Source organism: Streptomyces flavofungini (assembly GCF_014650815.1).
Taxonomy (GTDB): Bacteria; Actinomycetota; Actinomycetes; order Streptomycetales; family Streptomycetaceae; genus Streptomyces; species Streptomyces flavofungini.
The window spans coordinates 171,044-227,405 of record NZ_BMVR01000013.1; the positions used below are offsets into that span (position 1 = coordinate 171,044).

At 73.1% G+C, this 56,362-nt stretch carries 50 protein-coding genes and 4 pseudogenes (2 of these 54 cut by a window edge); 22 read left to right on the top strand and 32 right to left on the bottom strand.

From position 1 onward, the window contains the following. The 3 genes from IE274_RS29980 to IE274_RS29990 form a co-directional block, all read left to right on the top strand. Window positions 1–825 carry the 3' portion of a GNAT family N-acetyltransferase gene (locus IE274_RS29980; protein WP_190119052.1) on the top strand. Its footprint begins 108 nt before the window's first position, so 825 of the gene's 933 nt are visible here — the last part of the coding sequence; the start codon falls outside the window, past its left edge; it ends in the stop codon at window positions 823–825. After that, window positions 806–1,315 (top strand): ribonuclease FAU-1 family protein, encoded by a 510-nt coding sequence (locus tag IE274_RS29985; RefSeq protein ID WP_190119053.1) that lies wholly within the window; start codon window positions 806–808, stop codon window positions 1,313–1,315. The genes IE274_RS29980 and IE274_RS29985 overlap by 20 nt, the downstream gene beginning before the upstream one ends. Window positions 1,316–1,472: 157 nt before the next feature. Next, the gene (locus IE274_RS29990; protein ID WP_190119054.1) at window positions 1,473–1,622 is read left to right on the top strand and encodes a hypothetical protein; all 150 of its coding nucleotides are present in this window, start codon (window positions 1,473–1,475) and stop codon (window positions 1,620–1,622) included. Between the two features lie 46 nt (window positions 1,623–1,668). Here the strand turns inward: IE274_RS29990 and IE274_RS29995 are convergent, their stop codons facing one another. The 4 genes from IE274_RS29995 to IE274_RS30010 are packed head-to-tail and all read right to left on the bottom strand — an operon-like array spanning window position 1,669 to window position 5,258. Then, window positions 1,669–2,160 (bottom strand): GNAT family N-acetyltransferase, encoded by a 492-nt coding sequence (locus IE274_RS29995; protein WP_190119055.1) that lies wholly within the window; start codon window positions 2,158–2,160, stop codon window positions 1,669–1,671. Beyond that, window positions 2,157–3,665, bottom strand: a complete 1,509-nt coding sequence (locus IE274_RS30000) for a tripartite tricarboxylate transporter permease (protein ID WP_190119056.1) — start codon at window positions 3,663–3,665, stop codon at window positions 2,157–2,159. Before IE274_RS30000 ends, IE274_RS29995 begins: the two co-directional genes overlap by 4 nt. A 1-nt stretch (window position 3,666) precedes the next feature. Beyond that, entirely contained in the window at window positions 3,667–4,278 is a 612-nt protein-coding gene (locus IE274_RS30005) for a tripartite tricarboxylate transporter TctB family protein (protein WP_190119057.1), read from the bottom strand. Further along, window positions 4,275–5,258 (bottom strand): Bug family tripartite tricarboxylate transporter substrate binding protein, encoded by a 984-nt coding sequence (locus IE274_RS30010; RefSeq protein ID WP_190119130.1) that lies wholly within the window; start codon window positions 5,256–5,258, stop codon window positions 4,275–4,277. Before IE274_RS30010 ends, IE274_RS30005 begins: the two co-directional genes overlap by 4 nt. Before the next feature lie 243 nt (window positions 5,259–5,501). On the opposite strand from IE274_RS30010, the gene IE274_RS30015 reads away from it, so the two are divergent. Both IE274_RS30015 and IE274_RS30020 read left to right on the top strand, forming a co-directional pair. Then, on the top strand, window positions 5,502–6,197 hold the full coding sequence (locus IE274_RS30015) for a response regulator (RefSeq protein ID WP_233102970.1): 696 nt from the start codon (window positions 5,502–5,504) through the stop codon (window positions 6,195–6,197). A 236-nt stretch (window positions 6,198–6,433) separates the two neighbouring features. After that, window positions 6,434–7,468 carry a lytic polysaccharide monooxygenase auxiliary activity family 9 protein gene (locus IE274_RS30020; protein ID WP_190119058.1) on the top strand — a complete coding sequence of 345 codons (1,035 nt, stop codon included), beginning with the start codon at window positions 6,434–6,436 and terminating at the stop codon, window positions 7,466–7,468. Window positions 7,469–7,589: 121 nt separating this feature from the next. On the opposite strand, the gene IE274_RS30025 is transcribed toward IE274_RS30020, so the two are convergent. From IE274_RS30025 to IE274_RS30040, 4 genes are all read right to left on the bottom strand, one after another. Then, the gene (locus IE274_RS30025; protein WP_190119059.1) at window positions 7,590–8,465 is read right to left on the bottom strand and encodes an esterase/lipase family protein; all 876 of its coding nucleotides are present in this window, start codon (window positions 8,463–8,465) and stop codon (window positions 7,590–7,592) included. Between the two features lie 147 nt (window positions 8,466–8,612). After that, the gene (locus tag IE274_RS30030; RefSeq protein WP_190119060.1) at window positions 8,613–9,290 is read right to left on the bottom strand and encodes a pentapeptide repeat-containing protein; all 678 of its coding nucleotides are present in this window, start codon (window positions 9,288–9,290) and stop codon (window positions 8,613–8,615) included. A gap of 313 nt (window positions 9,291–9,603) precedes the next feature. Continuing rightward, a complete protein-coding gene (locus IE274_RS30035; RefSeq protein ID WP_190119061.1) occupies window positions 9,604–10,572 on the bottom strand; it encodes a DNA polymerase Y family protein in 969 nt (322 codons plus the stop codon). Beyond that, the gene (locus IE274_RS30040) at window positions 10,569–14,006 is read right to left on the bottom strand and encodes a DNA polymerase III subunit alpha (RefSeq protein WP_190119062.1); all 3,438 of its coding nucleotides are present in this window, start codon (window positions 14,004–14,006) and stop codon (window positions 10,569–10,571) included. The genes IE274_RS30035 and IE274_RS30040 overlap by 4 nt, the downstream gene beginning before the upstream one ends. Window positions 14,007–14,202: 196 nt before the next feature. On the opposite strand from IE274_RS30040, the gene IE274_RS30045 reads away from it, so the two are divergent. The 3 genes from IE274_RS30045 (at window position 14,203) to IE274_RS30055 (ending at window position 17,222) form a co-directional block, all read left to right on the top strand. Beyond that, window positions 14,203–15,240 (top strand): ABC-2 transporter permease, encoded by a 1,038-nt coding sequence (locus IE274_RS30045; protein ID WP_190119063.1) that lies wholly within the window; start codon window positions 14,203–14,205, stop codon window positions 15,238–15,240. 35 nt (window positions 15,241–15,275) lie between these two features. After that, entirely contained in the window at window positions 15,276–16,421 is a 1,146-nt protein-coding gene (locus tag IE274_RS30050) for an AAA family ATPase (protein WP_190119064.1), read from the top strand. A 354-nt stretch (window positions 16,422–16,775) separates the two neighbouring features. Then, window positions 16,776–17,222, top strand: a complete 447-nt coding sequence (locus IE274_RS30055) for a subtilase-type protease inhibitor (RefSeq protein WP_190119065.1) — start codon at window positions 16,776–16,778, stop codon at window positions 17,220–17,222. Here the strand turns inward: IE274_RS30055 and IE274_RS30060 are convergent. The 5 genes and pseudogenes from IE274_RS30060 to IE274_RS30080 all read right to left on the bottom strand — a co-directional run. After that, the gene (locus tag IE274_RS30060) at window positions 17,198–17,656 is read right to left on the bottom strand and encodes a hypothetical protein (protein WP_190119066.1); all 459 of its coding nucleotides are present in this window, start codon (window positions 17,654–17,656) and stop codon (window positions 17,198–17,200) included. The two genes, IE274_RS30055 and IE274_RS30060, sit on opposite strands and share 25 nt — an antisense overlap. 221 nt (window positions 17,657–17,877) lie before the next feature. Beyond that, window positions 17,878–18,963 carry a S1 family peptidase gene (locus IE274_RS30065; RefSeq protein WP_190119067.1) on the bottom strand — a complete coding sequence of 362 codons (1,086 nt, stop codon included), beginning with the start codon at window positions 18,961–18,963 and terminating at the stop codon, window positions 17,878–17,880. A 427-nt stretch (window positions 18,964–19,390) separates the two neighbouring features. Further along, entirely contained in the window at window positions 19,391–20,290 is a 900-nt protein-coding gene (locus tag IE274_RS30070; protein WP_190119068.1) for a S1 family peptidase, read from the bottom strand. 243 nt (window positions 20,291–20,533) lie between these two features. Then, the gene (locus tag IE274_RS30075) at window positions 20,534–21,337 is read right to left on the bottom strand and encodes a DUF1684 domain-containing protein (protein WP_190119069.1); all 804 of its coding nucleotides are present in this window, start codon (window positions 21,335–21,337) and stop codon (window positions 20,534–20,536) included. Between the two features lie 8 nt (window positions 21,338–21,345). After that, window positions 21,346–22,254: pseudogene (locus IE274_RS30080) on the bottom strand (LLM class flavin-dependent oxidoreductase); the annotation flags it as partial. Between IE274_RS30080 and IE274_RS30085 the strand changes: the two are divergent. Continuing rightward, window positions 22,234–22,760: pseudogene (locus IE274_RS30085) on the top strand (transporter substrate-binding domain-containing protein); the annotation flags it as partial. The pseudogenes IE274_RS30080 and IE274_RS30085 sit on opposite strands and share 21 nt — an antisense overlap. 105 nt (window positions 22,761–22,865) lie before the next feature. Here IE274_RS30085 and IE274_RS30090 read toward each other — a convergent pair. Then, window positions 22,866–24,119, bottom strand: coding sequence for a DUF5685 family protein (locus IE274_RS30090; RefSeq protein ID WP_190119070.1), 1,254 nt, complete (start codon window positions 24,117–24,119; stop codon window positions 22,866–22,868). A gap of 321 nt (window positions 24,120–24,440) precedes the next feature. Here IE274_RS30090 and IE274_RS30095 point away from each other — a divergent pair, with 321 nt between their 5' ends. Next, a complete protein-coding gene (locus IE274_RS30095) occupies window positions 24,441–24,887 on the top strand; it encodes a cell division protein SepF (RefSeq protein WP_190119071.1) in 447 nt (148 codons plus the stop codon). Window positions 24,888–24,937: 50 nt separating this feature from the next. Here IE274_RS30095 and IE274_RS30100 read toward each other — a convergent pair whose 3' ends face one another. Next, the gene (locus tag IE274_RS30100; protein WP_190119072.1) at window positions 24,938–26,134 is read right to left on the bottom strand and encodes an acyl-CoA dehydrogenase family protein; all 1,197 of its coding nucleotides are present in this window, start codon (window positions 26,132–26,134) and stop codon (window positions 24,938–24,940) included. A 224-nt stretch (window positions 26,135–26,358) separates the two neighbouring features. Beyond that, a complete protein-coding gene (locus IE274_RS30105) occupies window positions 26,359–27,969 on the bottom strand; it encodes an MFS transporter (protein WP_190119073.1) in 1,611 nt (536 codons plus the stop codon). Between the two features lie 259 nt (window positions 27,970–28,228). Between IE274_RS30105 and IE274_RS30110 the strand changes: the two genes are divergently transcribed. Together IE274_RS30110 and IE274_RS30115 are read left to right on the top strand one after the other, a co-directional pair. Continuing rightward, on the top strand, window positions 28,229–29,404 hold the full coding sequence (locus IE274_RS30110) for a glycosyltransferase family 39 protein (RefSeq protein ID WP_190119074.1): 1,176 nt from the start codon (window positions 28,229–28,231) through the stop codon (window positions 29,402–29,404). Between the two features lie 318 nt (window positions 29,405–29,722). Then, complete coding sequence (locus IE274_RS30115; RefSeq protein ID WP_190119075.1) at window positions 29,723–30,748, top strand: phosphatase PAP2 family protein; 1,026 nt, start codon at window positions 29,723–29,725, stop codon at window positions 30,746–30,748. 102 nt (window positions 30,749–30,850) lie between these two features. Here the strand turns inward: IE274_RS30115 and IE274_RS30120 are convergent, their stop codons facing one another. Next, a complete protein-coding gene (locus tag IE274_RS30120; protein ID WP_190119076.1) occupies window positions 30,851–31,066 on the bottom strand; it encodes an I78 family peptidase inhibitor in 216 nt (71 codons plus the stop codon). Window positions 31,067–31,579: 513 nt separating this feature from the next. Here IE274_RS30120 and ctaD point away from each other — a divergent pair. After that, on the top strand, window positions 31,580–33,301 hold the full coding sequence (ctaD, locus tag IE274_RS30125) for an aa3-type cytochrome oxidase subunit I (RefSeq protein ID WP_190119077.1): 1,722 nt from the start codon (window positions 31,580–31,582) through the stop codon (window positions 33,299–33,301). Here the strand turns inward: ctaD and IE274_RS30130 are convergent. From IE274_RS30130 to IE274_RS30150, 5 genes and pseudogenes are all read right to left on the bottom strand, one after another. Beyond that, window positions 33,243–34,219: pseudogene (locus IE274_RS30130) on the bottom strand (helix-turn-helix transcriptional regulator); the annotation flags it as partial. The gene ctaD and the pseudogene IE274_RS30130 sit on opposite strands and share 59 nt — an antisense overlap. 39 nt (window positions 34,220–34,258) lie before the next feature. Further along, window positions 34,259–35,125 carry a hypothetical protein gene (locus IE274_RS30135; RefSeq protein WP_190119078.1) on the bottom strand — a complete coding sequence of 289 codons (867 nt, stop codon included), beginning with the start codon at window positions 35,123–35,125 and terminating at the stop codon, window positions 34,259–34,261. Continuing rightward, window positions 35,122–36,387: a glycosyltransferase family 4 protein gene (locus IE274_RS30140; protein WP_190119079.1), complete on the bottom strand. Its 1,266-nt coding sequence runs from the start codon at window positions 36,385–36,387 to the stop codon at window positions 35,122–35,124. The genes IE274_RS30135 and IE274_RS30140 overlap by 4 nt, the downstream gene beginning before the upstream one ends. 163 nt (window positions 36,388–36,550) lie before the next feature. After that, the gene (locus tag IE274_RS30145) at window positions 36,551–37,840 is read right to left on the bottom strand and encodes an ABC transporter substrate-binding protein (RefSeq protein WP_190119132.1); all 1,290 of its coding nucleotides are present in this window, start codon (window positions 37,838–37,840) and stop codon (window positions 36,551–36,553) included. Between the two features lie 130 nt (window positions 37,841–37,970). Next, complete coding sequence (locus IE274_RS30150; protein WP_190119080.1) at window positions 37,971–38,579, bottom strand: MTB12 C-terminal domain-containing protein; 609 nt, start codon at window positions 38,577–38,579, stop codon at window positions 37,971–37,973. A 150-nt stretch (window positions 38,580–38,729) separates the two neighbouring features. Between IE274_RS30150 and IE274_RS30155 the strand changes: the two genes are divergently transcribed. From IE274_RS30155 to IE274_RS30165, 3 genes are read left to right on the top strand one after another with little or no spacing between them, the layout of a single operon-like run. After that, window positions 38,730–39,281, top strand: coding sequence for a hypothetical protein (locus IE274_RS30155; RefSeq protein ID WP_229909899.1), 552 nt, complete (start codon window positions 38,730–38,732; stop codon window positions 39,279–39,281). 4 nt (window positions 39,282–39,285) lie between these two features. Further along, window positions 39,286–42,585, top strand: coding sequence for an ABC transporter permease subunit (locus IE274_RS30160; protein ID WP_190119082.1), 3,300 nt, complete (start codon window positions 39,286–39,288; stop codon window positions 42,583–42,585). Then, the gene (locus tag IE274_RS30165; protein WP_190119083.1) at window positions 42,582–43,265 is read left to right on the top strand and encodes an ABC transporter ATP-binding protein; all 684 of its coding nucleotides are present in this window, start codon (window positions 42,582–42,584) and stop codon (window positions 43,263–43,265) included. The genes IE274_RS30160 and IE274_RS30165 overlap by 4 nt, the downstream gene beginning before the upstream one ends. 7 nt (window positions 43,266–43,272) lie before the next feature. Here IE274_RS30165 and IE274_RS30170 read toward each other — a convergent pair whose 3' ends face one another. Next, on the bottom strand, window positions 43,273–43,833 hold the full coding sequence (locus IE274_RS30170; RefSeq protein WP_229909900.1) for a LysM peptidoglycan-binding domain-containing protein: 561 nt from the start codon (window positions 43,831–43,833) through the stop codon (window positions 43,273–43,275). Window positions 43,834–44,088: 255 nt separating this feature from the next. Next, window positions 44,089–44,742 carry a LysM peptidoglycan-binding domain-containing protein gene (locus IE274_RS30175; protein WP_190119085.1) on the bottom strand — a complete coding sequence of 218 codons (654 nt, stop codon included), beginning with the start codon at window positions 44,740–44,742 and terminating at the stop codon, window positions 44,089–44,091. Between the two features lie 592 nt (window positions 44,743–45,334). Here IE274_RS30175 and IE274_RS30180 point away from each other — a divergent pair. Together IE274_RS30180 and IE274_RS30185 are read left to right on the top strand one after the other, a co-directional pair. Beyond that, window positions 45,335–46,141 (top strand): DUF8842 C-terminal domain-containing protein, encoded by an 807-nt coding sequence (locus IE274_RS30180; RefSeq protein ID WP_190119086.1) that lies wholly within the window; start codon window positions 45,335–45,337, stop codon window positions 46,139–46,141. A 178-nt stretch (window positions 46,142–46,319) separates the two neighbouring features. Continuing rightward, window positions 46,320–46,664: a hypothetical protein gene (locus IE274_RS30185; RefSeq protein ID WP_307822208.1), complete on the top strand. Its 345-nt coding sequence runs from the start codon at window positions 46,320–46,322 to the stop codon at window positions 46,662–46,664. 119 nt (window positions 46,665–46,783) lie between these two features. On the opposite strand, the gene der is transcribed toward IE274_RS30185, so the two are convergent. The 6 genes from der to IE274_RS30215 form a co-directional block, all read right to left on the bottom strand. After that, window positions 46,784–48,286 carry a ribosome biogenesis GTPase Der gene (der, locus tag IE274_RS30190; RefSeq protein WP_190119088.1) on the bottom strand — a complete coding sequence of 501 codons (1,503 nt, stop codon included), beginning with the start codon at window positions 48,284–48,286 and terminating at the stop codon, window positions 46,784–46,786. A 73-nt stretch (window positions 48,287–48,359) separates the two neighbouring features. Beyond that, window positions 48,360–49,082 carry a lysophospholipid acyltransferase family protein gene (locus tag IE274_RS30195; protein WP_190119089.1) on the bottom strand — a complete coding sequence of 241 codons (723 nt, stop codon included), beginning with the start codon at window positions 49,080–49,082 and terminating at the stop codon, window positions 48,360–48,362. Further along, on the bottom strand, window positions 49,040–49,735 hold the full coding sequence (gene cmk, locus IE274_RS30200) for a (d)CMP kinase (RefSeq protein WP_190119133.1): 696 nt from the start codon (window positions 49,733–49,735) through the stop codon (window positions 49,040–49,042). Before cmk ends, IE274_RS30195 begins: the two co-directional genes overlap by 43 nt. 189 nt (window positions 49,736–49,924) lie before the next feature. Beyond that, window positions 49,925–51,010, bottom strand: a complete 1,086-nt coding sequence (locus tag IE274_RS30205; RefSeq protein WP_190119090.1) for a prephenate dehydrogenase — start codon at window positions 51,008–51,010, stop codon at window positions 49,925–49,927. Then, the gene (gene aroH / locus IE274_RS30210) at window positions 51,007–51,369 is read right to left on the bottom strand and encodes a chorismate mutase (protein WP_190119091.1); all 363 of its coding nucleotides are present in this window, start codon (window positions 51,367–51,369) and stop codon (window positions 51,007–51,009) included. The genes IE274_RS30205 and aroH overlap by 4 nt, the downstream gene beginning before the upstream one ends. 150 nt (window positions 51,370–51,519) lie before the next feature. Then, complete coding sequence (locus tag IE274_RS30215; RefSeq protein ID WP_504740285.1) at window positions 51,520–52,035, bottom strand: YidB family protein; 516 nt, start codon at window positions 52,033–52,035, stop codon at window positions 51,520–51,522. A gap of 120 nt (window positions 52,036–52,155) precedes the next feature. Here IE274_RS30215 and IE274_RS30220 point away from each other — a divergent pair, with 120 nt between their 5' ends. From IE274_RS30220 to IE274_RS30235, 4 genes are all read left to right on the top strand, one after another. Next, window positions 52,156–52,848 carry a hypothetical protein gene (locus tag IE274_RS30220; protein WP_190119093.1) on the top strand — a complete coding sequence of 231 codons (693 nt, stop codon included), beginning with the start codon at window positions 52,156–52,158 and terminating at the stop codon, window positions 52,846–52,848. Between the two features lie 68 nt (window positions 52,849–52,916). Next, a complete protein-coding gene (locus IE274_RS30225) occupies window positions 52,917–53,510 on the top strand; it encodes a DUF6529 family protein (RefSeq protein ID WP_190119094.1) in 594 nt (197 codons plus the stop codon). Beyond that, window positions 53,507–53,974: a Rieske (2Fe-2S) protein gene (locus IE274_RS30230; protein WP_190119095.1), complete on the top strand. Its 468-nt coding sequence runs from the start codon at window positions 53,507–53,509 to the stop codon at window positions 53,972–53,974. Before IE274_RS30225 ends, IE274_RS30230 begins: the two co-directional genes overlap by 4 nt. A 21-nt stretch (window positions 53,975–53,995) precedes the next feature. Next, window positions 53,996–54,808, top strand: a complete 813-nt coding sequence (locus IE274_RS30235; RefSeq protein WP_190119096.1) for a nucleotidyltransferase domain-containing protein — start codon at window positions 53,996–53,998, stop codon at window positions 54,806–54,808. Here IE274_RS30235 and IE274_RS30240 read toward each other — a convergent pair. Both IE274_RS30240 and IE274_RS30245 read right to left on the bottom strand, forming a co-directional pair. Next, window positions 54,734–55,545, bottom strand: a pseudogene (locus IE274_RS30240) (nucleotidyltransferase domain-containing protein). The gene IE274_RS30235 and the pseudogene IE274_RS30240 overlap by 75 nt on opposite strands. A gap of 113 nt (window positions 55,546–55,658) precedes the next feature. Continuing rightward, a protein-coding gene (locus IE274_RS30245; RefSeq protein WP_190119097.1) for a pseudouridine synthase crosses the window boundary here: on the bottom strand, window positions 55,659–56,362 show its 3' portion. The gene runs 574 nt beyond the window's last position; the window shows 704 of its 1,278 coding nt (coding positions 575–1,278); the start codon falls outside the window, past its right edge; it ends in the stop codon at window positions 55,659–55,661.

Genomic DNA, 56,362 nt, shown 5'->3' on the forward strand with positions numbered 1-56,362 from the left:
TCCGTGGCGTTCGACGCGGCGCACGCCCATCCCGACGCGCACTACCGGCAGTTGGTCGCGGAGGCCGACGGGGAGGTGATCGGCACCGCGCAGACCGGTATGGCGTACGACAGCCCGGAGCCGGGCCAGAGCTTCGCGAACGTCTACGTCCATCCGGGGCACCGGGGCGTCGGCGCGGGCTCGCTGCTCGTCCGCACGGCGGAGGAGTACCTGGCGGGCAAGGGCGCGACGACCGTGTACTCCTGGGTCCTGGACACCGAGGAGAACCGCGCGTTCGCCGCGCACCGCGGCTATCGCGCGAGCCGCTCCGCGCACTTCCTCCGCCTCGACCTGGCGAACGGCGAGCTGCCGCCGCTGGCGGCGGCCCCGCCCGGCGTGGAGCTGCGCAGCGGCGCCGAGTTCGCCGCCGACCCGCGCCCGCTGTTCGACCTGGACGCCGAGACGGTCGCGGACGAACCGAGCGACGTGGCGGCAGAGTTCACCGACTACGAGCACTGGCTGGCCGAGACCTGGCACCACCCCCTGGTGAGCCAGGAGCTGACGACGGTGGCCGTGGTGGACGGGCGGCCCGCGGCGTTCAGCCTGGCGCGCACGGACGACGCGTCGCGGTACGCGAGCGGGATGACGGGCACCGCGCGGGCGCACCGCGGGCGGGGGCTCGCCAAGCTGGCGAAGAACGACTCGCTGCACCGGGCGCGGGCCGCCGGGTGCACGGAGGCGTTCACCGGCAACGACGCGGGCAACGAGCCGATGCTCGCGATCAACAAGTGGTTCGGGTACGACATCTGTGACACGGAGGTACGTCATGTCCGCAGCCTCGGCTGACCGGTCCGACGCCGTCGAGGTCGTCCTCCGCAAGGCGGGCCGCACGAAGATCCGCTATCCGGCGCGGCTGCTCTCGGACGACGGCACCCGCGTCACCGTGCGGGCGCCCTGGGCGGGCGCGGGCGTACGGGACTTCGGGTTCGTCCGCTTCGAGCCCGGCGACGTGTTCGTCGAGCACTTCTGGCGGGACCGCTGGTACGCCGTCAAGGAGGTGTACGCGGCGGACGGGTCCCTCAAGGGCTGGTACTGCGACGTGACCCGCCCCGCCGTACGCGAGGACGCCGTCCTGACGGTGGAGGACCTGGACCTCGACCTCTGGTGCTCGGCGGACGGCACCGCCGTCCTCCGCCTGGACGAGGACGAGTTCGCCGCGAGCGCCCTCCCCGCCACGGACCCGGCCGCGGCGGCCGCGGCCATGGCGGCCCTGGACGACCTGGAACTGCTGGCCAAGGAGGGCGGCCACTTCCCGCGCACCCACCCGGCGCCGTGATCCGGCACGCCGACGCGGGCTGCAAAGGTCAGGCGCCGATCGTGACACCCGCCACTGACAAGCGGCCCGCGATGAGAAACGCTCCCCGGACTGGTCTACCGCTGTGTCACCGAGCTCTTCGGTGGGTACGGCAGGACGGGTAGGCAGGGAGGCCGTCATGCGCCGAGTGACCGTGCACAAGACCGTCGAGAAGTCCGCGCGCCGCGCGAGGGAGAGCCGGGAGGCCCGCGAGGGCACCGAGCGGCTGCCCCGGGAGCGCCCCGAGGTCCGCAGAGACGTCCTGCGCGTCTGGTGGCCCGCCGAGTAGCCGCCCGCGGCTCCCGGAGCGCTCCAGGGTCCGCGAGGGCCCGCTCTCAGTCCGTGAGCCGCTTGCGGTAGTGGAACCGGTCGTAGATGCCCTCTACGCGCCGCTCCACGAAGTCGTAGCCGAACCGGGGATAGATCTTCTGGTTCTCCCACATCATGGCGTTGGTGTAGAGCCGGATCTCGGGCAGGCCGAGGGCGCGGGCGTGCGCCTCGACGAAATCGAGGAGGACGCGCCCGAGGCCCTGCCCGGCGGCGTCGGGGTGGACGGCGATGTTGTCCAGGTAGAGGTGGTCCTCGTGGGCGTACAGGACCACGAGGCCGACGACTGTGCCCGCTGCGTCCACGGCGACGTGCACCCGCCCCGCCGCCACGTTGCCGGCGTGGTCCGACTCCATGGGGGCGGGGATGCGGCCGATGCGGTCGATGTAGTGGTGGTACGCCGCGTCGGTGATCGCCTTCACGACGGGGACGTCGGCGGCTTCGGCGCGGCGGAGGGTGTGCGTGCCGGGGGCATCGGCCTCGTTGGTCCTGTCTGTCATTCCGTCACGTTACGACGGGAGTTCAGCAGGCCGCGCGCCACTTTTCGCAGCAGCGGCCACAGCACGATCAGCGCGACGACGGCGTACACGGACACCGAGAACGGCGTGTCCACGAGGCCGCTCACGCTGCCGTCGCTGATCTGCAGGGCGCGGCGGAGCTGTTGCTCGGCGTTGGGGCCGAGGATGACGCCGATGACGGCGGGCAGGACGGGCAGTCCGTAGCGCCGCATGCCGAACCCGATCAGACCGATGATCAGCAGGACGACCAGGTCGAGGGCCTCGCCGCCGACCGCGTAGGCGCCGACGGCCGCGAAGAACAGGATGCCCGCGTAGAGGTAGGGCCGCGGGATGCGCAGGAGCTTGGCCCACACGGGGGCCAGCGGCAGGTTCAGGGCCAGGAGCAGCACCATGCCCACGAAGAGGGACGCGATGAGGCCCCACACCAGCTCCGACTCGCGCTCGAAGAGCAGCGGCCCGGGCTGGATGCCGTACTGCTGGAAGGCGGCCAGCATGACGGCGGCGACGGCGGTCGTGGGCAGGCCGAGCGTCAGCATGGAGACGAGGGTGCCCGCCGCCGACGCCGAGGACGCGGACTCCGGTCCCGCGACGCCCTCGATGGCGCCCTTGCCCCACTCGTCCTTGTGCTTGGACAGGCGTTTCTCGGTGACGTAGGAGAGGAAGGTGGGGATCTCGGCGCCGCCCGCGGGGATCGCGCCGAACGGGAAGCCGATGAGGGGGCCGCGCAGCCAGGACTTCCAGGTGCGCTTGACGTCCTGCCTGCCGAGCCAGGGGCGGCCGACGGGGATCGCCCGGCCGCTGGTGCGGCGCAGGTGGGCCGCGACCCACAGGGCCTCGCCGATCGCGAAGAGCCCGACGGCGACGATCACCACGTCGATGCCGTCGGCGAGTTGGAGCGAGCCGAAGGTCAGGCGCTGCTGGCCGGTCATCTGGTCGAGGCCGACCAGGCCGAGGGTGAGGCCGATCAAGAGGGACGCCAGCCCTCGGATGCGGGAGGAGCCGAGGACGGAGGTCACGGCGATGAAGGCCAGGACCATGATGGCGAAGTAGTCGGGGGCGCCGATGTCCACGGCCAGGTCGGCGACCTTAGGGGCGAGTGCGACCAGGAGGATCGTGCCGATCATGCCGCCCGCGAAGTGGCCGATGGCGGCGGCCGCGAGGGCTTGCGCGCCGCGCCCCGACTTGGCCATGGGGTTGCCCTCCATGGCGGCCACGACGGCAGCGCTCTCGCCCGGCGTGTTCAGCAGGATCGAGGTCGTCGAACCGCCGAACATCGCGCCGTAGTAGATGCCCGCGAACATGATGAACGCGCCGGTGGGTTCGAGCCCGTACGTGACGGGGAGCAGCAACGCCACGGCCATGGCGGGGCCGATGCCGGGCAGCACGCCGATGGCCGTGCCGAGGAACACGCCGACGGCGGCCCACAGGAGGTTGACGGGGGTGAGGGCGGTGCCGAAGCCGTCCATCAGGGAGCTGAAGGCGTTCATGTCACAGCACTCCCATCAGGGGGCCGCCGGGCAGCGGCACTCCGAGCAGATTGTTGAAGACGGCGTACGTGACCAGGGACAGGCCCGCCGCGATGAGCGGGTCGCGGTGGACGGCGCGGCTGCCGAGGGCGTAGGCGGCGCCCCAGAAGAGGAGGGCGCCGGCGACGGGGAAGCCGACGGGTTCGATGAGGACGGCGGTGGCGAGGAAGACCCCGGAGAGCAGCAGCACGGTGCGCCAGTCGGCGGGTTCGGACAGGTCGATGTCCTCGCCGCCCTCGGCCTCGCCGCGGCCGCCGCGCAGCACGTCGACGGCGAGCAGGACGGAGACGACGAGCAGGCCGATGCCGACGGCGATGGGGACGGTGCGCGGGCCGATCGGTCCGCGCTGGGTGAGGGCGACGTCCATGGTGAGGGCGTCGGTGAGGACGATGACGCCGAGGGCGAGCAGCATGACGCAGACGCCGAGTTCGGAGTGCTCACGCAGCCAGGCGCGGCGGGTGGGCGGACCGCCGTCGGGGGCGACGGCTTCGGCGGGACCCGTGGGTGCGGCGGGTCCTGTGGGTTCGGCAGGTCCCGTGGGTTCGGCGGGCCCTGTGGGTTCGGCGGTCGTCACAGCCCCAGCTCCTTCAGTACGGATACGACGCGCTTGTCCTGCGCCTCCAGGAAGTCGCCGAACCTGTCCCCCGTCAGGAAGGCGTCGTCCCAGCCGTTCTTCTTCAGGGAGGCGCGCCACTCCTTGGAGTCGTGCAGCTTCCTGATGAGGGCGGTGAGCTTGTCGCGTTCGGCGTCGGAGAGGCCGGGCGGGGCGACGATGCCGCGCCAGTTGGTGAAGTCCACGTCGTAGCCGGACTCCTTGAGGGTCGGTCCGTCTAGGCCCTTGACCCGCTCGGGTCCGGTGACGGCGAGCAGCCGCAGCTCGCCGGACTTGATCTGGTCCAGGTACTCGCCCACGCCCGACACGCCGAAGGCGACCTTGCTGCCGAGGATCGAGGCGAGGAGCTCGCCGCCGCCGTCGAACGGCACGTAGTTGACGTCCTTGGGCGGGATCCCGGCGGCGCGGGCCATCAGCATGGGGGCGATGTGGTCGGGCCCGCCGGGCGAGGAGCCGCCGCCGACGGGCATCTTCCCGGGCTTCTCCTTCCAGGCGTCGACAAGCTGCCCGATGGTCTTGTACGGGGAGTCCTTCGAGACCACGACGACGTCCTGCTCCTCGGTGAGGCGGGCGATCGGGGTGGTGTCGGCGAGGGTCTTGGGGGCGTGGTTGGAGCGGGCGGCGCCCACGACGCCGAGGCCCATGGACATGGCGAGCTTGCCGTTGCCGTGCTCGCCCACGAGGCGGCTGAGGCCGACGGTGCCGCCCGCGCCGGGCAGGTTGAACACCTCGATGTTGTGGGTGAGTCCGGCGTCCTCGGCGTTCTTGGCGGCGGTGCGGGCGGTGATGTCGTAGCCGCCGCCGGGGGTGTTGGGGACCATGAGGCGCAGGCCGGGGATCTTGGTGCCGGTGTCGTCGCCGCTGCCCGTGGTGAGGAGCGGTGGCCCCACGAGGACGAGGAGCGCGGCGCCGAGCAGGGCGAAGGGGGTGCGCAAGCGCACGAGTGCCACGTGAGCCACGTGTGCCACCACCTGTTCGGTACGTCGGGGAGTCGAGCGGGACGGGTCGGGCCAGGGCGGGACGGAGGGGGCTCGGGGCGGGGCTGCGCTGGGGGACGGGCCCGTGGAGCCGGGGGTGCGGCGGGTGTGAGGTGGCCCACATGTTGCCCGCGGGTGAAGAACCTGTCTCTCTTCCGGAATCAACGGACGTTGTGGTCCTTGTGGTCGCGCTCGTAGCCTGCGCCGATGACAAGGGTGACGAGGGTGCTGGTCGTCGACGATGACTTCATGGTCGCCAAGCTGCACGGCCGTCATGTGGCGGCGACGGCCGGGTTCGCGGTGGCGGGCGTGGCGCACGCCGGGCAGGAGGCGCTGCGCGTGGCGGAGCGGCTGCGGCCCGACCTGATCCTGCTCGACGTGTATCTGCCGGACATGGACGGCATCACGGTGCTGCGGGAGCTGCGGGCGGCGGAGGAGCGGGACCCCGGCCGGGCGCCGGTGGACGTCCTGTTCATCACGGCCGCGCGGGACGCGGAGGTGGTCCGGGCCGCGCTGCGCGCCGGTGCCCTGCACTACCTGATCAAGCCCTTCAACCAGGCGGCCCTGCAGGAGCAGTTGCGGCACGTCGCGGCCCTGCGCGCCCGCCTGGACGGCCTCGCCGAGGCCCGCCAGGAGGACGTCGACCAGATCTTCGGCCCCCGCCCGCCCGGCTCCCGCGAACTCCCCAAGGGCCTCGCCCCGCACACCGCGGACCTGGTCGAACACACCCTCCGCGCCCACCCCGCCGGCCTCTCCGCCACCGAATGCGCCGAGGCGGGCTCCCTCTCCCGCGTCAGCGCCCGCCGCTACCTGGAGTACTTCGCGGACACCGGCCGGGCGGAGGTGACCTTGAGGTACGGCGGGGCGGGGCGGCCGGAGCGGAGGTATCGGTGGGTGGGGTGAGGGGGCGGCGCGGCCGGCGTGGTGCGGGGTCGGCGGGGGCTTCGTGGCGGGTGACCTGAGGGGAGGCTGAGGGGGTCCTTAACGGGAGCATAAGGATCGCCATCACCCGGTCCCAGCAGGGGATTTCGGGGTGTGCGGGGGCTAGCTTGCTGATCGCCGCGGGGTTCGCGCCCCGCCCGCCGCGGGGTTCGCGCCCCGTCGCCCCCACCTGTACGCCGCCCTAGGAGAGATCCCCCATGACCGCTGCTCGCAAGGTCGTCGCCATCGCCATCGCGGGTGTCGCCCCGCTCGCCCTGACCGTGTTCGCCGCGGGGCCCGCCGCCGCGCACGGTTCGATGACGGACCCGGTGAGCCGGGTGGCCGGGTGCTTCCAGGAAGGCCCGGAGGCGCCCAGGTCGGCGGCGTGCAAGGCGGTCGTGGCGGCCGGGGGGACGCAGGCCCTGTACGACTGGAACGGGGTGAACATCGCCAACGCGGCGGGCGAGTCGAAGGAGATCATCCCGGACGGGAAGCTGTGCAGCGCCGGGAACGACAAGTTCAAGGGCCTCGACCTGCCGCGCGCCGACTGGCCCGCGTCCAAGCTGGCCGCCGGTGCCCACACCTTCCGCTACAAGGCGACCGCCCCGCACCGCGGTTCCTTCGAGCTGTACGTCACCAAGGACTCGTACAACCCGAGGAAGCCGCTGAAGTGGTCGGACCTGGAGGCGAAGCCCTTTGCGAAGGTGACCGACCCGAAGCTGGTGAACGGCGAGTACGTGTTCAGCGGCAAGGTCCCGGCCAAGACCGGGCGGCACCTCGTCTACTCGATCTGGCAGCGCTCCGACTCCCCCGAGGCGTTCTACACCTGCTCCGACGTGGTGTTCGGCAAGGGCAGCGGCGGCGCGGCCGCCGGTGCCGCGCCCTCCGCGCCCTCGGAGAAGGAGATAGCGGACGGCGCGGACAAGTCCTCCGTCGAGCACCGCGGCCATGGCGACAACGACGCGAAGACCGGCGCCAAGGTCACCGAGGCCGAGCCCGCCGGGGACTCCGGCAAGGACAGCGGCGATGCCGCGGCGGCCGCGCCCGGCGGCTCCGGCTCCGGGAACCAGCCCGAGGTGAAGGGCGCCGCGGGCGAGCCCGTCGCCGCCGACGAGAACCTCGCCGAGACCGGCGGCGACAGCACCACCCCGTACCTCGCGATCGGCGGCGCCGCGGTGCTCGCGGCCGGCGCGGCCACGATGTTCGCGACGACCCGCCGCCGCGCGGCCGCCGGCGGCCGGCAAGGCCGCTGACCGAGTCCTCCCGGCCGCGTGTGAGTCGTCCGCGGCCAGGGAGAGGTGCGGGCCGCCGCCACCCCGGACGCGGGGCGGCGGCGGCCCTGCGCGCGCCATGAAGAACGACGACCGACTACGCCTACGACAGGCAGGTCGTCGGCGTCGCGTGCGCCGGGTCGAGCGCGTTCGCCACCTCGTGGTGGGCGACCCGGTCCAGGATGCCCACCGCCACGTGCTCGGAGAGGTCCACCGGGCAGAGGTCCTGCACGACGACGTTGCGCACGTCGGGTCCGGTCAGGAACTGCGAGCGGTACGGCGTGACGACCTCGTCGTACTTGGTGGCGATCACGGTGTAGCGCACGCCGGGCACGGTGTCACCGCCCGCGTTCAGCTTGGTGAGGAACGTCGACCCGGCGATCTGGTCGGCGAGTCCGGGCGTTGCCGCCGACAACAGGTCCTGCACGCCCGGGAAGTAGGGCAGCAGCCTGGTCAGGCCGAGCAGGGTCGTGCCGTGGTTGTCGGGGCCGAGACCGATCAGGGCGTTCACCTTCTCGGCGCCGCCGAGGAACTTCAGGTAGTAGCGGGGCATCATGCCGCCCTGCGAGTGCCCGACGATGTCGACCTCCTTGGCGCCCGTCGCCTTGAGCACCTTGTCGACGTAACCGTCGAGCTGTTCGGCCGACTTGTCGATCGGGCCGAGCCCGTGGAAGAACGGCACGTTCGGCAGCTGGCCGTAGTCCAGCGAGAAGACGCAGTAGCCGCGGTTGACCAAGTAGGGCGCGAGGACGAGCCAGTTGTCCACGGAGTTGCCGAAGGTGCCGTGGGCGAGGACGACCGGGCGGGGGTGGGCGGCGGACGGTGTGCAGCCGTAGTCGTTCCAGCCGCTCGACACGGCAGCGGCGGAGGTACGGGAGGCGGGGGCTTCGGCGGCCGTGGCGGTGGGGGTGAGGGTGGCGGCGCCCGCGACGATCAGGGCGGCGGTGAGCGCGCGCAGCGCTCGTCTCCAGGGCAGCATCGGGTGATCTCCTTGCGACTCAAGGCAGTGCGAGGACTGGGTAACGATCGCCCTGTGACCCGGGACACGAGATTGACGTGGTCACGCTAAATTACGAGCCGGTAGTGCAAGTGTGAAGTTACGCGCGGGTAAAAAATCCAGCGCCGCTCACGCGTCCGCCACCCGCAGCCCGTTCAGCTCCGCCAGCGCCGGCGCCAGCTCCATCAGCTGCAGCACGCTGATCGTCGCCCCGCGCAGCGCGTCGAGGCCGGAGGCGATGCCGAGGGCCGCCGCCCCGCTCAGGTCGGCCCGGTCCACGGTGACGTTGTCGAAGCGGACGCGCTCCAGCGTCGTACCGGGAAAGACGACCCCCTTGAGGCGCGCGCCGCCGAAGTCGACGTCGCGCAGCAGGCAGTCCACGAAGGTGACATCGCGCAGCTCGGCCGCGCGCAGGTTGACCGAGTCGAACTTGCAGCGGTGGAACACCATCCGACGCAGGCGCGCGCCGTACAGCTCGACCCCGGCGAGCAGCCCCGCGCCCGACTCGCAGTCCGTCCACTGGGTCTCGGCCAGGTCGGCGCCGACCCAGCGGGTCTGGTGGGTCCAGACGTCGGTGAAGCGGGCCCGGCGGTAGCGCCCACCCTCGACGGCCACGGAGGAGAGGGCGCACTCCAGGAAGGTGGTGCCGCCGCCGTCCAGATCGACGAAGTCGTCCCCGTCGAAGTGCACGGACTCGTGGTCGCCCTCGCGCCCCAGCTCCCCCGCGAACACGTCGAGCCGGTGGGCGTACGGGAGGTCGGCGAGGTCACGGGGGGCAGGGGTGGCGGGGCGCGGGGTCGCGGGCATGGCGAGTCCTCTCCGAGGGGGAGATGCGGGGGCGGGATGCCGTCGTTGTATCGCGCCCGGGCGGGGGCGGCCCAATCGGGCGGCGCCGGACGCCCGCCGCCGACGCCCGAGCCATCGCGGCGGGACGCCTTCGAGGAGCCGCAGAGAATCGCCATAAAACCCCCATTCAGGATGTGATCTGCGTCACCAAAGGCGACCCGTCCAAGGCCGCACCACCCCAACTCACTTCAGAACAAGGTGAGTTGAGGCCACAGCGACGCTCCCGCCCGACCCCGCCCCGGTTCCCTCAAACCGATCCTGCGCTCCCCGCGCCCTACGCCGCCAACGCCCCCGGCACGATCGCCCCCGGCCCGAACTTCGCCCGGGCCCGGTCGGCCACCGCCTCGATGCGGCGGGCCCGCTCGTCCAGGGGGTCGAAGGTGAGCTGGTAGGAGGCCTGCTCGGCGGGGTCGAGGCCCTCGGCGCGCAGGGTGATCGCCCGGACCCGGGCGCGCTGGAGGCCGAGCGCCTCGTACATGCCGTACGCCGCCTTCGTCAGCGCCGCCGAGTGCGCGGTCGGCTCCTTCAGGGACCGGCTGCGGGTGGTCGCGGAGCGGTCGGCGTAGCGGACGGTGAGGGTCAGGGTGCGGCAGACCTTGTCGAGGGCGCGCAGCCGGGTGCCCAGTTCCTCGGCGGCCGAGAGCAGTGCGCGGCGATGCCGGTCGGGGTCCAGCTCGTCGTGGGGGAAGGCGCGTTCGGTGGCCAGGGAGCGGGAGACGGCGTTCGGGACCACCCGGCCGCGGTCGACGCCGTTCGCCTTCTCGTGCAGCTCGCGGCCCGCCTTCGTGCCGACCAGGCGCTGGAGCGTGGACAGGGGCGCGGCGGCGACCCGGCCGAGGGTGTCGAGGCCGTACTCGCACAGGGTGCGGGCGGTCCTGGAGCCGACGCCGGGGAGCGCGGCGACGGGCTGGTCGGCGAGGAACTCCGCCGCGGCGTCCCCGGGCACCGCGCGGGTCACCCCGGGCCGGGCCTCGCGCAGCGCCATGCGGGCGAGCATCGGCCCCGGGCCCGCGCCGATCACGCAGTCGACGCCGTACCGGGCGAGGGCCCGGACCCGGATCACCGGCGCGAGGTCGGCGGCGCCGCGCCCGAAGTACCGCTCGGCGCCCCGCAGATCGGCGAGGGCGCCGTCCGGTGGCAGCGCCTCGACGACCGGGGTGAACTCCTCCAGGAGCCCGAGCAGCCCCGGCAGGGCCGCCTCGTACATCGGCGGCAGCTGGAAACGTACGCAGAGGATGGTCATCCCGCACTCCCCGGACTCTGGTGCCACAACTTCCGCCCCGTGGCGGCCCGTTCGCCGGGCGGCTGGAGATCGGCCCACGGATGCATCTCGTACCCGGTCTCCATCCGGATGCGCCGCCCGTGCACCGGGTCGGCCCCGGCGGGGGGCTCCCCCGGCTCGGCCAGGCGCGGCGCCACCGCGTCGAGGCCGCCCTCGCGGCGCAGCTCCACAAGATCCGCGAGGTTCCAGGCCGCCGCGCCGACGACGCTGAGGCTGCGCGGCCCGCGCCGCTGGACCACGCCGCGGACGAGCAGCAGCCAGGAGTGGAAGACGGTGTGCGCGCAGGCGTCGTGGCTGTCGTCGAAGAAGGCGAGGTCGACCAGGCCGGTGCCGTCGTCGAGGGTGGTGAAGATGACGCGTTTGCCGGAGCGGATCGGCGGGGTCTGGGTGGCGGCCCTGGCGCCCGCGACCAGGACGGTGTCGCCGTGGCGCGCGGTGCGCAGGCGGCGCGCGGAGACCACGCCCAGCTCGTCGAGGAAGGCCTGGTGATCGTCCATCAGGTTCCGGGACGCGTCCATGGAGAGCACGCCCAGTTCGGCGCTGAGGCGCTCCGCGTCGTCGAGGTCGGGCAGTCCGGCGGGGGCGGTCCGGTGGCCGCCGGGGAGCGGGAGCTGGGGGCCGCGCGCGCCGCGGGCGCCGCGCTGCAGCTCCGTCAGGTGCAGTTGCAGGTCGCGGCGGTTGGCGCCGAACGCGTCGAGCGCGCCGACCTGCGCGAGGCGGGCGGCGAGCGGGCGGCTCGGCCGGGCCCGCTCCCAGAAGTCGAGCAGGGAGGTGTAGGGCTGTCCGGCCGCGACGCGCTCGGCCTCCGCGGCGCTGATGCCGTGCACGTCGGACAGCGCGAGCCGCACGCCCCACGCCCCCGAATCGGACTCCAGTTCGATGCGATGGGCGACCGCGGACCGGTTCACGTCCAGCGGAAGCACCGGCACCCCGCGCCGCCGCGCGTCCGCGAGCAGCAGCCGCTTGGGGTACATGCCGGGGTCGTGGGTGAGCAGCCCCGCGTAGAAGGCCGCCGGGTGGTGGGCCTTCAGCCACGCGGACTGGTACGTCGGCACGGCGAAGGCCACGGCGTGCGCCTTGCAGAAGCCGTACGAACCGAAGGCCTCGACGATCTCCCAGGTGCGCGCGATCGTTTCCGCGGAGTACCCCTTCGCGGCCGCCGCCTGTGCGAACCAGAAGCGGATGCGGCCCTGCGACTCGGGGTCGGACAGCCCGCGCCGCACCCGGTCCGCCTCGTCGCGCCCGCAGCCGGTCATGAGGTGCACGATGTCGATGATCTGCTCGTGGAAGACGACGACTCCGTACGTCTCCCGCAGCGGCTCCGCCAGGTCGGGGTGCGGGTAGCGGATCGGGGCGCGGCCGTGCCGGGCCTCGATGAACGGCCGCACCATGTCGGCGGCGACGGGCCCCGGACGGAACAGCGAGATGTCCACCACCAGGTCGTGGAAGTCCGCGGGCTGCAGGCGCCCCACCAGGTCGCGCTGGCCCGGCGACTCGATCTGGAAGCAGCCGAGCGTCTCGGCGGAGCGGATCAGTCGATACGTCGACGAGTCGTCCGGCGGGATCGCGTCCAGGTCGAGCGGGGTGCCCGTGGCCCGCTCGACCTCCGCGGCGGCGTGCGCCATCGCCGACTGCATCCGCACACCCAGGACGTCGAGCTTGAGCAGGCCGAGGTCCTCGACGTCCTCCTTGTCGAACTGGGACATGGGCAGGCCCTCGCCGCTGGTGGGCATGACGGGGGTGCGGGCGAGCAGGGACGCGTCGGAGAGCAGCACGCCGCACGGGTGCATGGCGACACCGCGGGGCAGCGCGTCGAGCCCTTCGACCAGCTCCCAGAGCTTGCCGTGTTCCTCCGCCTCGGCCGCTATCCCGCGCAGTTCGGGCAGCTCCTCCATGGCGGCCCGGGCGTCGCGGGCGCGGATGTGCGGGAAGGCCTTGGCGATCCGGTCGATGTCGGCGGGGTCCATGGACAGGGCGGCGCCCACGTCCCGGATCGCGTGCCGGACCCGGTACGTCTCCGGCATCGCGACGGTCGCCACCCGCTCCGCGCCGAAGCGGCCGATGATCGCGCGGTAGACCTCCAGGCGGCGCGCGGACTCCACGTCGATGTCGATGTCCGGCAGGACCCGCCGCCGCGTGGACAGGAACCGCTCCATGAGCAGACCGTGCTCGACCGGGTCGGCGTGCGCGATGCCGAGCAGATGGTTGACCAGGGATCCGGCGCCGGAGCCGCGTGCCGCGACCCGGATGCCCAGGTCCCGTACGTCGTCCACGACTTGGGCGACCGTCAGGAAGTAGGAGGCGTACCCGTGGTGGGCGACGATGTCCAGCTCGTGGTGCACCCGCTCCCAGTACGTCCGGGCGTCCGGGCGGCGGTCGTAGCCGCGCAGGACCATCCCGGCCGCGGCCCGCGAGGCGAGGACGCGCTGCGCGGTGCGCCGCCCGGCGCCGACCAGGCCCGGCTCGGGGAAGCGCACCGAGCCGATGCCGATGTCGTCCTGCGGGTCGACCAGGCACTCGGCGGCGGCCGCCCGCGTCTGTTCGAGCAGGCGGTACGCGGTGTCGCGGCGGAACCCCGCGGCCTCCACGATCCGCTCGGCGACGGCCAGCATGGCGGCCTCGCCCTTCAGCCACCGCTCACCGCTGTCGTGGGGCCCGGCCGGGGCGATGGGCACCAGGCGGCGGGCGGCGTCGAGGACGTCGGCGACGGGGCCCTGGCCGGGGTCGGCGTAGCGGACGGCGTTGGTGAGGACGGGGCGCAGACGCTGTTCGGCGGCGAAGCCGACGGTGCGGGCGGCCAGGCGCAGGGAGCCCGGCCCTGTGCCCGTGCGGCCGTGCCAGACGGCTTCGAGGCGCAGCGCGTCGCCGTACCGCTCGCGCCAGGGCGCCAGGAGGCGGGCGGCGCGGTCGGGGCGGCCGGCGGCGAGCGCGCGGCCGACGTCGGACGCGGGGCCGAGCAGCACGGTCAGGCCGTCGCCGCGGCAGTCCTCCCAGGGCAGCACGGGCGGGCCTTCGCCGCTCCGGTGCGCGGCGCTGACCAGACGGCACAGCTCGGCCCAGGCGGTGGCGCCGTCCCGGGCGAGGAAGGTCACCCGCGGGGTCGACTCGTCGATGAAGGCACCGCCGCGCACCGGGGTCCGACGGCGCGCGCCCCGCCCGCCCCGCTCCCCCGGCTCCGGCGGGTCCACCGCGAGGTCCGCCCCGAACAGCGGCCGCACCCCGGCCTTCTCACAGGCCTTGGCGAACCGGACCGCGCCCGCGAGGGTGTCCCGGTCGGTGAGCGCGAGCGCGTCCATGCCCCGCTCCTCGGCGCGCCCGGCGAGCCGCTCCGGGTGCGAGGCCCCGTACCGCAGGGAGAACCCGGAGACGGTGCGCAGATGCGTGAACCCTGGCACACGCACCTCCTGAACCTTCCGCTCTCTCGTCCCCGCCACCACCATAGACCAGATTTCGAACCAACGTTCGATAGCAGGTTCCGGACGGCCCCCGCGCGGGTTCTTGGGCCGGTCATGGACGCGTTCCGGACGCGTCCCGTCATCCGTTCGGCCCACCCCGCCTGCGTGACCCCCGGGCGCCTCGGAGCGTGGGGGCATGACCTTCGCCGACGAGTTGAAGAGCGCCGTCACCCCGCGAGCAGCCCTGCTCGTCGTCGGGGTGCTGGCCCTCCAGCTGCTGTTCATCGCCTCCTACGTGGGCGCGCTGCACCACCCGAAGCCGAAGGACGTGGCCTTCGGAGTGGTCGCCCCCGGCGCCGCGGCCGTGCAGACCAAGGACAAGCTGGCGAAGCTGCCCGGTGAACCGCTGGACCCGCGCGTGGTCAAGGACGAGGCGGCGGCGCGCAGGCAGATCATGGACCGGAAGATCGACGGCGCCCTGATCGTCGACCCCCGGGGCACCACCGACACCCTCCTGGTCGCCTCCGGCGGCGGCAAGGCCCTCGCCAACGCCCTGGAGCTGATCGCCGTCAAGGCCGACGGCGCCGAGAAGCGCGCCGTGAAGACGGTCGACGTGGCCGCCGCCTCACCCCAGGACTTCAACGGCCTCTCGTCGTTCTACCTGGTCGTCGGCTGGTGCGTGGGCGGCTACCTGTGCGCCTCGATCATGTCGATCAGCGCGGGCTCGAAGGTGGCCAACCCGCAGCGCGCGGCGATCCGGCTCGGCGCCATGGCCCTGCTCTCCCTCGCGGGCGGCCTCGGCGGCGCCCTCATCATCGGCCCGATCCTGGGCGCCCTGCCCGGCTCGATCATGGCCCTGTGGGGCCTCGGCGCCCTCGTCACCTTCGCGGTCGGCGCGTTCACGCTCGCCCTGGAGGCCATCACCGGCGTGGTCGGCATCGGCCTGGCGGTGCTGGTCATCGTGGTGGCGGGCAACCCCAGCGCGGGCGGCGCCTTCCCGCTGCCGATGCTGCCCCCGTTCTGGGAGGCGATCGGCCCGGCGCTGCCCCCGGGCGCCGGTACGTGGGTGGCCCGCTCCATCGCGTACTTCCAGGGCAACGCGGTGACGGGCCCGCTCCTGGTACTCGCGGCGTGGGCGGTGGCGGGGACGGCGGTCACCTTGCTGGTGGCGGTGCGCAGGACACGCGGCCAGGAGGCGGCCGGGCGAGCGGACACCAGCCCGTCCGGCGTTTGACCTGACTGTCAGACCCCTCTGCAAGCCTGAACGACATGATCCGCACACTCGCCGTCGAAAACTACCGCTCCCTGCGCAAACTGATCGTCCCCCTGGACCGCCTGAACGTCATCACCGGCGCCAACGGCACCGGCAAGTCCAGCCTGTACAGAGCCCTCCGCCTGCTGGCGGACGCCGGACGCGGCGGCGCGGTCGCCGCCCTGGCCCGAGAGGGCGGCCTGCAATCCGCGCTGTGGGCGGGCGAGGCCAGGGCGGAAGCGGCGGGCATGCGCCTGGGCTTCGCGGGCGACGAGTTCGGATACGCGGTCGACTTCGGGCACCCCATCCCGACGTCGGGCGTCGGCGCGGCCCCGTCGCTGTTCAACCTGGACCCGGAGATCAAGCGCGAGTGCACCTGGGCGGGCCCGGTGCTCCGCCCCGCGGCGCTGCTGTGCGACCGCGGGGGCCCCGCGGTGCGCACGCGGACGGCGGACGGCGGCTGGCACCGTACGCAGGGCCTGCGGCCGTACGACAGCATGCTGAGCGAACTGGCGGACCCGCAGCTCGCCCCCGACCTGCTCCGGCTGCGTGAGCTGATCCGCTCCTGGCGGTTCTACGACCACGTCCGTACCGACGCCGAGGCCCCGGCCCGCGCGGCCCGCATCGGCACCCGCACCCCGGTGCTCGGCCACGACGGCGCCGACCTGGCCGCCGCCCTGCAGACGATCCGCGAGATCGGCGACACCGAGGCGCTGGACGCGGCCGTGGACGACGCGTTCCCGGGCACGCGGGTACGGGTCGAGGACAACGCCGGACGGTTCGAGGTGCAACTGCACCAACAGGGGCTGACCCGCCCCCTCGGCGCGGCGGAGCTGTCCGACGGCACCCTGCGCTACCTGCTGTGGGCCGCCGCCCTCCTCACTCCCCGGCCCCCCTCGCTCCTGGTCCTGAACGAGCCCGAGACCAGCCTCCACCCCGACCTCCTCCGCCCCCTCGCGGACCTGATCCTGCACGCGACCAAGGACACCCAGATCGTCCTGGTCACCCACGCCGACCCGCTGGCGGAAGCGGTCTCCAAGGGCGCGCGCCGCCACCGCGTGGACGTCAACTCCATAGAACTGCGGAAGCAGTCGGGCGAAACAACGGTGGCGGGCCGCGAGAGCCTGCTCGACGAGCCGCTCTGGTACTGGCCCAAACGGTGACGCACCGCTCGGCACGCGGCTTCCCCATCGGCCTCCGGAGTTCCGCATCCGGCCATTCCCGTCCCTCCGGAAAGGCCCGACCGGCGTGACCCACTCCACTTCCGCGACCCCTGATCGCACATTTCGGCTATCGGGGAAACTTCCTCCGATTCCGCTGATTCCACTCCTTCCCGCCGGTCACGCGTGGTGCACCACACCCCAACCGACCGTGAGGGATCATCGCTTCACGCCACTACACACAGTTTTCAACCAACGACTCAAAGTCAGCGCTCGATGTGCTTTCGCTGTCGCCTTCGGCAAGACTCCGGTCCGTTCCGTTCGTTATTCGCAGAAACAAGCAAGGGAGTGTTCGAAATGCGGTACATCTCTGGGGGGATCGCGCTGGGCGCAGCTCTGGCGCTCGGCGGCCTGGCCACCGCGGCCACCGCCGCGCCCACGCCCACGACCACCGCCGCGCCCGCCGCCGCGAGTGGCTTCGCGCCCTCCGAGCTGGTGCTCACCGTCGGCTTCGGCGACAAGGCCGCCGACGCCTCGATCCAGCGAGCCGTGACCCTCGGCTGTTCCTCCGGCGGCGTCGGCAGCCACCCCGACGCGCCCGGCGCCTGCGACCAACTCCGCTCGGTGGGCGGCAAGTTCGACAAGGTGACCAAGGCTCCGTCGAACGCCGTCTGCACCAAGGAGTGGAAGCCGATCGTGGTGACGGCGCAGGGCGTCTGGGAAGGCCGCCGGGTCTCGTACGAGCACACCTTCGCCAACGCTTGCGCGATGACGGCGGGTCAGGGCCAGGTCTTCAACTTCTGAGCCAGCCCCGCAGCGCGGCCTGGGCGACGGCCTGGAAACGGGTGTCGGCGCCCAGTTCGTCGAGCAGACGGATGACGCGGCGTCGTCGCGGTGTGCACGTGCACACCGCGACGACGCGCGATCACCTCGTCCTTGAAGCCGCCCGCGAGCAGCCCGAGCAGATCCCGGTGCTCGTCGGAGAGGCGCGGCCCAGCGCCGCCGAGCGGCAGCGCCCGCTCCCACAGCGCCCGGTCGACCGGCGGCCCGAGCAGCCGGGTCCGGCCGGGGAGCGCGAGCCCCTCGCGGGCAAGCACCACCCGCACGGTGACCCCGCGCTCCAGCAGGGCCGCGATGCCGGTGCCGGGGTCCGCGCCCGCGACCGCCCACGGGTTGAGGTAGGGCGGCCGGTCGAGGATCAGTACTTCCCTCTCGGCGCGGGCGAGCAGTTGGTCCACGCGCCGCACGATGGCGCCGGGACCGCTCGGCGATCTCGTCGGCCTGGCACCGCAGCCGCTCCGGCTCCGCCGCCTGGGCGCGCAGTTCCGCCTGTCTTCGACGGATCAGGGAGGGGATCCAGAATTCTTCAATGCGCCTTATTGATTCCCCCGTGAAATGCCTGTGGGCCCCGGAAACCAAAAGGTTTCCGGGGCCCACAGGGTCGTACTCGAACGAGGCGTCAGCCGATTTCCGCCCCGAAGGCCTCAAGGGCCTCGGGCACCGGCTGGAAGAACGTCTCGCCGCCGGAGCTGCAGTCACCGCTGCCGCCGGAGGTCAGGCCGAGCGCCGTGTCGCCCGCGAACAGCGCGCCGCCGCTGTCGCCGGGCTCGGCGCACACATCGGTCTGGATGAGGCCGTTCACGATGTCGCCGTTGCCGTAGTTCACGGTGGCGTCCAGGCCCGTGACCTTGCCGTCGTGCAGCTGCGTGGTGGAACCGCTGCGCTGCACCTCCTGGCCGACGGTCGCGTCCCCGGCCTTGGTGATCTTCTGCGTGCTGCCGTTGTAGAGGTTCACCTCGCTCGGGTGCGCGGTGTCGCCGGAGTACTTGACGATGCCGTAGTCGTTGTCGGGGAAGCTGGAGCCCACGTTCTCGCCGATGGCGGGGCCGCCCTGCTCCTCGGACCAGCTCTTGACGGCTTCGGTGCAGTGACCCGCGGTCAGGAAGTGCGGGGCACCGTCCTTGACCACGTTGAAGCCGAGCGAGCAGCGGCTGCTGCCGCCGAAGATGGCGTCGCCACCGGCGATGAAGGGCTTGAACTCTCCCTTGGAGTGCTTCAGTTCGGCCTTCTCGCCGAGGCCCTCGACGACCGAGCTGAGCTTCTTCAGGTCGGCGCCCTTGACCGTGCGGTCCACGGTGACGACGACCTTGTTGGTGGCCGGGTCGGTGGCCCACGAGCTGCCGGGGACCGAGGCCTTGTCGGTGAGCGTGGTGCGGGCGCTCTTGAGCTCGGCGAGGGAGTTCTCGACGAGTCTGGCCTTGGCACCGGCCGACTCGACGGCGTCCTTGGCGTTGTCGTCGAGGACGTTCACGACGAGGTTCCTGGCCTGGGCGTCGTAGTACGTCCCGGCGGCGTCGGAGCCCAGCTCCTTGTGCAGCGAGGAGGCGAGGTTTCCGGCCTTCGCGATGGAGAGCGTGTCCGGCTTGGGGGTGGGGGTGTCCTCACTCGCGTTCGCAGTCTGGAAGGTGACGGCCGCGCCGATCAGAGCGACGACACCCGCGCCTGCCATGGCGGCACGGCGCTTGGGTATGCGGCGGTGCTTCAACTCGCGTCCTCCTGTGGGGGGTCGGTCCGCTCCGGTGTGGGGACCTCGGCGGCCGAGAGGCGTACGCGCATGGCGGGCTGACGATGGGAAAGCCGCGTCCATGCCAATGGGACGCGGCCCACTATTCCCAGCGGGCGAGGTCGCACACAAGGTCTACTTCCGGACGCTTGCGTTCCAACACCCCTGCGGCCCGGCCCTGTTGACCGTCCGTGGTCTCACCACGTCGGTTCCCGCTGCAAACACCGCGTGCGAGCGGTGGTCGGCAGCGGGTGAGGACTAGTCCTGTCCGGTTCTCGCCCTTTCCTGGCCCGGGACAAGCGGCGCGCGGACAGCGAAGAGCCCCCGCCCAGGAGTGGGGCGGGGGCTCGACGGCCGCTGACTGTACGGGGCACGGAGACCGCCTGCCGTACGGGTGCGGAGGTGGGCGTCAGTAGACGCTCACGTTGTACGCGCGCAGGGCCTCGGTGACCGGCTGGAAGAACGTCGTACCGCCGGAGGAGCAGTTGCCGCTGCCGCCGGAGGTCAGGCCGAGCGCCGTCGTACCGGAGTAGAGCGGGCCGCCGCTGTCGCCGGGCTCGGCGCAGACGGTCGTCCTGATCATGCCGTACACGACGTCGCCGTTGCCGTAGTTCACCGTCGCGTTCAGGCCCGTGACGCGGCCGGAGTGCGTGCCGGTGGTGGAGCCGCGGCGCGTCACGCTCTGGTTGACGGTCGGGTCGGCGGCGCGGGTGATGTCCTGGCTGCCCACGGTGCCGGACTTGGTGATCGAGTTGTTCGTGTACCGCACGATGCCGTAGTCGTTCGTCGGGAAGCTGGAGCCGTGCGTGCTGCCGAGCACGGTGGTCTTCGCCGAGTTGGCCCACCAGGTGCCCGCGCCGTCGGTGCAGTGGCCCGCGGTGAGGAAGTAGTAGGTGCTGCCGCTGCGCACGTTGAAGCCGAGCGAGCAGCGCCAGCTGGTGGCGTACGTGGCGTCGCCGCCGGAGATGTACTTCTGGAACTTGCCCGGCGTCCGCTCGATCTTCAGGGCGCCGGCCTGGTCGCCCGCGGCCTGCTTCAGCGAGGCGATCTCGGCCTTGGAGACCGTGCTGTCGGCGGTGACCACGACCTGCTTGGTCTTGGGGTCGACGTTCCAGGCGGTGCCCGCGACGTCCGCCTTCAGGACGGCGTCACTGGCCGCCGTCAGGTCGGAGGCGCTGTAGCCGCGGGACTCGTCCGCGCTGGCGGTGGGCACGGCGAGGGCGGCCGCGGCCACGAGCCCGGTCGCGACGGCGACCGTGCGGGAGTGTCTCGCCATACCGCTGCGGGGGGTGGTGCGCTTGATCCTCACTGCTGGTTCCTCCCGAGGGAAGTCAGGGGGCCCATGTGGGTTGGGGGCCCGTGAGGCGCGGTCGAAGGACCGGTGGATTCCGGTTACACCGTGTCCCTGACAAGCGCTGCTCGGGAGTATTGGGGCCGCCGTGACCCCGCACAAGGGGTGTCTTTCGGCCGGGGCGGCCGATACACGACGACCGGCCCCGGTGGTCGGCGCGAGTGCGGCACGCCACCGGGGCTCTGGGTCATCGGCATCCGGTCAGACGTGCCGACGCCGGGAAAGGTTCCGTTCCCCGGCGGGGATCTCGGCGGCGAGGGTGTTGCCGGGGGGCGGGAAGGGGCAGATGAAGTGGTCGGCGAAGGCGCACGGCGGCAGCAGCGCGCGGTTGAAGTCGACGCGCGTGCGGCCCTGTTCGTCGGGCGCGGCGGGCCGCAGGAACCGGAAGCGGTAGCTGGACACCCCGCTGGTCCCGTCCGCGAACACCGCCCACAGCGAGCCGTCCCCCTCCACGCTCACCTGCAGCGTCTGCTCCTGCCCGGCGAGCGTGAAGGCGAGTTCACCGCCGAGCCCGAGCCCCCGCCGCACGCCGTCCGCGTTCCCGACGCGCACGGTGCGGTCCCGCTCGTACGGGGTGAAGCGCCCCTCGACCGCGAAGCACGGGTCGTGGTCGGTGACCTCGATGCCGGTGAAGGCGCGCCGCGCGTCGGCGTCCGGGTCGAAGTCGCGCACCGCCCAGAGCCCTTCGCGGCGCAGCACCACCAGGCGCCGCTCGCCGAGCCCGAGCCGGGCGGCGGCGACGGGGCCGGGGTCGGGCGTGAGGCGGGCCGTGCCGGTGAAGGGCTGACCGTCGAGCGTGAGGCGGTCGTCGGCCGCGGCTCTGAGGACGAGTTCGTCGCCGTCGTCCGACCAGTGTCCGGGCAGACCCGGCAGAGTGCCGTCGGGGTGGTCGGCGAGCCAGTGGGTGCCGGTGAGGGCCAGCGGGCCGTAGGGCGCGGAGACGGTGGCCGTGCGCAGCTCGTGCCACTCCTTGAAGTCCCGCAGTGCGTCTTCGGTCGTACTCATGGTGATGATCAACCCTTCCGAACGGGCTCGGGCAGCCCGAGGTGTGAGCGCAGCGTCGCGCCGCGGTATTCCGTGCGGTACGCGCCGCGCTCCTGGAGCAGCGGCACCACCCGTTCGACGAACTCGTCGAGCCCGCCCGGCGTCAGGTGCGGGACGAGGATGAAGCCGTCGGCGGCGTCGGTGCGCACGAACTCGTCCAGTTGCTCGGCGACGGCGGCGGGGGTGCCGATGAACGACTGCCGGGAGGTCGTCTCGATGACGGTCTGGTGGATCGACAGGCCCTTGGCCCGGGACAGGGCGCGCCACTTCTCGGCGACCGCGAGGGGATCGCCGACCTTCACCCGGCCCTGCACGAGGGTCGATTCCGGGTCCGGGTCGATGTCGGGCAGCGGCCCGTCGGGGTCGTACGCGGACAGGTCGACGCCCCACACCTGTTCCAGGGCGAGGAGGGCGTTCTGCGGCGAGACCTGTTGGCGGCGGATCTCGATGGCGCGCTCCTGGGCCTCGGCGGCGGTGTCCCCGAGGACGAAGGTGACGCCGGGCATGATCTTCAGGTCGTCCGGCGCGCGCCCGTACGCCGCGAGCCGTCCCTTCACGTCGGCGTAGAAGGCACGGCCCGCCTCCAGCGTGCCGTGCCGGGTGAAGACGACATCGGCCGAGGACGCGGCGAACTCCCGGCCCTCGGGCGAGTCCCCGGCCTGGATGACGACGGGGTGGCCCTGCGGCGGGCGCGGCACCCCGAACTCCCCGGCGATGTCGAAGTGCTGCCCGTGGTGCGCGAACGGCCGCGGCTCGCCCACCGAGCCGTCGGGGCCGCCCGGTCCGCCCGGCCCGTCCAGTCCGGCCAGTCCGGCCAGTCCGTCGGGCGTCCAGGAGTCCCACAGCTCCCGTGCCGTGGCGTCACCGACGAACGCCGCGGGACCATCGACTTCGTCACGTACATCAACGACGGCCAGGGCTTCGCGGTCCGCGACGACAGCACGCTCAAGAAGATCACGGACTTCGCCCAGCTCTGCGGCCTGAACGTGGCGACCGGCGCGGGCACCACCTTCGAGGTGACCCTGGAGGACAACAAGCACGTGTGCGCCGACCCGGGCAAGAAGCCGTACAGCGTGAAGACGTACACCGAGCCGGGCGCGATCTGGCCCTCGCTCCAGCAGGGCCGCAGCGATGTGGTGATGTCGACGATCAACGGCCTGCGGTACGCCGTCCAGCAGCAGGAGGCCTGAAGTTCCTGGGCGAGTTCCACCGCCTGGACGTGGGCTTCGCCTTCAGGAAGGGCACCAAGCTGGCGCACGCGTTCCAGGCGGCGGTCAACCGGCTCATCGAGGACGGGACCTACGACCGCATCCTGAAGAAGTGGGGCACGCGGGCGTCGGCGATCGACGGGTCCCGGATCTCACCGCCGGAGATAAAGGACTGACGGTACGTCACCGGCCGTGGCGGTGACGCCCTGTCGCCGCCACAGCTGGTGACGGAGTGTCACCAGCCGCGGCCCCGTGGTGCCCCAGCCCCAGCCCCAGAGGGCTCAGTCACAGCACGAGCAGCAGTCACAACAGTCGCAGTCACAGTCCCGGCAGGCGCCCTCGCGCTTCTTGCGGGACCACGGGCCCTCGTACTCCTTCGCGCAGCACAGCTGGCAGGTGCAGCACAGCCCGATGGCGACGGCGCACCCGGCCCAGAACCCGCGCCGCGGCTTCTGCGGCTCACCGCCCCACCCGCCCGACCCGCCGTGGTTCCCGCCGCCCGACCCGCCGTAGTCCCCGCCGCCGTACGAATCGCCCCGGTGGTTCCCGCCGCTGTACGAGGACCCGTCCCCGTACGAACCGGACCCCCAGGACCCCGACGAACCCGAGCCCGACCCGTCGTACGCGGTCACCTCGTGCCCGGACGCCCCGCGCACCTCGTGCGCCGCGTGCCCGCACGAGGTGGTCCCGAACGCCCGGTCCACGGACTGCCCGAGTTCGTGCACGAGCAGGGCGTGCGCGAGCTTGCCCTCGGTGAACCGGACCTCGGCGAGGGCGAGCCGGATGCCGTGCAGCGCGTCGTCGGCGAGCCGCCGCGCCTCGGCGCGGGAGGTGCCGAGGACCGTGATCGGGTTCCAGGCGCCGACGGCGGCGTCCGCCTCCCGGTCCTCCACGGCGTCCAGGAGGTGCGCGAGCCTGCCGAAGAGGCGCCCGGCCTCGGCCAGCGGCTCCGCGTTGCCCGGGCGTCCGGCGAGGACGGCGGTGTGCGCGAAGGCGGCGGCGGTCGCGGTCTCGGTCGGCTCGGTGATCGTGAGCAGGGAGGTGCCGGGGCCCGCCAAGGCCTCGATGCCCTCCTGCCGTTCGACGGCGTCCAGCAGGACCGCCGTGTCGAAGCCCACGTCGGCGCCGGTGCTGGCGCCCGCGCGGTCCCACTTGCCCGCGACGCGGCGGGCGGCGGCGGCCACCGGCCTGCGCGCCAACAGGCCGTCGCCGTCGACGACGTGGTCGCGGACCTTCGCCGACGCGAGCACCAGCGAGACGGCCGCGGCGAGCCGCGCGCCCTCGCCCTGGGCGACGGACGCGGTGCGCATGCCGCGCAGCGGACAGGGGCCGGCGGTGCGCCGCCAGCCGGCCGACCGCTCGGCCTGAGCCTCCGTCAGAACCGAGATGATGAGGCCGTCGTAGTTGGTCACGACGCGTGCGAACTGCCCGTGGTCACCGCGCAGCGCGAGACACAGCCCGCACAGGTGCGCCATCCACTGGGTCCTGAGCCCCTCCCCGAGGCGGTGACTGCAGGGCCTGACGATTCCGAACAAGGCGACTCCCCCGTGAGCCCGATGAGTCCGACTGGGTCCGCTGGGCGCGAACTCCGGCATCGTAGCGAGCCGTCCGGCCACCTGCCCGTTCACCCGTACGCACCGCGCGTCACCCATACGCCGCGAAGAATCATATTTCACTCACTGTCAGCAGCCGTACACGGCAAGACCCTTGAAGAATCACGCGCGTCGCCGTATTGACTGTGTGCCAGTACCGTCACGAAAACCCCGCGCGGCGACTATCCCCTTGGCGCACCATCCGCATCATGGACGACCATAGGGATGCGGAACGCAAGCAGACCGCTGCGAGAGGAGGCGTCCATGGGATCGGTGCGCAAGGCGAGTGCCTGGCTTGGCCTCGTCGACGACAACAACGACGAGCGTTACTACGACGGATACGAAGACGACGCGGCCGAAGGCCCTGAGGCGGCCGAGGCCTGGGTCACGGACCCGCGCGTCAAGGTCGCGTCGGACGTGGCCGAGGACAAGGGCCACAGGATCGGCACGGTCACGCCGGACAGCTTCCGCGACGCCCGCGCCATCGGTGAGATGTTCCGGGACGGCGTGCCGGTCATCGTGAACCTCACGTCGATGGAGCCCGGCGACGCCAAGCGCGTCGTCGACTTCGCGGCCGGGCTCATCTTCGGCCTGCGCGGCTCCATCGACCGGGTGGCGCACCGCGTGTTCCTGCTCACCCCCGCCGACACGGAGATCGTCAACGGTGAGGCCACGCCGCACCGCACCGACGGCTTCTTCAACCAGAGCTGAGGCAAGGCCGCTCGCCGTGCCCGTGCCCCGCCGCCGTGCGCCCCGCGCGCTCAGCGGAAGGCGTCGAGCCCGGTGAGCGCCTTGCCGAGGACCAGCTGGTGCATCTCGACGGTGCCCTCGTAGGTGAGCACCGATTCGAGGTTCGTCGCGTGCCGCATCACGGGGTACTCGAGCGAGATGCCGTTGGCGCCGAGGATCGTGCGCGACGTGCGGCAGATCTCGATCGCCTCTCGTACGTTGTTGAGCTTGCCGAAGCTGACCTGCTCCGGCCGCAGCCGGCCCGCGTCCATGCGGCGCCCGAGGTGGTGCGCGAGCAGGACGCCCTTGTGCAGCTCGACCGCCATGTCGGCGAGCTTGGCCTGGGTGAGCTGGAAGCCGCCGATCGGCCTGCCGAACTGCTCCCGCGTCTTCGCGTACTCCACGGCCGCGTCGAAGCAGGCGCGGGCCGCGCCCATGGCGCCCCAGACGATGCCGTAGCGCGCGTGCGACAGACAGCTCAACGGGCCCTTCAGACCGGTGACTTCGGGCAGCACCGCGTCGGCCGGGAGCCGCACCTCGTCCAGGACCAGCTCGCTGGTGATGCTCGCCCGGAGCGACCACTTGTGCTTGATCTCCGGCGCGGCGAAGCCCGGGGCGTCCGTGGGCACGGCGAAGCCCCGGATCCCGTCGTCGGTCTGCGCCCAGACGACGGCCACCCCGGCCACCGACCCATTGGTGATCCACATCTTGCGGCCGCTCAGGACCCAGTCCGTCCCGTCCCGCTTCGCGTACGTCCGCATCGCCGCCGGGTCCGAGCCGTGGTCGGGCTCGGTGAGGCCGAAGCAGCCGATGATCTCGCCCGCCGCCATCCCCGGCAGCCAGCGCTCCTTCTGCTCCTCCGAGCCGAAGCGGTGGATCGCGTACATCGCCAGCGACCCCTGCACCGACACCAGCGACCTGATCCCCGAGTCCGCCGCCTCCAGCTCCAGGCAGGCGAGCCCGTACTGCACGGCGCTCGCGCCCGCGCAGCCGTACCCCGTCAGCGACATCCCCAGCGCCCCGATCGACCCCAGCTCCCGGGCCAGCTCCCGCACGCCCGGCAGCTCGCCGCTCTCGTACCACTCGGCGATGTGCGGCAGCACGCGGTCCGCCGCCCATGCGCGGACGGTGTCGCGGACGGCGAGGTCCTCCGGCTCCAGGAGGTCGTCGAGGCCCAGCGGATCGGTGGGGTCGAAGGGGGGCAGGGTGTGGCTGCTTGCGGACGACATGCGGGGCCTCCGGCGGACTTAACTAGCGCTGATAGTCAGGTACGACTCGGCTTGACGCTACGACGCGCCCACCTGAACGTCCAGGGTGACGCCCTGCCGGGGGCTTTCCCCAAGCTATGGACCGCCCGTCCGGCGATTGAGGACGAGGCGCGGAGCGCCGACAGCGGGGGCCCGGGGCGCAGCCCCCGGTTACGGGAAGGGGCGGGACTGGGGAGCCCCCGGCCTCAGCGGAGGGACTCCACCGGAACCGCCGCCCGCTCGCGGGCCACCCCCGGCTCGCACGCCGCAGGCGCACCGCAGTCCATCACCCGGGGCAACCGCAGCGCGGCCAACGCACCGAGCAGCAACAGCCCCGCGCTGACCAGCAGGGTCACATGCAGGCCGTGCACGAAGGAGTCCCGCGCGGCGGCCCGCAAGGCTTCGCCCCGGCTGCCACCGAGCCGAGCGGCGACTTCATAGGCCTCGCCCAGGGAGTGACTCGCCGCGGCGCTGTCCGCCGCCGGAACACCCCGCACGGAGGACAGCCCGGGAGCGTACGCGGCGTTCATGACGCTGCCGAGCAGCGCGATGCCGATGCCGGCGCCGAGCTGGTAGGAGGTCTCGCCGATGGCGGCGGCCCCGCCGGCCTGGGTGGGCGGGGCTTCGCTGAGCATGGATTCGTAGGCGCCGAAGAGGGTGGTCTCCAGGCCGAAGCCGAGGAGCACGAAGCCGGTCAGCATCAGCGGAGCGTTGTCCTCGCCGCCCATGGCGGTGAGGGCGGCGACGGCGAGGGCGGTGAGGCCGAACCCGGTGGCGACCATGGCGCGCGGCCCGAAGCGCTGGAGCATCCGGGATCCGGCGAGCCCGGCGGCCATCGCGGCGATGGTGAGCGGAAGGAGCCGGAGCCCGGTCTCCAGCGGGGACAGGCCGAGGACGAGCTGGAGGTACTGCGCGGCGATGAGTTCGAGGCCGACGAGGGCGAGCATCGCGAGCACGATGCAGCCGACGGAGGTGCTGAAGGCGGGCCGCGTGAACATGGCGAGGTCGACCAGCGGGTACCGCCGACGCCGCTGTCGGCGGACGAAGGCGATGAGCAGCCCGCCGCCGACGAGCACCGAGAGGAGCGTGGTGGCGCCGAGCGGCGACTCCCCGCCGCCGAGCCGCTTGACGCCGAGGACGAGGCCGAAGAGGCCACCGGCGGCCATGAGGGCGCCGACGACGTCCCAGGGCCCGTTGCGGGCGCCGGTCGACTCGGGCAGGAGCCAGCGTCCGACGGGAAGGCTGACGAGCATCAGCGGGATGTTGATGAGGAAGACGGAGCCCCACCAGAAGTGTTCGAGGAGGAAGCCGCCGAGCAGCGGCCCGCAGGCGGCGCCGACGGCGGCGACGGCGCTCCAGATGCCGATCGCGAGGGCCCGCTCACGCCGGTCGGGGAAGACCTGGCGGAGGATCGACAGCGTCGCGGGCATGATCATCGCGCCGCCGACGCCGAGCAGCGCGCGGGCCGCGATGAGGACGTGCGGGGTGTCGGCGAGGGCGGCGATCGCGGAGGCCACGCCGAACAGGCCGTAGCCGAAGAGGAGGACGCGGCGGCGCCCGACGCGGTCGCCGAGGGTGCCGAAGAGGATGAGCAGCGAGGCGCAGACCAGCGGATAGATGTCGACGATCCACAGGAGCTCGATGGCGCCGGGCTTGAGGTCCTCGGTGACGGCGGGCACGGCGACGTGCAGCACGGTGGCGTCGACGGCGACGAGCAGCAGGCTGACGCAGAGGACGACGAGGACGACCCAGCGGTTGGCGCCCGCGCCGGGGGGCCGACGGCCGGATGGAGCGGCGGCCGTGGTCGTCCCGGACATCTGCGTACCTCCCAGTGATTCCTCGCGAGTGCGGCCAGTGGGGGGCCGGCGGGACCCTACGGGATCCGGTCGTCCGGCTGTGGCGGCTGTGAACGGCGAGTGGCCGTCAGCGTACGCGAGTCCCCGGCCGGCTCGCGTGGCGGACCTCTCATGGTTGCCGCGCGGGGGTGTGGCGTGCGCCACGTTCGCCCGTGCCGGTGATATTCGGGTGCCCGCCTGTCGTCACGAGCAGTCGGGCGGGGAGCCGATAATCGAGCCCGTGACCGATCTTGATCAGCGCCCCGCCACGGGGCACCGGACCGCCGCCGCGCTGCGCCGGGCGGCGCCCGCGCTCTTTGTGTACGCCGGGGTGCGCGCGCTGGGGCTCGCGGTCCTCGCCGTGTGGGGCGCCGCGGCGGGCAAGAGTCCGCACACGTTGCTCTCCGCCCGCTGGGACTCGCTCTGGTACACCCGCGTCGCCGATTTCGGCTACGGCTGGGAGGTGACGCTGCCGGACGGCAGCGTGCACTCGAACCTGGCGTTCTTCCCGCTGCTGCCCTGGCTGGAGCGGGCCGGGTCGGTGTTCGGCCTGTCGTACGCGGACGCGGGCCTGGTGGTGAGCGCGCTCGCCTCGCTGTGCGCGGCGGGCGGGATCTTCGCGGTCGCGGAGCAGGTGTACGACCGTCGGGCCGGGGTGTGCGCGGTCGCGCTGTGGGCGGTGCTCCCGGTCGGCGTCGTGCAGTCGATGGCGTACAGCGAGTCGCTGTTCACCGCGCTCGCGGCCTGGGCGCTGTACGCGGTCCTGACCGGGCGCTGGGTGACGGCGGGGCTGCTCGCCTCGCTGGCCGGGCTGACCCGGCCGGTGGGCGCGGCGGTGGTCGCCGCGGTGTGGGCGACGGCGGCCCTGGCGGCGTACCGCAGGAAGCGGGCCGGTGAGCGGGCGCTGGTGGCCGGGCGGGACTGGCGGATGCTGCTGGGCGTGCTGCTCGCGCCGCTCGGCGCGGCGGGCTACGTCCTGTGGGTCGGGCACCGCACGGGCGACGGCCTGTTCGGGTATCTCGACGTGCAGAAGCAGTGGGGCAACGGCTTCGACGGCGGCTACGCCTTCGCGCGCTTCGTCGGCGAGAAGTTCACGTCCCCGGTGGGCGCGCTCGCGGGGCTTGGTCTGATCGTCGGCGTGGCCGGGCTGATCTGGCTGTACGTCAAGGGGGTGCGGCAGCACCAGCCGCCCGCACTGCTCGTCTACTGCGGGATCGTCGTCGTGCTCGCGCTGTGCGCGTCCGGCTACTTCGGCTCCAAACCGCGCCTGCTGATGCCCGCGTTCCCGCTGCTGCTGCCCCTCGCGGTGGCGCTCGCGCGGCTGCGGACGAGCCGGGCGGCGCTGGTCGTGGGCGGGGTGGCCGTGGTCAGTGCGGTGTACGGGGCCTTCTGGCTGCACGGCTCGGGGCCGCCGTAGGCCCGTCGCGGGTCCGTCGCGGGCCGGTCCGGCCGCGTCGGCTTCGCGCCAAGATCACCCACTCAAGATCGTTACCGGGCCCGTACGGTGAGCAGCCGGTGAGCGGACGGAGAATTCCGCACCAGGCCCCGGTGAACGAATTCGAAAGGCGGCTAAAACCGCGAGCGTAATGATCAACGGATTGGGTAAAGCAGGCATCATTGAATAGGCATTCCGGCCGGAATAAACCGGAGCCTGAGATCAATGCCACATCACATCGTCATCACAAACGCTCTGATTCGACCTAGTAGGGCACTCACTCGCTGTAACGTCGATTGGGTGCGTACCGAACGAAACCTGACCCGTCTGGACCGGCTGTTCGCCCGGCTAGACCGTGAGCCGGAACGACCGGCCCACCTCGATGAGCCGCGGATGAGCCCGCACCGGGTCGTGCTCCTCAGCGCGACGCTGGCCTTCTACGTGGCCATCGTCGTCGCCGTGGTGACCACCTCCTGGCTCGTGCGGTTCGACTGGCAGGTCATGTTCTTCCGGCCCTACCAGCAGTGGCCCGAGATCCACGGCTTCCTCGACTACTGGGTCGTCCTCGGCCAGCGCGGCCCGACCGCCGTGATGGTCGCGGCCTGGCTGGGCTGGCGCTCCTGGCGGCAGCACACGCTGCGCCCGCTGCTGATGTTCGGCGCGGCGCTGCTCCTGCTCAACGCCACGGTGGGCGCCGCCAAGATCGGCATGGGCCGCCTCGGCCCGCACTACGCCACCGTCATCGGCTCGAACGAGATGGGGCAGGGCGGCGATATATTCCCTTCGGGCCACACCGCCAACGCCGTCGTGACCTGGGGAATCCTCGCCTATCTGGCCTCGACCCCGCTGACCCGCCGCTATCTGTCGGCGCTCTCCGCCGTGGTCTCCCTCAGCGTCGGCCTCACCACCGTCTACCTGGGTACGCACTGGCTCAGCGACGTCCTGCTCGGCTGGGCCGCGGGCCTGCTGGTCCTGCTCGCGCTGCCCTGGGTCGAGCCGCTCATCACCCGCGTCGAGGCCTGGATCCTCGGCATCAGGGCCGCCTGGGCGCGCCGCCGCGGCCGCCCCACGACGTCCCCGGTGCCCGCCCCGGCCCTGGTCCCGCAGCGCGCCTCCGGCACCCCCGGCACCTCCAGCACCCCCGGCGACGAGCAGCCGGTCCGCGAGCCCGTCGCGACCGCTCGCCCCCGCACCCCCGCCTACCTCGCCCCGGGCCCGCACACCGCCCGCTGCGAGCGGACGCCGGTCACCCCGCAGGGCCCCCGCCGTCCGCCGCACCCCGAGCGGGTGCGCGGCACCTCGGCGCGGCCCCTCACGGGCGGCTGAGCCGCCCCCACGGACGCGGGAACGGTACGCACAGCTGGATCCCGCACAACGAAGGCCCCGGACACCTCAGGCGTCCGGGGCCTTCGTGCGGGCCGGTGCGGTTCAGCCCTTCCAGCAGCGCGTCACCGCGCCGTCCGCGACCTCGAAGTTCAGCCGCCCCGCGAGGTACTCCATGGTGATGAACGTGCCCGGCGGCAGCGACCTGACGGTGGACCAGCCGCTGGCCCGGGCCCGGCGCTCGGCGTCCTCGGCGGCGAGGCCGACGTAGGAGTCCGGGCTGTCCTGGGGCTCGGGGGCGGGTGTCGGTATGGGTGCCATGACCGTCACGGTAGGCGGCCGGTGCTTCCCGGGGAAGTCCGGGGCCGTGCACCATGCGTCACCGGTTCCCCTCTGGTCACGCTTCTGTCACAGGATCACCACGCGCGTTTCGCCCGGACTTCGTCACACGTACGAGCGGTTCGTTGCCCGTGAAGGCCGAATTCGGCATGAACTCCGGGTCCCTCAGGAGCCCCTGAAGAGATCGCCGGAAATCCCTTCGGAAGCCTGTCGGAAGATCCTTTCGGACGTCCGGCAATGCCTCCTGAAATCCTTTACCGATCCTCCGTATTTACGATTCCCGGACGCTCCGGGGGATGTGACGCGGCATGAGGAATTCATGGTTCCAGCACCCCGGGCGAGCAGCCGTCGGAGTGCGCGCCCGGCCGGAACGCGGTACGTCCACCGCCGGCTCCCGGCCCGAGTGCGCGACGCCCCCTGTCGGATCCGGGTGCGCGGCGACATCATGTCGTGTGCTTCGAGCAAGCCCGGGACGCGACAGCGAAGGGGCAAGCGATGGGGACGCAGACGGTGCGGGCGCAGGCGGGGCCGGCGCGGGAGCGGACGCCGGGGCGGATCGTCGTCGACTGGCTGACCACCACCGACCACAAGAAGATCGGCCATCTCTACCTGATCACGTCGTTCGCGTTCTTCCTGATCGCCGGGCTGATGGCCCTGATGATGCGGGCCGAACTCGCCCGCCCCGGGCTGCAGCTCATGTCCAACGAAGAGTTCAACCAGATGTTCACCATGCACGGCACGATCATGCTGCTGCTCTTCGCTACGCCGACGTTCGCGGGCTTCGCCAACGAGATCATGCCGCTGCAGATCGGCTCGCCGGACGTGGCGTTCCCGCGTCTGAACATGCTCTCGTACTGGCTGTTCCTCTTCGGCGGCCTGATGGTGCTCGGCTCACTGCTGGTGCCGGGCGGGCCCGCGGCCTTCGGCTGGTTCGCGTACGCGCCGCTGAACAGCCTGGAGCGGTCCCCCGGCATCGGCGCCGACCTGTGGATCATGGGTCTCGCGCTGTCCGGCTTCGGCACGATCCTCGGCTCGGTGAACTTCCTGACCACCATCATCGGCATGCGCGCGCCCGGGATGACGATGTTCCGGATGCCCATCTTCACCTGGAATGTCCTCTTTACGTCCATCCTGGTGCTGCTGGCGTTCCCGGTGCTCGCGGCGGCGCTGCTCGTCCTGGAGGCCGACCGGCGCTTCCACTCGGTGGTCTTCGACGCCCAGTTCGGGGGTGCGCTGCTGTGGCAGCACCTCTTCTGGTTCTTCGGGCATCCGGAGGTCTACATCATCGCGCTGCCGTTCTTCGGCATCATCACCGAGATCATCCCGGTGTTCAGCAGGAAGCCGGTGTTCGGCTACGTCCCGCTGGTCGGCGCGACGATGGCCATCACCGGACTCTCGGTGGTCGTGTGGGCGCACCACATGTTCGCGACGGGCGCGGTGCTGCTGCCGTTCTTCTCGTTCATGTCGTTCCTGATCGCGGTGCCGACCGGGGTGAAGTTCTTCAACTGGACGGGGACGATGCTCAAGGGGGCCCTGTCGTTCGAGACCCCGATGCTGTGGGCCGTCGGGTTCCTGGTGTCGTTCCTGTTCGGCGGCCTGACGGGCGTCATCCTCGCCTCGCCGCCGCTGGACTTCCACGTCACCGACTCGTACTTCGTCGTGGCGCACTTCCACTACGTGGTCTTCGGCACCGTCGTGTTCGCGACCTTCGCGGGCTTCTACTTCTGGTGGCCGAAGCTCACCGGCAAGATGCTCGACGAACGGCTCGGGAAGATCCACTTCTGGACGCTGTTCGTGGGCTTCCACACGACGTTCCTGGTGCAGCACTGGCTGGGCGCGGAGGGCATGCCCCGGCGGTACGCGGACTATCTGGCGGCGGACGGCTTCACGGTGCTCAACACCGTGTCGTCCATCGGCGCCTTCCTGCTCGGCCTGTCCACGCTGCCGTTCCTCTACAACCTCTGGAAGACCGCCAAGTACGGCGAGAAGGTCGAGGTCGACGACCCCTGGGGGTTCGGCCGCTCCCTGGAGTGGGCGACCTCCTGCCCGCCGCCCCGGCACAACTTCGTCACGCTGCCCCGGATCCGCTCGGAGTCCCCGGCGTTCGATCTGCACCATCCCGAGTTCGCGGCGCTGCGGGCGCCGGACGACCAGACCGACCACCCCGGTCTAGGGCCCGGCTCAGCCGGTCCCGGTGCGACCGGATCCGCTCCGTGAGCTCCACCGGTGCCAGCACCTCGAACTCGAAGCCCAGCAGCAGATGCAGCACCATGACGTCCGTGCTGCTCGCCCCGGTGCGCAGCAGGCAGGTGTCGTCCGTCTCGGCCTCCAGAGTGCCGTCCGACGGCGTCACCCGCTGGGCCGCCTCGTCCAGGGGCACGAACAGGCGGACGGTGGCCTGCGCCGCGTAGGCACGGGTGGAGACGCCGCGGGAGACGAACGCGGCCAGGTCATCGGCGGGCGGGGTGCGGGGCTCGCAGCGCGGGCCGTGCGGGGGTCTGGGCGTGACGCGGTCCACGCGGAAGGTGCGCCAGTCGGCGCGGTCCAGGTCCCAGGCGACGAGGTACCAGCGGCGCTCGGTGCACACCAGGCGGTGCGGCTCCACGACGCGGCGGCTCGAACGGCCGCCGTGGTCCAGGTAGTCGAAGCGCAGCCGCTCCGAGTCCCGGCAGACGGCGGCGAGTTCGGTCAGGACCGAGGGGTCGACGGCCTTGGTGCGCGCGCTGTGCAGCATCGGCACGGTGAACGCGTTGAGCGCGCCGACCCGGCGCCGCAGCCTGCCCGGCAGCACCTGTTCGAGCTTGCCGAGGGCGCGTACGGAGCTCTCCCCGATGCCCTCGATGCCCTGTCCCGCGGCGGTGCGCAGGCCCACCGCCACGGCGACCGCCTCGTCGTCGTCCAGGAGCAGCGGCGGCAGCTGGTTGCCGCCGCCCGTTCCGGGGCTGGCGTTGACGGGGTAGCCCAGCTCCCGCAGCCGGTCCACGTCCCGCCGCACGGTGCGCGCCGTGACGCCGAGCCGGTCGGCGAGGTCGGCTCCGGACCGCCCCCACTGCCTCAAGGGCGTGGGAGGTGCCCCCTGCGGTGGGCCTGCAGCAACGAGAGCAGCCGAAGCAGCCGCGCGGAGGTCTCCAACATGGTGAGGACTCTCCCCCGCCGCGGCCCGTGGCCGGTCGGCTACGCCGGCGTCGCCGCGACCCGTACCGCCAAGTCGTTGTCGTTCGTGTAGTACGGGCCCACCTCGACCTGGCCGCCGACGCAGTCCACCCGCGTCGCCGGGTAGGTGAAGATCGGCTTCTTGTCGGCCACGTCGTCCAGGAGGCGGGCCAGGCGGATGCGCGGCCCTTCGTCCCCGGCCGGGCTGAGCCACAGGTCCCAGACGCCCTCGCCGTCGGCCAGTTCGGCGTACGGCAGGGTGAAGCCGAAGTCCGTGGCCGCCGCGCCGGGCGTCACCCCGGCGCGCAGCACCCGGGCGACGTCGCCGCGCAGGACGGCCTCGAGGTGCGCGGCGCCGGTCAGCGCGGTGCCGTAGACCCGGCCGTGGCCGGTGAGGCCCGCGTCGTCGATGCGCAGCTCGCCGACCTCGGCGTGCGGGGCGCGCAGCCAGGCCCGCACCGACAGGTTGCCCTGCTTGGTGGCGTACGGGATGCGGACCGCGACGTGGCCGCGGCTGCCGCTGGGCGCGCGGTCGACCAGCGAGCGCAGGTCGTTCACGCCCGGTACGAGGCGGCGCGGCTCGCCGCCCTCGACCTGCGCGTAGGCGTTCCAGCGGCCCTCGGCCAGCTCGACGCTGCTGGGCAGCGCGGCGCGCAGGCTGCCGTCGGCGGCCGGGGTGAGCGGCAGCCGTACCTCGACGGGCGGCTCCGACTCCCGCAGCCGCAGCAGCAGATGGGCGGCGCCCGCCTCACCGGGGTCGGTGACGTCGAAGGTCAGGCCGCCCGCGGAGTCCGCGATGCAGTCGGCGCGCGGTGCGAGCGGCGGCGCCCCGGCCGCGGCGGTCTCCCGCGCGTCGTCCAGCGTGCCCCGTGTGAACAAGGCCGTCATGCCAAGCGCCCCTTCGTCGGTACCGTCCGGCGGGCGTCCCGCACGGCGTACGCGCCGCCGAGCAGGGCCCCTCTCGCGCGGTGCATCGAGCCGCGCACCCGGCCGCCCAGCGAGCCGCCGCGCGTGAGCATGCCGTGGAACATGTCCTCGTAGCGCTCGGCGATGCGGGTGGGGTCGAAGCGCTCGGAGTCCTCGAGCGCGGCGCCCGCCATGCGCTGCCGCAGCGCGTCGTCGTTGATGAGTTCGAGCAGTCCGCCCGCGATCGCGTCGGCGTTGCCGACCTCGACGAGGCGGCCGTCGACACCGTTGTCGATGATCTCGCCCGGACCGTGCGGGCAGTCGGTGGCGACCACGGGCAGGCCGCAGCGCATGGCCTCCACGATGGTCATGCCGAACGATTCCAGGCTGGAGGTGACGGCCGCGATGGAGCCCTTGGCCCACTCCGGCTCGATGGGGTGCGCCGGGCCCATGAGGAACACGTGGTTGTACAGGCCGAGGTCGTCGATCAGCTTGCGCAGCTTGTCCTTCTGCTTGCCGCCGCCGTAGATCCGCAGCCGCCAGTCGGGGCGCTCGTGCCGCACCTTGTCGAAGGCGCGGATCAGCAGGTCGTACCGCTTGACGGGGGCGAGCCGGCCGGCCGCGACGACCCACTTGTGGGAGCCGTCGGCGGGCTCGATGCCGGGCGCGGGCACCGGGTTCGGCACCGCTTGCACGTGTACGCCGGGCAGCCGCATCCCCTTGCGGTACGCCTCCGCGTCGGCCTCGGTCGTCGTGGTCAGGACGTCCAGGCGCGGGTACACGCTGCGCAGTTGGAGGCGGAGTTCCTTGGTGTGGCTGTCGAGCGTCAGGTGCTCCTGGCCGACGCGCAGCACGCCGCGCCGGGCCTGGCGGGCGATGTGCACGTTCAGGCCGGGCCGGGTGCCGATGACGACGTCGGAGTCCAGGGCGGACAGGTGGGCCGCGATGCGCTCGTCGGTGAGGGCGCTGTACTGGGCGTAGCGGCCCTCGGCGCTGGGGAAGACCTTGGCCGGGGTCCGGTAGGCCTCGGTGTCGCCCTCGTACCCGGGGCTGCCCTTCCTGATGTCGACGAGGTGGCTCAGCCTGATCCGCGCGTCGGGGGTGAAGACCGGCTCGTCGCGGTGGCGCAGCACCGACACGATGTCGACGTCATGGTGCTCGGCGAGCGTGTTCGCCAAGTTGTACGTCGTCCGGATCGTCCCTCCGATCCCGTACGCGTTGTGAATCAGGAAAGAGATATGCATACGTCCCCGTATTCCGCGCTTCCCTGCGGACAGTCCGTCTCGTCCGCCTACCGAGGGGTTAGACGGGAATCGAGGGCCAAGGGTTGGGTCCCATATCCGTCTTGTTCTGGAACGGATGCGCGATCGCAAGCCGGAAGCGGGAACTCCGTGACTGGTACAACGATCATGGCTGGTAGGAGAGCTGCGGTACGTCGAAGCAGGTGCGGTTCATCTCGCCCTGTGTGACCCAGCCCTCATCGTCCGCGCTGCCCGCGCCGTCCGCGCCGCCCGAGTCCGCGCCGTCCCGCCAGCGGGCCACCGACACACAGGTCTCGCGCGTCTTCGGCGGCCGCTCGCGCCGCTCGTACGTCACGGGCAACAGCAGCCCGCGCGCGTCGTACGGCTCGCCCCGGCTCATGAAGCGGTCCACGCACCCGCGCGTGACGTCGCTCCCGGCCGCTGAGCAGGACTTTGCCGCGTCCGTGAACCACATCGCGGCGGCCCAGCCCTCCAGCTGCCACTGGGAGTGGACCTTCGCCCCTTTGGTGGCGTCGCGGAACTCCCGGACGGCCGGGTGGTCCGTGTCCTCGTAGTTGCGGCTGGATCCGGTGGCCCACAGGGCGTTGCGGCAGCGCGGCGCGCCCTTGTAGTCCTCGGCCACCGTGGATGACCAGTTCTGGACGTTGGTGACCTTCGCGGTGATGTCGGCGCCGACGTCGTCCATCCCTTTACAGAGCTGCGCGTTGCCGTGGGTGTCCAGCGCGTCGAAGACGAGGTCGACGCCCCGGTCCTTGAGGTCGGCGGCGACGGCGCGGAAGTTGGGCAGCGCGAAGTCGACCTGTTCGGTGACGACGTCGTAGCCCTCGGCCTCCAGGCCGCGCTTCACCAGGCGGGCATACGCGGCCGACGCGGCCTGGTTGTAGGAGACGACGGCGGCGGTGCGGGCGCCGTGCTCACGCTTGAAGTAGCGGTAGACCTCCGTGCCGCCGTACAACTCGCCGTCCCAGCCCGGCTCGCCGTCGCGGGGCGCGAGGCTGCCGTAGATGCCGTACAGGTGCGGGTAGGTGTCGTAGGCGGAGCCGATGGGCTGGCCGCCGATGTCGGGCACGCCGGCCTTCGACACCCGGGACGCGCCCGCGTAGTCGAGGGAGGTGGTGGCGACGAGGGCGACGACCTTCTTCTCGTCGAGCAGTTGGTGCACGCACTCGTTGTTGCCGACGCCGCTGCCGCCGTCGTCGCAGGTGTGCACCTCGACCTTCCGGCCGCCGACGCCGCCGCGGTCGTTCAGGCGGTCGAAGTACGCCTCGGCGCCGTCGCGCGGGCCGGTGAACGCGGAGCCGCCGACGGGGCTGGTGGCGCTGGTGATGATGCCGACCCGGACCGGCGGCCCCTGCCGGCTGCCGCGCGGCGCGGGCGGGCGCTCCTCGAAGTCGCTCTCCGGGAGGCGGCTGCCGCAGGCCGCGCCGGCGAGCAGCGCGGTGGTCGCGAGCGCGGCGAGGACGCCGGAGCGCCACCGCCGCCGGGCGCGCGGGCCCGGCGCCCCGACGGCCCGTCCCCGCCGCCTCAGGGCCCCAGCGGCCCGGGCCCGACGGCTGCTCAAGGCCTCAGCAGCCGGGGCCGGGCGACGCGTTGCCGCTCAGCTTCACCAGGGCGCACAGCGTCTTCACGGACACCTTCCAGGTGTCGTCCTGGTTCACGGCCGTCCCGCTGGCGGTGGGCAGCGCGGTGGCGCCCTTCAGCGTCAGCGCGTACGTCACGTCGGCCTCCGTCGCCGAGGTGAACTCGACCTTGCCGACCTTCGCGCCGACCTGCTTGCCGCGCTCGTCCCCGCTGAAGCCCTGCAGGACCGCGCGCATCTTCGGGCCGTCCTCCAGGACGGCCTCCTTGTCGCGCAGGGACGTGGCCGGGTCGAAGAACTTCTCGAAGTTCGTCCGCACCTGTTTCTCGGCGGCCACGGGGTCGGCGGGCTCGTCGCCGTCGGGAGCCGCGCTGCCGTCGGAGGCCGCGCTCGGGGACGGCGAGTCCGCGGGAGTCTTGTCCGTCTTCTCCACGGAGGGCTTCGGCGGCGCGTTGTCGTCGCCCCCGCCGCTGTCGTCACCGCAGGCCGCGGCGGCCGGAACGATCAGCAGGACCGCGGCGGCCGCCAGCACCGCGCCCCGCGTCCTTCCCCGCCGAAGATCGCTCCTCCGCCTGGGGCTGGTCCAGAGAACCATCTGGCTCACCACCGGGTGTCGGTCCGGGCGAAGAGCGCCCGGTGCTTTCAGGGTCAGCTTCCAGAAGGCATAGTGCAAGCCATTGGCTGACATGAACAGACCTGTCAGTAACAGACCTGTCTGACTTACGACGTCTCCCAGGGGGCCTCGATGCGGGCGGCACGGACGGCTCAGCGATCTCCCACGGCGTCTTCGGCCGCCTCCCGCGCGGCCAGGCTGCGCGCGGTGCATCCGACGCTGTGGGCCGCGTTCGCGGCCCTCGCCGTCGGCGCGGTGCTCTGCGTGATCGGCTGGTACGGCATCTCCGGCGAGCGCTTCGCCGAGCGCCAACTGCCCTACCTAGCCTCCTGCACGGTGCCGGGCGCCGCGCTGATCGTCGCGGGCGCGGTGCTCCTCGCGCACGGCCGCGGGGCGCTCGCGGCGGCGCGCGTCGAGGAGTTGTACGGGCTGCTCGTCGCCGTCGAGGGCGAGGACCCGGCGGCCGTGCGCGCCGAGCGGGCCGCGGCGCCCCTCGCCACCAGCGACGACCTCCTGATCGTGCCCGAGGGCAGGCTCCTGCACCGGGCGGACTGCCCGCTGGTGGCGGGGAAGGCGACGGCGGTGCCGCCCGACGCGGACGTCCTGGCGTCCGGCGCGACGACTCCGTGCCCGATCTGCGCGCCCCCGCACGGCGCCGGGGCCGCGGCGGACCCGGAGGCCTGACCCGGTGGCTTCCCTGAGCTACGACCTCACGCTGGCCGGGCTCTCCGTCGGCAGTGCCGCCGCCCTCACCGGAATCGGCCTGATCGTCACCCACCGCGCGACGGGCGTGCTGAACTTCGCGCACGGCGCCATCGCGATGGTGTGCGCTTATCTGCTGCGCCACTTCACTGTCGAGTGGGACTGGCCGCTCTGGTTCGCCGCCGCGGTCACCCTCCTCGTGGTGGCGCCCGCGATCGGCCTCGTCCTCGAACGCGTGGTCTTCCGGCCGCTCGCCGTGCTCGGCGGCGACCCGGCCCAGACGCTGGTCGCGTCGATCGGCGTGTTCGTGCTCCTTGTCGGCGGGGCGGCGCTGATCTGGGGGCAGGGCGCCCGCGCGGACGTGCCGACGCTCGTGTCGGCGGACCCGTGGGGGCAGTTGGCGGCCGCCGTGGTGCTCGCGCTCGCCGTGTGGGCGGTCACGCGGTTCACCCGCTTCGGCGAGGAGCTGCGCGCGGTCGTGGACGACCGGCGGCTCGCGGTCCTCGCCGGGATCGACGCGGACCGGGTGGCGGCGGCGGGCTGGGCGTTCGGCTCGTTCACGGCGGGCCTGACCGGCGTGCTGCTCGCTCCGTACGTACGTCTCGACCCGTACGGCATGCCGCTGCTCGTCATGGAGGTCGTGGCCGTCGCCGTGGCCGCCCGGATGCGGAACCTGCCGGTGGCCGTGGTCGTGGCGCTCGGCATCGGCGTGGCCCAGAGCCAGCTGACCCGGCTGCACCCGTCGGGCTGGGGCGAGCCGCTGCTGCAGGCGGTCGGCGCGAACCTGTTCGTCGTGGCCCTGCTGATCGCGGCGCTCGTCCTGCCGGGCATCGGCACCGGGGACGCGCTGCCCCGCACGGCCACGGCCCGCGTCCCGACGCCGCCCGGCGCGTGGATAGTGGCCGTCGTCCTCTTCCTCATCCCCCTGGGCTTCGCGGGCCCGGACCTCACCACGTCCGTGCAGGTGCCCGCGCTCGGCGTCATCCTGCTGTCCCTGGTGGTGGTCACCGGCAGGGGCGGGCAGATCTCCCTGGGCCAGGCGGCGTACGCGGGTCTGGGCGCCCTGTTCACCGCGCTGCTCGCGGCGGGCCGGTTCCCCGGCCTGCCGGAGCTGCCGACGCTGGCCGCGCTGGCCGTGGCGGTGCTGCTGGTCGCGCCGCTGGGCCTGCTCACCGGCTGGCCCGCGATCAGCCGCCACGGCCTTGCGCTCGCCCTCGCCACCTTCGCCGTCGGCGTCGGCGTCAGCCGCTTCGTGTTCGCGCAGCCGTACGCCACGTCCGGCCTCGCCCTCGGCCGCCCCGCGGGCTTCGACGGCGACCGCGCGTACTACCTCCTCGAACTCGCCCTGCTCGGGGGCGCGCTGCTGCTGGTCGCGGCGCTACGGCGGGGCCGCACGGGCCGGGCCCTCGCGGCGATGCGGGACCACGAGGCGGGGGCGGCGGCGGCCGGGGTCCCCGTGCGCACCCTGAAACTCACCGCGTTCGTGACGGGCGCGGCCCTGGCGGCCCTCGGCGGCGGCATGCTCGGCATGGGCTTCCGGGCCTTCGACCCCGCCGCGTACGACCCCGTACGCGGCCTCCTCTGGTTCGCGGCCGTCGTCGTCCTCGGCGCGGACAGCCTCCTGGGCTCTCTCCTCGCGGCGGCCCTCCTGGTGGGCCTGGACGCGGGCACCCGCGGCGGCGTGGCAGCGGCGGTGATCGGCGTCCTCGCCATCCTGATCGGCCGCTTCCCCGGCGGCCCCTACGAGGCCCTCCGCGCAGCGACCCACCGCCTGCGACGCCGCCCCCACCTCACCCCCCTCGGCGACCACGTCCGCCTGGCCCTGGCGACCCCCGCCCCACAGGACCCCCCACACCACACACCACACGCGCAAACCACCCCGCCGAAGCCCCCACGGCCCGCCCCGCACCCACCCGCGCCGCCCACCCCCGCAACCACCCACACCAGCGCCGCAGACTTCCCAGAGCCTGTCGCCACCACCGACGACAACTCCCGGACACCCACCCACACCGACGGCACAGACTCCCCGGCGACGGCCCACCACCCAGACACAACCCCACCGGCCGACAGCCCCACGAACAGCCCACCACCGGACAGCAGCCCGGAGAACAGCCCGCCACCGGCCCACAGCGACCACACCCGCCGTACCGCCCACGGCACACCCCCACCACCCGAGACGGGCACCCCGAGCCCGTCCGCCCCCGGCAGCCGCGGCGACACCCCGCACCCACCCCACGGCCCAGCCACAGCACCCCCGCGGCCCGCCCCGGCTGCACCACCCGCCCGGCCCGAACCCGCGACCCCTGCCGTCGACGACGGGGACTCGCGGCCCGCTGCCCGTGCCACGAACGCGTCCCCACCCGACCCCAGCCCCACGAACAGCCCGACCCCGGCCGGCCGCGACACCACCCGACACGCCCAGGGCTTCCCACTCCCCAAAGGCACCGGCGAGTCGCGACAAGCCCCGGACACCGGCACGCCCGGCTCCCCGGCGGGACCGCAGCGGCAGCCGGGCCCGGCCGAACGCCCCGAACCGCCCGGCCTACCCGGGCCACCGCGGCCTCCCGGCCCACCACCCCCCGCCGAGCTGAAGGCCCACGGCCTGTACCTCTCGTACGACGGCTTCACCGCCCTCCACGACGTCTCCCTGTCCGTGCCGCCCGCCCGGGTGACCGCGCTCGTCGGGCCCAACGGGGCGGGGAAGAGCAGCCTCTTCCACTGTCTGGCCGGGGCGTTGCGGCCGGATCGGGGGCGCGTGACGTTCGGGGGACGGGACATCACGCGGCTGCCGGCACATGCCCGGACGCGGATCGGTGTGGCCCGTACGTTCCAGCAGCTCGCCGTGTTCCCGACACTGACCGTCGCCGAGAACGTGCGGGTGGGGGCCGAGCAGGGGCGGGTGCGGGATCCGGGTGCCGCCGAGCGGGCGCTGCGGCTGTTCGAGCTGGACTCCGTGCGGGACCGGCCCGCCGAGGGGCTGCCCACCGGGACGCTGCGCCGCGTCGAACTGGCCCGTGCCCTCGCGGGCGACCCGCACGTCCTCCTCCTGGACGAGCCCGCCGCGGGCCTGGACACCGCCGAAGTGGCCGCGCTCGCACGGATCCTGCGTGCCCTCGCGGCGGACGGGACGGCCCTGCTGGTGGTGGAGCACGACCTGGACCTGGTGGCGGGCCTCGCCGACCGGGTGTACGTGCTGGCGGCGGGGCACGTCGTCGCCTCGGGCCCCGCGGACCGGGTGCTGGACAGGGACAGGCGATCGGGCCTCGCCGAAGGCGGAGCGCGATGAGCCGCGGCCTGGAGCTCCGCTCGGTCCGGGTGCGCTACGGCCCCCTGGAGGCCCTCCACGGCGTGAGCCTCATCGCCCCCTCAGCCGGCCTGACGGTCCTCCTCGGCCGCAACGGCTCCGGCCGTACGACCGCGCTGCGCGCCCTGGCCGGGACCGTCCCGGTGTCCGGGGGCGCCGTCACGTGGGACGGCGCGGACATCACCCGCCTTCCCGCCCACGAACGCGCCCGCCGCGGCCTGTGCTTCGTGCCGGACCGGCAGGCCGTCTTCGGCTCGCTCACCGTCCGCGAGAACCTGGAGCTGGCCCACGCCCGCGGCGACTTCGCCGCCGCCCTGGCCGCGTACCCGGAACTGCGGCCCCTGCTGGCCCGCCGCGCGGGCACCCTGTCGGGCGGCGAGCAGCGCATGCTGGCGCTGTCCCGCGCCCTGCTCGCGGACGCGCGCGTGGTCCTCGTCGACGAACCCGCCCAGGGCATGTCCCCGGCCGTGGCGTCGCGGACGTACGACCTGCTCAAGGATCTGGGCGCGGGCGTCGTCGTCGCCGAACAACGGCTGCCGTCCGGCCTGCGCGGGCGCGCGGGCCGGGCGGTGGTGGTGTACGAGCTGCGCCGGGGCGAGGTCGTGTTCGCCGGGGAGGCCGCGGAGGTCCCGGCGGCGGGTCACACCGGGTCAGCGGGGTGAAGCCGCCTCACTTGTCCGGGATGAGCAGCACCGTGCCGGGGCTCAGCCGGTCCGGCTGCGGGCCGACGATCTTGCGGTTGGCCTTGTAGAGGGTCTTCCAGCCGCCCTTGAGGTGGTGGCGCCGGGCGATGGAGCTCAGCGTCTCGCCGCGCTTGACGACGTGCGTGATCCGCACCGGCAGCAGCGCGTAGCCGTCGAGCTTGGCTTCCTTGACCTTCTTGGAGCAGACCGGCCAGGCCTTCCAGCCCTGGTTGCGCAGCACGTTCTGGGCGATCTTGATCTGCTGCTCGCGGGTGGCGAGGTCCGCGCGCGGGGCGTAGGCGAGGCCGCCGTGCTCCTCCCAGGTGGGTTGGTAGAACTGCAGGCCGCCGTAGTAGTTGTTCCCGGTGTTGGCGTCCCAGCGGCCACTGCTCTCGCAGTGCGCGAGGCAGGCCCAGGGGCCCTCGGCACGGGAGCAGTCGTACGTGTACCTGGTGGCCTCGGCGCCCGGCAGCGGGGGCGTGGGCGTGGGCGACGCGGTGGCCGACGGGGCGAGGAGCGACAGGGCCGCCGCGGCGAGCAGAGTCACGGACCGAGATCGAAGACGTGTGTTCGACAGCGGGTGCATCGGGTCACGCTAAGCAGATCATCGGTCCGGCCCGGCCCGCGCCGCGCTGAAGGGGTGCGGCCCCACCCGGTCGGCCGACAGGGCGTGGCCGCGTCCCTTCGGCAGGGGCCGTTCCGCCGCGGCCGGTCGGGCCCGGCCGCGGCGTCGGTGCGTCGGTGCGTCGGTGCGTCGGTGCGTCGGTGCGTCGGTGCGTCAGGACGTCAGGACGTCACGGCGTCAGACCACGAGCCGCTGGCCGGGCACGATCATGTTCGGATCGCCGCCGATGACTCCCTGGTTGGCCGCGAAGATCCGCTGCCAGTTGGTGCCGTGCGCCGCCGCGATGCGGCTGAGCGTGTCGCCGGACCGGACGGTGTAGTTGCCCGTGCCGCCGGGCGCGCGGTGCGCGGTGCCCCGGTCGCTGCGGGCGGGCGCGCGGTACGTCGGAGCGGGCTGCTCCGGGGCGGCCTTCGGCGCGGTGGACCTGGGCGCCGCCGGCTTGGGGGCGGCGGGCGCGGGCGCGGCCCCGCCGGGGGCGGAACCGTGGGCCCCGGCACGGGCCGAGCAGGACGGCCAGGCGCCCCAGCCCTGGGCGCGCTGGACCTTCGCCGCGATGGCTATCTGCTGCGACTTGGACGCCCGGTCGGCCGTCGGCGCGTACGCCGTGCCGCCGTACGCCCGCCAGGTCCCGGCGGAGAACTGCAGCCCTCCGTGGTAGCCGTTACCCGTGCTGGTCTGCCAGTTCCCGCCGCTCTCGCAGCGGGCGATCCGGTCCCACACTCCGCTGTCCGCGGCGGCCTGACCGCTCGCGGCGAGCAGTGCGAGGGGCGCCAGGAGCGCGGCCCCGCCGAGCACTGCCGTCCTGCGAATGTACTGGGGACGAACGGACATGAATTTCCCTCTCCAAGGACCCGGGTTCCCCCGGGCTCCACGGGCCCCGCGCGTATCGGACGCCGGGATCCCGCCGAGCCCCGCCCGCCGGCCGGACGGCGCGCCGCCGTACCGCCACCGGGATCCGGGCGGATCCGTGGCGGTCGTCGAGGCTGCGCGGCGCCCTGCCGCACCGTGCTGCCGGAAGTCCGGCCGGTGCGATCGGCGGTCGTACCCGAGCGGTGCTCACTGCACACGGCGGTGGAATCTAGGAGCGCTCGCGCCCCGCCATCAACCGGATCCTCGTCATTCCAGGCCAGTTGCCTGTTACCGGGAGTATCGTCGAGTTTCGGACACCCACTTAATAGTCCGATATCGATACATGTCACCCCGCACCCGAATTGATCTGTGACCCACCTCACCACCCCAACTTCCCTTTCCCCAGCAGTTGTTGGCATGGAGTGACCGATTCCGCCCATCAACTCACGCTCCGCTCAGGACAGTTCAATTCCGTCCGCCCCCGCGCGTGACTTGCACCACTGATCGCCCGTTGTCTCCTTCATGAGCCGGGCACCACCCGGACACCCCACGCATCGATTCCGAGGAGCCACCCGTGCCGCGCATGCTCGACCTCAGCGACGAGGTACGCGCCGAGATCGGCGATGAAGAAGCCGACCGCCTGCTCGCCGGGCAGAACGCCCCGGGCGCCTACGACTGCACCTCCTGTCGCACCCCCGGCGACTCGGACCGCGAGCGCACCAGCACCGTCCTGTTCGTCGGCGACGAGACCGCCGTGCTCGCCTTCGCCCACGCCGCCTGCCTGCCGTCCCAGATCGTCGAGGTCGCCGAGGAGCAGCTCCAGGGCGCCGTCCGCTCGATCACCGGCGAGACCGGCGACACCGGTGTCGCCCCCGACTCCGCCGCGGCCCTCGGCGGCCGCCCCGAGCAGGCCGTGCTCGGCGTCACCAGCGGCCTGGTCCTCATCGAGGGCGAGCTGCGGCCCGCGCTCGTGGTGGAGCCGACCGGGCCGATCGCCCGCCCCGGCGCCGCGCCCGGCGGCGGCGACGACTTCCTGCCGCTGCTGATCGAGCAGGGCTTCATGCCGGTGACGTCCCTGGACGCCGTGCCGCCGACGCTGCACGGCTGGTCGGTGCTGCTCGCCATGGGCCAGCTGCACGCCATCCTGCAGCCCGGCACGGGCAACGGCCCGCAGGTCGCCTGGTGGCAGGCGCACCAGCCGCTCCAGGTCACCGAGGGCTGGCGGGCCGCCGCCAACAAGCTGCAGTCGGTGCTCCTGTTCGCGGCGCCCGCCGGTGCCATCGGCCGCCAGCCCCGCGAGGACCTGCTGCGCGGCGCCCTGGACCGGGCGGCGGGCGGTGGCCAACTGGTCGCGTGCGCCATGCCGTTGGCCGGTACGTGAGCCTGGTCCACCAGCCGTCCGCGTGCCCGCCGCGCGGACGGCATCGGGGCGGCCACTGCCGCCTACCAGGCGAATGCGGTGCTCTTCCCCGCATCCGTCCGGCCCCGGGGTCGTTGGCCCAGACGTGCACGCATACGATCCCTCACCCCACCGGCCGTACCAGAGCCCCATCCCGTCCATGCGCACGGCGCAGGACATGTCGGGCGCCCACTCGGCCACGCCGATCTACGACGCGCTGTACTCGGAGTACATGAGGGCGTTCCGCGCCCTGCCCGGCGACCGGATCGGCGAGGAGGAGCTCAGGTTCAACGCGTTCGGCAACGCGCCCTACGGCAACCAGCACGACGCCCGGTACGAACCGCGCCACCCGGTCCGGCACGACCCGCGCTACGACCCCCGGCACGACCCGCGGCACAGCCCCTTCCACGTCGCCCGCTACGGCCAGCCGAGCCAGGCCGACCACACCGGCTACGGCCAGCTCTTCCCGGCCGCGCTGCCGCCGGGCCCGCGCCGCGAGCGCTGACCCCGCACGGCGCCGCCGGGGGCCCGCCCCCGCACGACGATGCCCGGCCCTCCCCGTGGGAGGCCGGGCATCGTCGTGTGCGCCGCCGGGGCCGGCGTGCCGCCCGCCCCGTACCGTTGCTACTTCTTCTTGCTCTGGGTCTTCTGGCCGCGCTTCTCGCGCACCCGCACCGAGATGTGGATCGGCGTGCCCTCGAAGCCGAACTCCTCACGGAGCCTGCGCTCCACGAAGCGGCGGTAGCCGTGCTCGATGAAGCCCGACGCGAAGAGCACGAACCGGGGCGGCTTCGTGCCCGCTTGGGTGCCGAACAGGATGCGCGGCTGCTTGCCGCCGCGGACCGGATGCGGGTGGGCGGCGATCAGCTCGCCGAGGAAGGCGTTCAGACGCCCCGTCGGCACCCGCGTCTCCCAGCCGTCCAGGGCCGTCTCGATCGCCGGGACCAGCTTCTCCATGTGGCGGCCCGTGCGCGCCGAGACGTTCACCCGCGGCGCCCAGGCGACCTGCGCGAGCTCCGTCTCGATCTCCCGCTCCAGGTAGTAGCGGCGCTCCTCGTCGAGGGTGTCCCACTTGTTGTACGCGAGGACGACGGCGCGGCCCGCCTCCACGGCCATGGTGACGATGCGCTGGTCCTGGACGCTGATCGACTCGCTGGCGTCGATCAGGATGACGGCGACCTCCGCCTTCTCGACGGCGGCGGCGGTGCGCAGCGAGGCGTAGTAGTCGGCGCCCTGCTGCAGGTGCACGCGCTTGCGGATACCGGCGGTGTCGACGAACTTCCAGGTGACGCCGCCGAGTTCGATGAGCTCGTCGACCGGGTCGCGGGTGGTGCCCGCGAGTTCGTTGACGACGACGCGCTCCTCGTTCGCGACCTTGTTCAGGAGCGAGGACTTGCCGACGTTCGGGCGGCCGATGAGCGCGATGCGGCGCGGGCCGCCGATGGCGGTGCCGAAGCTCTGCGCGGGCGCCTCCGGCAGCGCTTCGAGGACGGCGTCCAGCATGTCGCCGGTGCCGCGGCCGTGCAGCGCGGAGACCGGGTGCGGCTCGCCGAGGCCGAGCGACCACAGCATCGCGGCGTCCGCCTCGGCGGAGGGGCCGTCGACCTTGTTGGCGCACAGCACGACGGGCTTGCCCGCCTTGCGCAGCAGGCGCACGACGGCCTCGTCGGTGTCGGTCGCGCCGACCGTGGCGTCCACGACGAAGACGACGGCGTCGGCCGCCTCGATCGCGTATTCCGCCTGGGCGGCCACGGACGCGTCGATGCCGAGGACGTCCTGCTCCCAGCCGCCGGTGTCGACGACCTTGAAGCGGCGGCCCGCCCACTCGGCCTCATAGGTGACGCGGTCGCGGGTGACGCCCGGCTTGTCCTCGACGACGGCCTCGCGGCGGCCGATGATGCGGTTCACCAGGGTCGACTTGCCGACATTGGGGCGGCCGACGACGGCGAGCACGGGCAGCGGGCCGTGCCCGGCCTCCTCGATGGCGCCCTCGACGTCCTCGACGTCGAAGCCCTCTTCGGCGGCGAGCTCCATGAACGCTGCATACTCGGCGTCGCCAAGCGCACCGTGGTCGTGCTCGGCGTGCTGGGCCGAGCCCTCGCCCTCGGGCTGGATCTGGTCGTTCATGAAGTCCGTACCTCGTTGCTCATCGTGGTGATCGGTGGTCCGGCGCGCGCCGGGCCACTACTGAAAGTCTTACTCAGCGCCCGGTCAGGCGCCTGGCGTTTTCCAGGTGGGCGGTGAGCTGCCCCTGGATGCGCACGGTCGCCTCGTCGAGTGCCTTGCGCGTACGCCGCCCGCTCCCGTCGCCCGCCTCGAACGGGTCGCCGAAGACGACGTCGACGCGGGTGCGCAGCGGCGGCAGCTGCTTTATCAGGCGTCCGCGCCGCTCCGTGCTGCCGAGGACGGCGACGGGGACGATCGGCGCCCCGGAGCGCACCGCGAAGTACGCGAGGCCCGCGCGCAGCGAGGCGAAGTCGCCGTCGCCCCTGGTGCCCTCGGGGAAGATCCCGAGGACACCGCCCTGGTCCAGGACCGCCAGCGCGTCCGTGATGGCCGTGCGGTCCGCCGTGGTGCGGTCGACCTGGAGCTGGCCGATGCCCCGCAGGAACGGGCCGAGCGGCCCGATGAACGCTTCCTTCTTGATCAGGAAGTGCGCCGGCCGGGGCGCCACGCCCATGACCATGGGGCCGTCGACATTGTGCGAGTGGTTCACGGCGAGGATCACCGGGCCGGTCGCGGGGACCCGCCAGGCGCCCAGGACGCGGGGCTTCCACAGGCCGTACATGAGGCCCACGCCGATGCGGCGGCCGACGTCGGCGCCGCGCTCGGAGGGGGCGACGCGCGGGGCGGGGGCCCCGCGCTCGGCCGGAACCGGACTCACTTCCCGGCCCGCTTCTCCTCGACGAGCGTGACGACGCACTCGATGACCTGCTGCAGCGTGAGCTCGGTGGTGTCCACCTCGACGGCGTCGTCCGCCTTGGCGAGGGGCGAGGTCTTGCGGCTGGAGTCGGCGGCGTCCCGCTTGATGAGGGCCTCGCGGGTGGTGGCGACGTCGGCGCCCTTCAGCTCGCCGGAGCGGCGGGCGGCGCGGGCCTCGGGGGACGCCGTCAGGAAGATCTTGAGGTCGGCGTCGGGCAGCACCGTGGTGCCGATGTCGCGGCCCTCGACGACGATGCCCCGCTCGGCCCCGGCGGCGATCGAGCGCTGCAGCTCGGTGATCCGGGTGCGGACCTCGGGGACGGCGCTGACCGCGCTCACCTTGGAGGTGACCTCGGGGGTGCGGATCGGGCCCGCGACGTCGGTGCCGTCGACGGTGATCGTCGGGGCGGACGGGTCCGTGCCCGAGACGATCTCCGCCTTGCCGGCCGCGGCGGCGATGGCGGACGCGTCCGTGAGGTCGATGCCGTTGGCCACCATCCACCACGTGATCGCCCGGTACTGGGCGCCGGTGTCCAGGTAGCTCAGGCCGAGCTGGGCCGCGACGGCCTTGGAGGTGCTGGACTTCCCCGTGCCGGAGGGCCCGTCGATGGCGACGATCACGGGGGCCGGGCCTGCGGCGGCGGTCTTTTCCACGGATTCCACGGGGAGCGGACACCTTTCTCGGTGCGGGGGACGGGGTGGGCCGCCTGCTCGGCGCCCCGCACAAGGTTACTGGCTCCTGGGTGGGGCCCTTCCCGGTCCCGGGCCGGGGCCCGCCCGAAGGCTCCGGGGCGGCGACCCCGGCCTGCCCTCACCCCCGGGCCACGAGCCCCCCGCGCCCCCTCACTGCCGCAGCGACCAGCCCCGCTCCCGCAGCCCCGTCGCGAGCCCCGGTGCCGCCTGCGGCTCGACCATGAGCTGGACGAGGCCCGCCTGCTGGCCGGTGGCGTGCTCGATGCGGACGTCCTCGACGTTGACGCCGGCGCGCTCCGCGTCGGCGAAGATGCGGGCGAGCTGGCCGGGCTGGTCGTCGATGAGGACGGCCACGATCTCGTACACCGCGGGGGCGGACCCGTGTTTGCCGGGGACCCGGGCCTGGCCCGCGTTGCCGCGCCGCAGCACGCCCTCGACGCCGGTGGCGCCGTCCTGCCGCTTGGACTCGTCGGCGGACTGCAGGCTCCGCAGCGCGGTCACGGCCTCGCCGAGGTCGGTGGCGACCTCCGCGAGCAGGTCGGCGACCGGGCCGGGGTTCGCGGACAGGATGTCGATCCACATCCGCGGGTCGGACGCCGCGATCCGGGTGACGTCACGGATGCCCTGGCCGCAGAGCCGTACCGCCGCCTCCTCCGCGTTCTCCAGGCGGGCGGCGACCATGCTGGCGACCAGGTGCGGCATGTGCGAGACGAGCGCGACCGCCCGGTCGTGGGCGTCGGCGTCCATGACGACGGGCACGGCCCGGCACAGCGCGACCAGTTCCAGGGCGAGGTTCAGGACCTCGGTGTCGGTGTCCCGTGTCGGCGTGAGGACCCACGGCCGCCCCTCGAAGAGGTCGGCCGAGGCCGCGAGGGGGCCGCTGCGCTCCCGGCCGGACATCGGGTGCGTACCGATGTACGGCGTGAGGTCGAGGCCGAGGGACTCCAGCTCCCGGCGCGGCCCGCCCTTGACGCTGGCCACGTCGAGGTAGCCGCGCGCGGAGCCGCGCCGCATCTCCTCGGCGAGGGTGGCGGCGACGTGCGCGGGCGGCACGGCGACCACGCACAGGTCGACGGGCCCGGCCGGGGGCTCGCTGGTGCCCGCCCCGAGCGCGGCGGCGGTGCGGGCCTGCTCCGGGTCGTGGTCGGCGAGGTGGACGGTGACGCCGCGGCGGGCGAGGGCCTGGGCGGCGGAGGTGCCGATGAGGCCGGTGCCGATGACGAGGGCGGTTCTCACTGGGCGATGTCCTTACGAAGGGCGGCGGCCGCGCCGAGGTAGACGTGCGCGATCTCGGACCTCGGCCGGTCGGACTCGACGTGGGCGAGGATGCGGACGACGCGCGGCATGGCCCCGTGGATGTCGAGTTCCTGCGCGCAGATCAGCGGCACGTCGGCGAGGCCGAGCTCGCGGGCCACGGCGGCCGGGAAGTCGCTGTGCAGGTCGGGGGTCGCCGTGAACCAGATGGAGATCAGGTCGGCGGCGGTCAGGTCGTTCCGCTTGAGCACGGCGGTGAGCAGCGCGCCGACCTGCTCACTCATGTGGTCGGCCGCGTCCCGTTCCAGTTGGACGGCGCCCCGCACCGCTCGTACCGCCACCGCTGTGCTCCCCGCTCCCGTAGCTTCCGTGCTTCCGTGCATCGCGTCGTGATGTCGCGTCTTGGTGTACGTACAGCGTAGTCAGCGCCGGTGACACCGGTGCGCGGCGCCCGCCTGCCGAGACGGTCGCCGCGCACCCGCCGCACCGCGTCAGAGCTGCTGCTTGCGGATGATGTCCGCCAGCGACTCCGTCGGCACCTGGCCGTTCGGCGTGAGCTGGTCGACGGTCCCCGGCAGGACCTGGGCGATCTGCTCGGCGGCCTGCTCGGGCGAGACGCCCGCCTGTTCGGCGGCCTGCCGAAGCGCGTCGTCGGGCACCGCCTGGCGCACCTGCTCGCCGGTCACCGGCTGGTTCTCGCCGGGGCCCACCCACGACTGGGTCTGGTCGGTGAGCCCGGCCTTGGTGAGCCCGTCCAGGAGCCCCCCGAGCGGGTTGCTGCCGCCACCGCCCTTGCTCATCAGCGCGCCGAGCAGTGCGCCCAGGATGTTGGCACCGCCACCCCCGCCGCCCCCGCCCTGCTGCCCGCCCCCGCCGAGGAGCCCGCCGAGAAGACCGCCCAGATCGTTACCCGCCATGGTCGTACTGCCTTTCGGTTCAGTGGCCGGGCCCCGCCATTCGGGGGCCCGGCCACTGCCAATGTCACCCGGAGCGACGTACCCCGCCACTTGGAGCAACCGGCGCGAGACCCACTCGCACCACTGGCGCACAGCCTCCGTGCGCCTCTGGACGCGGGGGTGCGGGTCGGCTTGCATGGAGAGGCAGGCCACGCGCCTCGGGGGGCACACATGAAGCGCTCAGGACCCTTGTTCACGCTGCTCGCGGGGCTGGTGTTGGCCCTGTTCATGCTGTCGGTCAACGCGACGTCGGGGACGGGCAGTTCGTCGTACACGGACTCCTCGTCCGACCCGGCCGAACCGACCGCGCCGCCCGCCGCGAGCACCCCGGCGGAGCGCCCGAGCCCCACCCGCGCCGCCACCCCCTCGCCCTCGCCCACACCCACGAAGAAGGCCCCGGCCGACGCCCGGTACGCGGGCCGTACGGACGACGACTCGGCTTCGGTCGCCATCACGCTGCGTGACGGCGAGGCGGTCGCGTACTTCTGTGACGGCCGCGCCACCGAGTCCTGGCTCAAGGGCGATGTCGAGGACGACGGGTCGATGCGGCTGACCGGCAAGAACGGCGCGAAGCTCGACGGCCGGATCGTCGGCGACAAGGTCCGCGGCACCGTCGAGATCCGCAAGCGGACCTGGGCGTTCACGGCCCCGAGGACCAGCAAGCCGTCGGGGGTGTACCGGGCGACGTCCGAGGTGCGCGGCCAGCAGCTCGACGGCGGCTGGATCGTGCAGCCCGACGGCAGCCAGGTCGGCATCCTCAAGCGCGACGGCAAGCCCGCCAAGGCCCCCCGGCTCGACCCGGACACCGGCGCCGTCGTCCTGGCCGACGGCGGCCGCCTCACCGCGCGCCCCGTGGTGCCCTGACCCCGCCCGCACCCTCGACCGCCGCCCCCCGCGCCCGCACGCGACCCCGCGTCCACCAGGGAGCCCTCATGAGCGTCGACCCGAACGCCCCCACCCAGGGCGGTTTCCCCGTGCCGCCCCGCGCGGGCGGCCCGCCCCGCGCGCACCCCGCCCGCTATCTGGTGCCCGCCCTGGTCGCCGCCGCGGTCGCGGTGGGCCTCGGGGCGTACGGAAAGGTCCACGACCCGGAGGGCACCGCCTTCAACCTGGCGGGGTTCAGCAGCACCGGCGCCGTGAAGGCCTGGCTCGCGACGACGGCCCTCGGCTTCGCGGTGCTCCAGGTCGTGTCGGCCCTGATGGTGTACGGCAAGCTGCCGGGCCCGTCCTGGTCGGCGGGGGTGCACCGCTGGTCGGGCCGGGCGGCGTTCCTGGTGGCGGTGCCGGTCGCGGTGCACTGCCTCTACGCGCTCGGCTACCAGACGGCGACGCCGCGCGTGCTGTGGCACTCCGTCCTCGGCTGCTTCTTCTTCGGGGCTTTCAGCGCCAAGATGCTGCTGCTCCGCTCGGAGCGGCTGCCCGGCTGGCTGCTCCCGGTGGTGGGCGGGCTCGTCTTCGCGGTGCTCACGGTGGTGTGGCTGACGTCGGCGCTGTGGTTCTTCCGTACGTTCGGGGTGACCACGTGAGCGGCGGCGGGCGCCCCACCCGGCGTACGGCCCTGGCGGCGGGCGCGCTGGCCGCCGCGGCGGCGACCGGGTGCTCGAAGTACGGCGACGAGGGCGCGGAGCCGGAGCCGCCGCCCAGCAGCCCGGCCGCGTCCCGGTCCGGCGGCTCGCCCGACGCGACCGACGAGGCGCCCAAGGGGCCGGTGCTCGCGAAGACGTCGGACATCCCGGTCGGCGGCGGCAAGGTCTTCAAGGACGAGAAGGTCGTCGTCACCCAGCCCGCCGAGGGCGACTTCAAGGCCTTCTCGGCGGTCTGCACGCATTCGGGCTGCACGGTCCGGGACGTCGACGGCGGCACGGTCAACTGCCCCTGCCACGGCAGTAGGTTCCGGGTGGCGGACGGGGCGGTCGCGGGCGGTCCGGCGCCGCGGCCGCTGCCGCCGCGCGGCATCGACGTCACCGGAAATTCCATCAGGCTCACCTGAGCGACCCCGTACCCTCCGGGCATGAACACGGCGCCGCTCCCCCAGGACCCCCTCGACCCGCACGACCTGGTGCGCGACCACACGATCTACGCCTGCGTCATGGGGTCGCGCGCCTTCGGCCTGGCGACGGACGACAGCGACACGGACCGCCGCGGGGTGTTCCTCGCGCCGACCCCGCTGTTCTGGCGCTTCGAGAAGCCGCCGACGCACGTGGACGGGCCCGCGGACGAGCAGTTCAGCTGGGAGCTGGAGCGCTTCTGCGAGCTGGCCCTGCGCGCCAACCCGAACGTCCTGGAGTGCCTGCACTCCCCGCTCGTCGAGCACGTCACCGCCACCGGCCGCGAACTCCTCGCCCTGCGCGACGCCTTCCTGTCCCGCCAGGCCCACGACACCTTCGCCCTTCCCCAAGCTCTCAACTTCGTTCGAGCAGGGGAGACCCCATCCGCGCTCGGCCAGCGCAAGAAGCTCGACGCGGACGTCCGCACCCACGGTGCCCCCCGCTGGAAGCACGCCATGCATCTGCTGCGGCTCCTGATGAGCTGCCGCGACCTGCTCCTGACCGGCGAGCTGACCATCGACGTCGGCGACCGGCGCGCGGCGCTGCTCGCGGTCAAGCGCGGCGAGGTGGCCTGGCCCGAGGTGGAGTCCTGGATGACGCGCCTGGCGGCGGAGGCGGACGCGGCGGCGGCCCGCACCCCGCTGCCGCCGGAGCCGGACCGGCGCCGCGTCGAGGACTTCCTGTTCCGCGCGCGCCGGGCCTCAGCCCTGCAGGCGGGCCCGGACGACAAGGTCGTGCAGGGCGTCGTACGCGACGGGGGCGTCCGGCAGCGTTGACTCCGCCTGGGCCTCGTCCAGGACGGTGTGCAGGCGCTCGACGTCGGCCGCCACGCGCGCGTGCTCGACGTCGGCCGCCACGCGCGCGTGCTCGACGTCGGCGCCGCCGTGCTCGGCCTCGCGCTTGGCCACGATCAGCTCCGGCAGATAGCCGGGGGCGTGCGCCGCACCGAGGAGCGTGGGCAGGTGGGCCTGGAGCTCGCCGGTGCGCATCAGGTGGATGCCGGTGAGCAGCACCCGGAACGTGTACAGGAGCGGCTTCAGCTCGCCGCTCGTGTCGAACAGCTTCCACTGGGTGTGCGCGAAGCCCCGGTAGTGGTGCGCGTGATGCGAGGTGAGCACGCCGGGCGCGAGCGCCGCGAGCTCCTCGTGCAGCGCGCCGGTGTGCACCACGAGCGGCGAGAGGAGCTGCTCCAGGACGTAGCCGTTGCGCCGCAGCAGCAGCCGCACGAACTTCCTCAGGTCGTGACGAGGTCCATCTCGACTCCGTCGCGCACCCGCCCCCAAGTTCTCGGCTCCGCTCGAACAGGGAGGTGCCCCCCTCGCGACCGCGTCTCCTCCGGCTCCCGCAGCCCCACCAGCGCCTGGACCGGCAGCAGATGGACACCGCGCAGATCCACGTCCGAGTCCCGGGACGGGAACCCGTACAGGTGCGCCCCGGAAACCGTGGCGAAGACCAGCGGGTCGGGCTGCTCCGCGACGACGGAGCCCAGGTCGGCCGCACTGAGTTCGATCATCCGCACAGCATCCCAGACGACCGGAAGCGGCAACCGGGCAGCCGCCCCGCACACACGGCGGCCGCCCGCCCCCGGGTCCGGGAGCGGGCGGCCGCCGACGTACGCGCGCAGGCCTACAGGTCGACTTCCTGCATCAGCATGCCGACCTCGGTGTTGGACAGGCGGCGCAGCCAGCCCGACTTCTGGTCGCCCAGGGTGATCGGGCCGAAGGCGACGCGCACCAGCTTGTCGACCGGGAACCCGGCCTCGGCGAGCATGCGGCGCACGATGTGCTTGCGGCCCTCGTGCAGGGTCACCTCGACCAGGTAGTTCTTGCCGGTCTGCTCGACGACGCGGAAGTGGTCCGCCTTCGCGTACCCGTCCTCCAGCTGGATGCCGTCCTTGAGCTGCTTGCCCAGGTCGCGCGGGATCGGGCCGACGATGTGCGCCAGGTAGACCTTCTTCACGCCGTACTTGGGGTGGGTCAGGCGGTGCGCCAGCTCACCGTGGTTGGTGAGCAGGATGACGCCCTCGGTCTCGGTGTCGAGCCGCCCCACGTGGAACAGCCGCGTCTCGCGGTTGTTCGTGTAGTCGCCGAGGCACTGGCGCCCTTCGTTGTCCTCCATGGTGGAGACGACACCGGCGGGCTTGTTCAGGGCGAAGAACTGGTACGACTGCGTGGCCACCGTGAGGCCGTCGACCTTGATCTCGTCCTTCTCCGGCTCGACGCGCAGGCCCTGCTCCAGGACGATCTCGCCGTTGACCTCGACGCGGGACTGCTCGATCAGCTCCTCGCAGGCGCGCCGCGAGCCGTAGCCCGCGCGGGCCAGGATCTTCT

Excerpts from the sequence above, each read along its gene's own strand:
- IE274_RS29985 (WP_190119053.1), top strand. The coding sequence starts at position 806 with ATGTCCGCAGCCTCGGCTGACCGGTCCGACGCCGTCGAGGTCGTCCTC.
- IE274_RS29990 (WP_190119054.1), top strand. The coding sequence starts at position 1,473 with ATGCGCCGAGTGACCGTGCACAAGACCGTCGAGAAGTCCGCGCGCCGC.
- IE274_RS29995 (WP_190119055.1), bottom strand. The coding sequence starts at position 2,160 with ATGACAGACAGGACCAACGAGGCCGATGCCCCCGGCACGCACACCCTC.
- IE274_RS30000 (WP_190119056.1), bottom strand. The coding sequence starts at position 3,665 with ATGAACGCCTTCAGCTCCCTGATGGACGGCTTCGGCACCGCCCTCACC.
- IE274_RS30015 (WP_233102970.1), top strand. The coding sequence starts at position 5,502 with ATGACAAGGGTGACGAGGGTGCTGGTCGTCGACGATGACTTCATGGTC.
- IE274_RS30020 (WP_190119058.1), top strand. The coding sequence starts at position 6,434 with ATGACCGCTGCTCGCAAGGTCGTCGCCATCGCCATCGCGGGTGTCGCC.
- IE274_RS30025 (WP_190119059.1), bottom strand. The coding sequence starts at position 8,465 with ATGCTGCCCTGGAGACGAGCGCTGCGCGCGCTCACCGCCGCCCTGATC.
- IE274_RS30030 (WP_190119060.1), bottom strand. The coding sequence starts at position 9,290 with ATGCCCGCGACCCCGCGCCCCGCCACCCCTGCCCCCCGTGACCTCGCC.
- IE274_RS30035 (WP_190119061.1), bottom strand. The coding sequence starts at position 10,572 with ATGACCATCCTCTGCGTACGTTTCCAGCTGCCGCCGATGTACGAGGCG.
- IE274_RS30045 (WP_190119063.1), top strand. The coding sequence starts at position 14,203 with ATGACCTTCGCCGACGAGTTGAAGAGCGCCGTCACCCCGCGAGCAGCC.
- IE274_RS30050 (WP_190119064.1), top strand. The coding sequence starts at position 15,276 with ATGATCCGCACACTCGCCGTCGAAAACTACCGCTCCCTGCGCAAACTG.
- IE274_RS30055 (WP_190119065.1), top strand. The coding sequence starts at position 16,776 with ATGCGGTACATCTCTGGGGGGATCGCGCTGGGCGCAGCTCTGGCGCTC.
- IE274_RS30075 (WP_190119069.1), bottom strand. The coding sequence starts at position 21,337 with ATGAGTACGACCGAAGACGCACTGCGGGACTTCAAGGAGTGGCACGAG.
- IE274_RS30095 (WP_190119071.1), top strand. The coding sequence starts at position 24,441 with ATGGGATCGGTGCGCAAGGCGAGTGCCTGGCTTGGCCTCGTCGACGAC.
- IE274_RS30100 (WP_190119072.1), bottom strand. The coding sequence starts at position 26,134 with ATGTCGTCCGCAAGCAGCCACACCCTGCCCCCCTTCGACCCCACCGAT.
- IE274_RS30105 (WP_190119073.1), bottom strand. The coding sequence starts at position 27,969 with ATGTCCGGGACGACCACGGCCGCCGCTCCATCCGGCCGTCGGCCCCCC.
- IE274_RS30120 (WP_190119076.1), bottom strand. The coding sequence starts at position 31,066 with ATGGCACCCATACCGACACCCGCCCCCGAGCCCCAGGACAGCCCGGAC.
- ctaD (WP_190119077.1), top strand. The coding sequence starts at position 31,580 with ATGGGGACGCAGACGGTGCGGGCGCAGGCGGGGCCGGCGCGGGAGCGG.
- IE274_RS30135 (WP_190119078.1), bottom strand. The coding sequence starts at position 35,125 with ATGACGGCCTTGTTCACACGGGGCACGCTGGACGACGCGCGGGAGACC.
- IE274_RS30140 (WP_190119079.1), bottom strand. The coding sequence starts at position 36,387 with ATGCATATCTCTTTCCTGATTCACAACGCGTACGGGATCGGAGGGACG.
- IE274_RS30150 (WP_190119080.1), bottom strand. The coding sequence starts at position 38,579 with ATGGTTCTCTGGACCAGCCCCAGGCGGAGGAGCGATCTTCGGCGGGGA.
- IE274_RS30155 (WP_229909899.1), top strand. The coding sequence starts at position 38,730 with ATGCGGGCGGCACGGACGGCTCAGCGATCTCCCACGGCGTCTTCGGCC.
- IE274_RS30165 (WP_190119083.1), top strand. The coding sequence starts at position 42,582 with ATGAGCCGCGGCCTGGAGCTCCGCTCGGTCCGGGTGCGCTACGGCCCC.
- IE274_RS30175 (WP_190119085.1), bottom strand. The coding sequence starts at position 44,742 with ATGTCCGTTCGTCCCCAGTACATTCGCAGGACGGCAGTGCTCGGCGGG.
- IE274_RS30185 (WP_307822208.1), top strand. The coding sequence starts at position 46,320 with ATGCGCACGGCGCAGGACATGTCGGGCGCCCACTCGGCCACGCCGATC.
- der (WP_190119088.1), bottom strand. The coding sequence starts at position 48,286 with ATGAACGACCAGATCCAGCCCGAGGGCGAGGGCTCGGCCCAGCACGCC.
- IE274_RS30220 (WP_190119093.1), top strand. The coding sequence starts at position 52,156 with ATGAAGCGCTCAGGACCCTTGTTCACGCTGCTCGCGGGGCTGGTGTTG.
- IE274_RS30225 (WP_190119094.1), top strand. The coding sequence starts at position 52,917 with ATGAGCGTCGACCCGAACGCCCCCACCCAGGGCGGTTTCCCCGTGCCG.
- IE274_RS30235 (WP_190119096.1), top strand. The coding sequence starts at position 53,996 with ATGAACACGGCGCCGCTCCCCCAGGACCCCCTCGACCCGCACGACCTG.